This window comes from Novosphingobium sp. Sphag1I (genome assembly GCF_056279125.1).
Genome location: NZ_JBWBQS010000001.1, coordinates 172,105 through 228,696, shown reverse-complemented (window position 1 = coordinate 228,696; position 56,592 = coordinate 172,105). Strand labels below are relative to the sequence as shown.

Genomic DNA, 56,592 nt, shown 5'->3' with positions numbered 1-56,592 from the left:
CCAACAGCGGCGTGATGAAGATGCCCGCCAGATTGGAGAAGGACGCCGAACAGACCGCCGCGGCCACATTGCCCCGCGCAATCGAGGTAAAGGCGATCGAACTTTGCACCGTCGAAGGCAGCAGCGTCAGGAACAGCATCCCCGAAGCCACCAGCGCGGGCAGCCCCGGAATCGCCGCCAGCCCCAGCCCCAACACCGGAAACAACGCAAAGGTCGTGCCCATCGTGGCCAGATGCAGCCGCCAATGGCCCGCGCCTGCAACAATCGCCTCTCTCGACAATTTCGCGCCGTGCAGAAAGAACAGCAACACGATCGCCGCATCCGCCGCGTGGTCCAGCACCGTGGCCCCTATCCCACGCGCAGGCAGCACCGAGGCCAGAGCCACCGTCGAGAGCAGCGCAAGAATATAGGGGTCGAAGGCGGATTTGAGACGGTCTAGCATGCCTAACTGCCTAAAGATTACAGCGCCCAAGGGCAAGATGGTGCCTGATTGCGACTTGCGCGCGGGATGAGCCTGTCATATTGCTATGAAGCATAACCAATAAGCGCCACGATTCCCTTGCAGGCGCACGCAACAACGGGCATCAACAAACCCAAGCCGCGTCAACAATCGGCGGCATCGAGAGGATGGAGAAAGATTTTGGCTTCTGTGCCCGTAAACCCCATCGATCCCCGGCGCCTGCTGGCCGACAGCCCGATGGGCTGGCGTCAGATCGTGGGTATTGTTCTGTGCGCCCTGCTTAATGCGCTCGACGGTTTTGACGTGCTTTCGATCAGCTTTGCCTCGCCCGGCATTGCGGCGGAATGGCATGTTGAACGCAAGGTGCTGGGCTATGTCCTGTCGATGGAAATCTTCGGCATGGCGGCCGGCTCGATCCTGCTGGGCCGGTTGACCGACCGGCTGGGGCGCATTCCCACCATGGTCATCTGCCTTGTCATCATGGCCGCGGGCATGATCGCCGCGCCCATGTCGTGGGACGTGCCCTCGCTGGCCGCGATCCGCCTGTTTACGGGTCTGGGCATTGGCGGGATGTTGGCGGCCACCAATGCGGTGGCGGCCGAATATGCCAATGACCGCTGGCGCAGCGCGGCGGTCGCGCTGATGGCGGCGGGCTATCCCTTGGGCGCGGTCGTGGGCGGCACGATTGCCAGCATGATGCTGAAAACCGGAGGCTGGCGCGATGTGTTCTATCTGGGCGCGGGTCTGGCGCTGATCCTGCTGCCTCTGGTGCCTTTGCTGATGCCCGAGCCGGTGTCGGCCATCATGCACCGTGGCCGCGCCGACGCGCTGGACAAGGTCAACCGTTCATTGCGCGCCTTTGGGCATGGCACGGTCGATGCCCTGCCGGTTGAGGACCACGACAAGCCGCAGGCCCGCATCCTGGACCTGTTCGGCCCCAAATTGCGCGCCGTCAGCCTGTTGCTGCTGATGGCCTATTTCGCGCATATCCTGACCTTCTATTTCATCGTGAAATGGGTGCCCAAGATTGTCGGCGACATGGGTTTCCCGGCATCGGCGGCGGGCGGCGTGCTGGTGTGGGCAAATGTGGGCGGGTTGATCGGGGCGATCCTGTTTTCCTTCTCGGCGCTGAAATTGCCGCTGCGTCCGGCGCTGATCGTTATGATGCTGGCATCGGTGGTGCTGGTGGCGCTGTTTGGCCAATCACCGGCCGATCTCAACCGCCTGTCGCTGGCCGCGGCCATGGCGGCCTTTTGCACCAACAGCGTGATCGTCGGCTTTTACGCCCTGATCGCGCAAAGTTTCCCCACCAGCCTGCGCGGCACGGGCACCGGCTTTGTCATCGGCGTGGGCCGTTTGGGCGCGGCGGCAGGGCCGATCATTGCGGGCTATCTGTTCGATGCGAAACTTGGGCTGCCGATGGTGGCGATTGTGATGTCGGTGGGTTCGCTGGTCGCGGCCTTGGCGCTGTTTGTCATGCCGCGCCAACAGGATACCAAAATCTGAATTATCAAGCCTGCGTTACCCTGCTAGGGGCGGTGTATGACCGCCCCTATCGAACCGTTCCGCGCCATGGCCATCGGCCAACTCGCCCACAAGCTTGCGGCAGAGGGCCGCAGCGTGATCCATATGGAATATGGCCAGCCATCAACCAGCGCGCCCGCCGCCGCGCTGGCCAAGGCGCATCATGTGCTGGACACCGAGGCGCAGGGTTACTGGGAAAGCGCGCCGCTGAAAGAACGCATTGCGCAGCATTACGCCGAAACACAGGGCGTCACCATCCGGCCCGAACAGGTCATCCTGACCTGCGGCGCGTCGCCTGCGCTGCTGCTGGCATTGTCCAGCGCCTTTGCGCCGGGCGCGCGGATCGTCTGCGCCCGGCCCGGCTATGTCGCCTATCGCAATACATTGCGCGCGCTGCATATGGAACCGGTCGAAATCCCCTGCGGCGCGGCGGAACGATACCAGATCACGGCGGCCGCGCTTGAGGCCATCCACCCCGCCCCCGACGGCGTCATCGTCGCCAGCCCCGCCAACCCCACCGGCACGATCATCGATCCGCAAGAACTGGCCGCCATCGCGGCGGTCTGTGCGGGGCGCGGCATACGCATCATCTCGGACGAGATCTATCACGGCCTGTCCTTTACCGGGCCTTGCGTCTCGGCGCTGGTTCATGCGCCGGACGCGCTGATCGTCAACAGCTTCTCCAAATATTTCTCGATGCCGGGCTGGCGTCTGGGCTGGCTGGTGGCGCCTGATGATCTGGTGGACGCCGCCTATGCGCGAATGAGCAATCTGATGCTCACGCCCCCGGTTTTGGCGCAGCATGCGGGCCTGATCGCCTTTGATTGCGGCGAGGAGCTGGAAGCCCATATCGCCACCTATGCCGCCAATCGCGAGGCGATGCTGGCGGCGCTGCCCGCGTTGGGTCTGGCGCGAATTGCGCCGCCCGATGGGGCCTTTTACATCTGGGCGGATATTGGCCATCTGACCAATGACTCGATGGAATTCTGCACCCGTCTTTTGCAGGAAACCGGGGTGGCCTGCGCACCCGGCGTCGATTTCGATCCGGTCGATGGACACCGCTTCATGCGCTTCAGCTTTGCCGTGTCCACGCCCTTGGTCAAGGAAGCAATTGAGCGCATGATCCCATGGTTCGCCGCCCAGCGGTAACCCGCGATCCGGCCCAAAGTGCAATACACCTTGGGCCCCGGCTTCTGGCATAAAATGGCAAACCCCCGAAGAACGAGGATGCCATCATGAAGTCAATTTCGATGACCGCCGTGTTGGGCGGCATTGCCCTGTTTTCGACCGCCGCTTCGGCCGCACCCGCGCCTGTGCCCGCCACTTTCACTTCGCGCTGCGCGGTGTGCCACAATGCCGAAAAGGGCGGCGCGGACAAGGTCGGCCCCAGCCTTTGGGGCGTCTATGGCAAGAAGGCCGCCACGGGTAAGCACAATTATACCGAGGCGCTGAAAAAGGCGAACCTGAAGTGGGATGACGCCAATCTGGACAAGTGGATCGCCGGCCCCATGCAGATGGTGCCCGGCACCGCCATGGCCTTTCCCGGCATCAAGGATGCGGCCAAGCGCGCCGAGTTGATCGCCTGGATCAAGACGCTGAAATAAGCATCCCGCAAGGGTCGCAAGAAGGGGGCGGAAAGCATAAGGCTTCTCGCCCCCTTTTCTATGCGCGCCACACTTATGCTGCGCACAAAAAAGGGCGCGCGAGCCTTCCCCCGCGCGCCCTTCTTCTGTGGAGTGGAACCCTCTTCAGAAGAACAGAATGCCGCCCAACGCCACCGCGTCGCTGGTGGCCGAATTGCCATTATGCGCCTTGGCGTTCGAGTTGATATATTCGCCGATCAACGTCACCCAGCTGTTCAGACCATAGCGCAGTTGCCCCACCGCGCTGCTGTTCACGCGTACCAGCGTCGGGTTGGCGCCGCGGTCCGCCGCGCCGGTATGGTTGAGATAGCTGGCGCCATAGCTGCCCGCCAAAGTCCACTTGCCCTGCGTGACGGCGGCCTGCACATAATAGCCCTCGCTGCTGCGTGCCTTGCCGCTGGCGTCGGTGTCAAACAGGTTCAGCACCGTCGTACCCAGCCCCTTGGCCGTGTAATAGGTGCCAACCAGCGTGACCGGACCCACCGTGGCGCGGGTGCCGACATCCAGACCTTGGCCGGTATAGCTGCCGCCTGCGACGAACTTATGCTCCTGCGTGATGCCCGAAGCCCACAGATGCAGTTTCACCGCATCAAACGTGGCGTCATAGGTCACCTTGCCCTGGAATTGCGGGCTGGAATTGTTCTGTGCCGCGCTGGTCAGCGAGTTGAGCGGCTGGAACACGCCCACCGATGCCTGGAACCCGCTGACATTGGGGGTGGTATAGGTCATCTGCGGCTGGAAATCGGTATAGATATAGCCGGTGCCGATGCGGCCCAGCGTGGTGTTGGCCGGGGCCGCATTGCCGCCCGTCGGGCCGGAAGCCAGCAGGGTGATATCATTGAGAATCGCCTCGGAACCGAACAGGCCGATGGCGCGGCCGATCTTCAATTCACCAAAACCCTTGCGGCCGATGGTCAGATAGGTTTCGCGAAAGTCGATGCCTGCCGTGGCCAGAGCGGTCGGCTGACCACCATTGTTGGCGCCCAGCGCGCCCCATGCTGCGCTGTTGATGCCCGGATACATGCCGAAGTGCGCGCCCACATCCCATCCGTTCTGGGTCGTGGTGGCGTCCACCTTCAGGAAGCCGGGAAGCAGGCCGTTGCGCACCGCGCTGGTGTTGCCGCCCACGCTGGCGATGCCGCCGGTGACGGCGGTGTTGGCGCCGGGCTTAGCCGCATTGTCATAGACATAGAAACCATTGATCGAGCCGGAAAACTTGATCGTGGCCGGGCCGACCTGAAGGCCGATGCCGCTGTCGGTGGCGCGCACGAATTTGGTGGTGTCCCCTGCCACCACGGGTGCCGCCACGGGCGCAGGCGCTTCGGCCTCATCCTTCATCAATTCGGCATATTCTGCGTCCGAGAGGATGCCCTTGTCATGCAAACGCTTGAGCAGCGCCTGCGAATTACCGGCATAGGCCGTGGTCGAAACGCCCATCATGGCCACGGCACTCGCGGTGCCGAGCAAAACTTTCCAGAGCATGATACTCTCCCTTGTCGATCCACTTTTATCTGCTGTGGTGACGGGAGAATGAGGTGCGAAAGCCCCCGTTTTAAATTGGACTTTGGACCGTGATACCTTGGGAGAACGTACTTATCCCAAGGTATCAGACAAGCATCGATTCAGGGCGCGATGGCCACGCCCCATGCCCCGGCGCCCGCCGGAATCGTGGCAACAACCGCCTTGGTCGACAGATCGACGATGCTGACATCATCGGACAGGCCATTGGCCACAATCGCCCGCCCGCCATCGGGCGTAATGGCCAGATGCCACGGACGCTGACCCACTTTGACATAGGATTCGACCCGGCGCGCGGCCACATCGACGATGGCAATATGATTGGCCCGCCCCAATGCCACCACCGCCTTTTTGCCATCGGGCGTAAAGCGGATGCCGCAGGGCATGACGCGAATCGGTTGCACGCCAGGCGGGGCAAAGGCGATCTTGGCCGTGATCTGTCGCGTGGCGGGATCGGCGATCTGGACCACGCCGCCCATTTCCGCCGCGATCCACAATTCGCGCCCATCGGCGGTAAATTCGACATGGCGCGGGCGCGCCTCGGTCTCTGTATCGCCCAGGGATTGATGGCTGGCCGCATCGATCCACGAGATCAATTGGCCATCCTCGCTGGTCACCACGATCACCTTGCCGTCGGGGCTTTGGGTGATGCCCTCTGGCTCTTTGCCCACCGGCACCTGCCATGCCACGCGGCGCGTGGACAGATCGATGGCGGTCATGGCGGCATCGTCTTCATTACTGACAAACAACAATTTTCCATCGCGCGAAGGATAGAATTGCTCCGGATCCTGACCCGAAGGCAGATGGGTGATGAGCGCCCCGCTGACCCGGTCATGCAGCTCAACCGAATTATCCAGCCCCGTCGCCACCAGCAAATGGGCGCCATCACGGGTCAGCGCAATGCCACGCGGGCGCTGGCCCACTTTCCACGTCGCCACCACCTTGGCCGCGACCAGATCGATCACGCTGACCGAATTGCCACGCTCGTTCGAGACGTAAGCCGTTTCCGCCATCGCGGAGGGGATCAGCGTATTACCCAAAATGGCAATAAGCAGGGCGGGAATCGCGTATTTCTGCGCAGTTCGCTTTGTCATGATGGCAGCATATCCCCCCTTATCAGCCCATGAATAGCACCAAGGTCCAATACAGACCTGAGCAAGGGGATCATAAGCTGTCCGCCATCGAGACAAAAGACGCGGGCCCGATAAAGCGGCGCCGCCTCGTGGTGAGAAAGATGAGAGGAAGCTCTACCATGCCGGGAATTTTCACGCGCCTGTCACGCGCCAAAATATCGCGCGCCCAGACGATGCTTGCCGCCGCCACGTTGCTGGCCGTTACCAGCGTCGGTACGCGCCTTGCCGCGCATGGCGACGTCACGCCCCAGCCCGTGGACACCAGCGCGCTGCCCGATATCGGTGACAAGTGGCTGACGCATAACCCCTATCGCGGCAATGCCAAGGCCGCCGAAATCGGCAAGTCGGCCTTTGGTCAAAATTGCGCCCGTTGCCATGGTCTGGATGCGATTTCGGGCGGCATCGCGCCGGATCTGCGCTATCTTGAACTGGGCGACAGCGGCGACGAATGGTTCGTTCAGCGTTTCCAGCACGGTTCGAGCCGCGACGGCAAGGTGTACATGCCGCCCTTCGGCGACGCCTTGGGCCAGAAGGCCGGTTGGGCGATCCGCAGCTGGTTGGAAACGCGCCACACGGACGACTGATTTTTCTATTATAAAATAAAACGATAACATTGCGAGGGGCGACACATGGGCAATCCATCCACCACCATCGGACGCAGGGCGTTTCTGGCCGGGGGGATGGCTTCGCTGATGGCGCCCCTTCCGCTGTCCGCCGCGCCTTTGGCCAAGGTGCGCGAATTGGGTGTGCTGCGCGTGGCGGTCTATCGTCACAACCGCCCGTGGTCGTGGTCCGAACCCGACAACAGCAGCAATCTGCGCGGGATCGACGTCGATCTGGCGGGCACGCTGGCGCAAAAGCTTGGGGTAAAGCTGGACATTCAGGAATTTACCGCGGGCGATGATATGGCAACCGACCTGCGCAATGCGGTATGGCGCGGGGGGCTTTTGGGTTTCAAACCGGCCGATGTGATGATGCATGTGCCCTTTGACCGGCAATTGATGGTCGAAAATGACCAATGCGCGATTCTGGCCCCCTATTACCGCGAAAGCTTTGCCGCCGCCTGTGGGCCGGAACAGCATGATTGCGACGTGCCCGCCCCGGAATATCGCGGACGCCGCCTGTCGGCCGCCGTTGCCACCATTCCCGACATATATCTGCTTTCCAGCTTTGGCGGGACGTTGCGATCCAGCGTCACCCATTTCAACACCGGCCATGATGCCGTGCTCGCGCTGGGCACCGGGCAATCCGATGTCGCCGTCGCCACCAAGGCCGAGGTCGAGGCCGGGATCTTTGACATGAAGAACCCCGCCATCAAGGCCCGCAAACGCGCGTTGGAAGGCATCCAGTCGCCAGGATGGGACATTGGCATGGCGGTCAAGGAAAACAGCCGATCATTGGGCGATGTCCTTGAAGGCATGATCGGGAAAATGAGCAATGACGGCCAGTTGAAGGCGATTTTTGCCGCCTATGGCGTCGAATGGCGTCCGGCCATTTCGGCCTGATACATAAGATGGATTTTCACCGTTTTCTGAGCTTGGCCTAAGGTCCAATTGCTGCACGCCATAGGCCAGATAGGCTGAACATCACGGGGGAGAAGCGCGCGAGGGCGCGCCGCACAAAGACCCGCAACCGACCAGTTCAAAAACAATTGCGAACGACAACAGGAGAGTCGAGATGAAGGGCAGAATTTCGCGCTATGTCGCATCCTTTGCGGCATTGGGGATGGCCGCCGGCCTTATTGCCAGCGGGCCGCTGATGGCCGCAGGCCCCACCAGCCAGGATCTGTTGAATGACGCGGCCACGCCCGGCGACGTTCTGACCAATGGCCTTGGGCCGCAGGGCCAGCGCTTCAGCTCGCTCGCTCAACTCAACGCCAGCAATGTGAAAAAGCTGGTGCCTGCCTTCGCTGCCTCGCTGGGCGGTGAAAAGCAGCGCGGTCAGGAATCGCAGCCGCTGGTCTATGACGGCACGATCTATGTGACGGGTTCCTATTCGCGCGTTTTCGCCTTTGACGCGCGCACGGGTGAAAAGAAGTGGGAATATACCGCCCGCCTGCCCGACGGCATCATGCCTTGCTGTGACGTGGTCAACCGCGGCGCGGCGATCCATGGCGACAAGATCATCTTCGCCACGCTCGATGCTCACCTCATCGCGCTGAACCGCCACACCGGCAAGGTGCTGTGGAACAAGACCACCTCGGATTATCAGGCCGGCTATTCGGCAACCGCCGCGCCGCTGATCGTCAAGGACATGGTGATCACCGGCAATTCGGGCGGTGAATTCGGCATCATCGGCGAAGTGCAGGCCCGCAATGTCGACACCGGCGAGCTGATCTGGAGCCGTCCGACCATCGAAGGCCACATCGGTACGCTCAAGGGTCAGCCCAATGGCATGACCGGCAAGCTGAACGCCACGTGGCAGGGTGACATGTACAAGACCGGCGGCGGCGCGACCTGGCTGGGCGGCACATATGACCCGGAAACCAACCTGTTGTTCTTTGGCACCGGCAACCCCGGCCCGTGGAACAGCCACCTGCGCCCCGGCGACAACCTCTACACGTCCTCGACGCTGGCGATCGATCCCGATACGGGCGTGATCAAGTGGCATTATCAGACCACGCCGCATGACGGTTGGGACTTTGACGGTGTGAACGAATTCATCCCGTTTGACGCCACCATCAACGGCAAGCCGATGAAGCTGGGCGCCAAGGCCGACCGCAACGGCTATTTCTACGTCCTTGACCGCACCAATGGCAAATTGCTGGGCGCGCACAAGTTCGTGATGCAGACCACCTGGGCCGATGGCATCAACCTGAAGACCGGCCGCCCGAACTACACCGCCGATGGCCGCCCCGGCGCCCCCAGCGGCACCGAAAAGGGCAAGGTCGTGTTCTCCTCGCCGTCCTTCCTTGGCGGCAAGAACTGGATGCCGATGGCCTATTCGAAGGACACCGGCCTGTTCTATGTGCCGTCCAACGACTGGGGCATGGACATCTGGAACGAACCCATCGCCTATAAGAAGGGCTCGGCCTATCTGGGCGCCGGTTTCACCATCAAGCCGATTGCCGAAGACCACATCGGCGCGTTGCGCGCGATGGACCCGGCCACCGGCAAGATCGTGTGGGAATACAAGAACAAGGCCCCGCTGTGGGGCGGCGTTCTGACCACGGCGGGCAATCTGGTGTTCACCGGCACGCCCGAAGGCTATCTTAAGGCCTTTAACGCCAAGACGGGTGAGGAACTGTGGAAGTTCAACACCGGTTCGGGCGTGGTCGGTTCGCCCATCACCTGGGAACAGGATGGCGAACAATATGTGGCCGTGATGTCGGGCTGGGGCGGCGCGGTGCCGCTGTGGGGCGGCGAGGTCGCCAAGACCTTCAAGGAAATCAGCCAGGGCGGTTCGCTCTGGGTGTTCAAGCTCCCCAAGGACTGAGGAGACGTGCGGCGCGGGGATAATTTTCCGCGCCGCTCATCTTTGGAATTGACGCCCATGTACCACCAGAGAGATATGCTGATTGCCATGGCAACACCCGACAGCATCCTGATCGTTGATGACCACGCGCTGGTGCGCGATGGCATGCGGACCCTCCTGCAAGGATGCTTTGCCCAGTGCAACATTCTGGAGGCGGGCAATTACGCCGAGGCGCGCGAGGCTTTGGCCCAGAATGCCGAGGTTGATCTGGTGCTGCTGGATCTCAACATTCCCGACGCGAAACGGTTTTCCGCGCTGCAGGGGTTGCGGGAAGAACATCCCGCCGTGCCGGTGGTGATGGTGTCGGGCACGCTGGACGGTTCGGCCGTGCGCGAAGCGCTCTCGGCGGGGGCCGCCGGTTTCATACCCAAGAGCCTGAAGCGTGACCAGATTGTCGAAGCGCTGCGTCAGGTTCTGGCCGGTGAAATCTATGTCCCCGATTTCGATTTTGTCGAAGAAGCCAGCAGCGGCGAGGAAGCCGCCATTCGCCAGCGGATCGCAACCCTGACGCCGCAGCAAAAGGTCGTGCTGGGCCTCTTGGTATCGGGCCGTTTGAACAAACAGATCGCCTATGAACTTGACGTATCGATGACGACGGTAAAGGCGCATGTCTCGGCGATCCTGCAAAAGCTGAACGTGTTCAGCCGCACGCAGGCGGTGATCATGGCCAATCGGGTCAATTTCCCCGGCTGATTTGGCGATGCTGCTGGGCCGCAATGGCCCAGCCCTTTACGCGCCATTCCCCAACATATTGCGCATCAGGGCGCGCAACTGCGCAGGCTTTACCGGCTTGTTCAACATCGGCACCCGCGCCTGCGCCAGCGATGCCTTGACCTCATCGCTGCGGTCGGCGGTGATGACCAGCGCGGGAATATCCTGGCCTGCGGCCTTGCGGATCATGGCAATCGCATCATCACCGCGCAGATCACCGTCCAGATGATAATCGGCAATGATCATGTCGATGCCCGCGGCAATCGCCTCGCCGGCCTCTTTATCATGGGGGCCGGTGGCGGTGGCGACCTTGTGCCCCCAATTGCGCAGCAAAGCCGCCATGCCCGCCAGAATGGCCGGATCATTGTCGATGACCAACAGGCTTTGCGTACCCGTGGTGCCACGCATGGCGGGGCGTGAAGTATCGCCGCCCTTTTCGCTGCGCGCTTCGGCCAGCGGCACAAGCACGGAAAAGGCGCTGCCCTGACCCGGCGTCGATTCGACATCCAGCCGGTGGCCCAACATCGTGCTGGCGCGGCGGACAATGGCCAGGCCCAAACCCTTGCCGGGAATGCGCTGGGTCGATTCCAGACGGCGGAATTCCTCGAAGATCGCTTCCTGATCTTCATGGGCAATGCCCGGCCCGGTGTCGCGCACAGTGATCCGCGCGGCGCCATTTTCGATGGTGACGATGATGCTCACCTGACCCTGTGCGGTATAACGGATCGCGTTGGACAGGAAATTTTGCAGGATCCGACGCAGCAGGCGAATGTCCGAACGCACCCAGACATCGGTGACCGGAATATCGAGCGAGAGCCCTTCGGCCCGCGCCACGGCGGCAAATTCGATGCGCAGCGCGGCCAGCATCTGTTCCAGTTCAATCGCGCTCCAAACCGGCGTAATCGCCCCGGCGTCCAGCCGCGAAATCTCGAACAAGGCTTCGAGCAGATCCTCGACCGAATCGAGCGCCACGCCGGTTTGCCGCACCAACGCCCGACTGGGCGCGGCGAGGCGGCGCTCGGCCAGCGCCGAAACAAACAGGCGCGCCGCGTTCAACGGTTGCAGCAGGTCGTGGCTGGCCGCGGCCAAAAAGCGCGTCTTGTCACGATTGGCATGTTCGGCCGCGGTCTTGGCTGCGCGCAGCAAAGCCTCGACCTCGCGCCTTTCGGCAATTTCGGCCTGAAGCGCAGTGGTGCGTTCCGCCACGCGCCGCTCCAGCATTTCGGCCGCCTCGCGCAACGCGTCGCGGTCCTGAACCCGCTCGGTAATGTCGTCGAAGCTGAACGCCATGCCGCCGGGCGCCAACGGGGTCGAACGGATGATGAAATGCCGCCCGCCCAAAACGCATGGCCCCTCCATCTGCTCGCCCGTTTCGCGCCATTCCAGCACGGATGTCTGATCCATCCCCAACCGATCGCGGCAATAAGACAACAGACCATCATGGCTTTCCAACCGCTTGCTGCCCCGCGCGTCCAAACCCAGCAGGCGGACCATGCCCTGATTACGCACCAGCAAGCGCCGGTCGAGGCCATAGTGGCAAACCCCCTCGGACAGGGTATCCAGCGTGGTTTGCAGCGCAAGGTTGCGTTCGGCCAGTTCGCGGGCGCGTTCGCGCGCATCCTCGGCCTTCACCTCGGTCACATCGGTATAGATGCCAAGGCGACCACCCTCGGACGTCTTCAATTCATTGATCTGGACCCAGCGCCCATCGGCCAGCGCCTGAATATGCACGCGATCGGCCTTGGCATGTTGCGACAGACGATCGGCCAGCCACCGCTCCTGCGACCCCAGTGAACCGATCGGCAACCCGCTCTGCGCCGCCATTTCCGCAATTTCGCCAAACGTCCGCGAGGACAGATCCCGCCCCCGCAACGCCGGCCAGAATTCCAGATAGGCTTCATTATGCAGCAGCAGCCGGTCATCGGCGTCAAACAACGCAAATCCATCGGGCAGGGATTCAATCGCATCGCGCAAACGCACCCGCGCCGCATCGGCATCGCGATGGGCGGCGGCCATATCGGCATTGGCCTCGTTCAAACTGGAGAGCGCATTTTCCAGCGCCGCCGTCCGGTCGCGCACCATGGATTCCAGCGCAATGGCCGCCTCGAACATCGAGAACGCGCCGCCCTGAACATCGCTGGACCGTTCCACCCGGTCGATCAACGCCTCGTTGATCTTTTCCAATTGCTTCACGCGCTCGGATAGCGCCTCAATGTCGGCCTGCGTGGGTCGATCCGCCTCTGCCAAGTTACGCACCGATCGCCAGACCGCTCAGCGTCTGATTGTTATGCGCGGCGCGGAATTGTTCGCCATAGGTGTTGAAACCGACGACATGGCGCGCGGCATAAAGCTGGGACACTTCGCGCGTGATCTGGCGATTGTCGGCGTCCACGCGGTTAAGAACGCAATCGAAACCGATCACATGGTCGATGGCGCCCACACGGGTTTCCACCTCGGTAAACAAACGTTCCAGATGTGCCAACCGATCCACCCTTTCGCCCACGCGCAACACGATGCCATTGTCGATCGCGCAATAGAACGTCAGGCTACCGTCTGCATTAGCACTTTGGACCGCCCGGATGTGATATTCTCCGCCCGCGCGCACCATCGGCGGGTTGGCGGCAAAAAAGGCGGCGTCAATATCGCCCCCGACCAGCCCTGCGATACGCGCATATTCCTGCGCTGCGGGCCTTGCGTTGATTTCATAGACGATTCGCGCCTGCGCATCGGCGGAGGTAACGACCATCCGTTCCTCACGCGGGCGATAGTGGTGCGAGCAAAAGGCGTGGAGCGGGCGCGTGCTGGACAACATGGCCACCACGGCGGCATCCTTGACGAAACGTCCATCGACCAGAACGCCCGTTTCGCGAAAGACCATGCCATCGCCCGATGATCCGCCCACCATCACCGTATCGCCCAGCGCGTCCTGAACGGTCATGGTCACCAATTCCTCGCGGTGGGACAGGCCATCGACAAGAAAGATCGCGGCATGGTGCAATTGTTCGCCCAGCCGCCGCGCCGAAGCCGCCGCCTGCGCCGCCAATTCACGCACCGCGCGCCGCCCTTCGGCCACATCGAAATCATCCAGATCGTCGAAATGCAGCACGCTCATCGCAAAGCCATCGGCAGGGAAACCGATAAAGACCAGACTGTCCTCGTCATAGCCGCGCTGGGTCAATTCGCCCGCGCTGGTGCAGCCGATTAAGGGGAATTTCCCTAATCTGCGGGTTAACTCTTTGGCCAGGTCATCGCGGTCATAACGGTGCGAGCAAAAGAGCAGCCCCCCCGCCAATGCCTGTGCGCCGATTTCGCGCACGACTTCGTCCACGGCGGCCACCGGATCGCTTGCATGAGATGAGACCACAGCCAAAGCCGAACGCGCCATTTGCGCCATTATCCTCTCCAACCCACCGGGCGCCTGTAGCCGACGTCTCGGATATGCTACCTTAACCCCACTTGGCGTTATGGCCAAGCGCCGTAGGCACAGTTGCTATAAGACTTAAGGATAAGAGGCGAAGGGATTTCGCGTTTCTTTCGGCGCAAATTGACACTTGGCAAAGACGCAGGCACCCCTGTTGCGGCAAAGGCCCCGCAACGGACCTGACAGGAGGCGAGACGGGTGGCAAAGGCGCGTTACGTCGCAGGCTTGGTTCTGGTGCTGGCCGGTGGGGCCGGCGGTTATGTCTATTGGCACGATCGGCCCATGGCGGTGCAGGTGGCGCAGGCGCGCTCTGGCCCGGCCTCTGAACAGGTCTATGCCACCGGCTATGTCGAGGCGCAGCAACCGGTTTCGGTGTCATCGCGCATCACCGCGCCGGTCGCCCGCATTCTGGTCGAGGAAGGCGATGCGGTAAAACGCGGCCAAGCGCTGATCCTGCTCTCCTCCGATGAACAGCAAGGGCTGCTGGAACAGGCCCGTGCCCAACAGCGCAGCGCCGAGGTGGTGGAGAAACGCAACCTTGCCCTGTTCCGCGACGGTTGGGTGACGGCGGCGGCGCGCGACAATGCCACCACCGCCGCCGACGCCGCCCGCGCGGCCAGCGCGACCGCCCGCGCGCGGTTGGACCAATTGGTCGTGCGGGCCAATTCGGACGGCATCGTGACCAAGCGCGATGTCTATCCCGGCGATCTGGCCACGCCGACCAAAGTGTTGATGCAATTGGGCGATCCGGCGCGCATCCGCATCACCGCGACGGTCGATGAACGCGACATCACGCGGGTTCTGGTGGGGCAAAAGGCGCTGATGTCCTCTGACGCTTTGCCGGGGCGGGCGGTGCGCGCCCATGTGGCCGAGGTGACGCCCGGCGGCGACCCGACCACCCGCGCCTTTCGCGTCCGCCTGTTGCCCGATGATCCGACGCCTTTGCCCATGGGCCTGACGCTGGAGGTCAATATCATCACCCGTGAGCGCAAAGGGGCGGTGCTGATTCCAGCCAACGCCCTGTCGGGCGACGGCAAGCATGTGTGGACCGTGGCGCAGGGCCGCGCCGTCATGCGCCACATCGCCAAGGGCGCCAGCGGCACCGACACGGTCGAAATCGCCCAAGGGCTGCGCGTGGGGGAAACGGTCATCCTCAACCCGCCCGCTGATCTGAAAGCGGGCCAGCGCCTGCGCCCGGCCAATCCGTGATGTTTGCGCGGGCGGGTCTGCTCCTCCACATTGCCTCGCGCCATTTGCTGGTGCGGCGGCGGCAAACGCTGGTGGCCACCAGCGGGGTGGCGGTGGGCGTGGGCTTTTTCCTGGCCGTATCCGCGCTGATGGTGGGCAGCCAGAATGACTTTGTACGCCAATTGATCGATGTCGCGCCTCATATCATCATCTCTGACGAATTGCGCAGCCCCCCGCCCCAACCCGGCATCGCGGCCTATCCGGGCGGGGCGGTCGAATTGCACGGTTATCGTATCCGCAATGAGGTGCGCGGCCTGAAGGACTGGCAAAAGATCCTTTCCAGCGTCAATGCCATCCCCGGCGCAGTGGGATCGCCCAGCCTGTCGGGCGCGGTAACGTTGCGGCTGGGCGGGCGGGATGAACCGCTGGCCGTGGTGGGCGTCGAACCGGGGGTGGAATCCAAGGTCAGTTCCATCGCCGACAAATTGCGCAGCGGCCATCTGGAGGATCTGGAACGCATACAGGGCGGCGTGATCATTGGCGAGGAACTGGCGCAAAGGCTGGGGCGCGGGATGGGCGACATCGTGCCCGCCACCGCCGCCAATGGCACAACGCGGTCCTTGCGCATCGTCGGCCTGATCAAAAAGGGCAACAGCCAGTTGGGCGGGTCAAACGGCTATATGCTGCTGCGCGAGGCGCAGAGCCTGTTGGGGCGGCCTTTCATCATCAACCGTATCGGGGTGAAACTGGCCGATCCCTATGCCGCCGAAGCGGTCGCGGCGGATCTGGAGGCGCGCTATCGCTACAAGGCGCAAAGCTGGCAGGAGCGCAGCGCGGATTTCCTCTCGCTGCTGCTGACGCGCAATGTGATCATGTATACGGTGGTCTCGGCCATCCTGCTGGTGGCCTCCTTTGGCATTTATACCGCCGTGTCGAACAGCGTGGCCGACAAACGCCGCGACATTGCCATCCTGCGCTCGATGGGTTTTTCGCAGGGCGATCTGCAAATGGTCTTTGTGATTGAGGGCATGGCGCTGGCGGTGATCGGCATCCTGCTGGGCTGGGCGCTGGGCTGGGGATTGATGAACATATTGGGCAGTCTGGATTTCTCCATCGGCGGCGAGGTCCAGCATATCCCGCTCGACCGTTCGGCGCGGCAATATGCGATTGCGGCGGCGGCCTCTTTGGCGGCGGGGGTGTTGGCGGCATGGTTGCCGGCGCGCAAAGCGTCGCGGGTTGATCCGGTCGATATTCTGCGCGGTGCGGTGTGATGAGGGGGGCGGTGTGATGGGCGAACCCGTTCTGGTGGCGCGGCATTTGCGGCGCGAATTGCCCGGCGATCCTCCCGCGGTGCTGGTGGCGGATGCGGATCTGGCGGTGATGCCGGGGCGGTTTACCGCGATTGTCGGGCCGTCGGGCTGCGGCAAATCCTCACTGCTCTATCTCCTGGGCCTGATCGACCGGCCCAGTGACGGGCAATTGCTGTTTGACGGGCGCGATCTGGCGAAAATGTCGGGGGATGAACGCGCCGCGATCCGGCTCGAACATTTCGGCTTTGTGTTTCAATTCCACTTTCTGCTGCCCGAATTCACGGCTCTGGAAAATGTCATGCTGCCGCTGCGCCGGTTGGGCCGCCTGTCGGGGCGCGAAATAGAGGCGCGGGCGCGCAGCCTGCTGGCCGATGTCGGGCTGGAGGAAAAGGGGTGGAAATTGCCCGAGAAACTGTCGGGCGGGGAAAGACAGCGCGTCGCCATTGCCCGCGCTCTGGCCAACAATCCGCGCCTTGTTCTGGGCGATGAACCCACCGGCAATCTGGACAGCGTCAATTCCGCACGCGTGGTCGAGCTGTTCCGCCGCCTTGCCCATGAACAGGGGCGCGCGGTGGTTTGCGTGACGCATGACATGGGTATTGCCGATCTGGCCGATATTCGTGTTTCCATGCTGGATGGACGGGTTATTGAGGTGCGCGAACAGAAAATCACGCCCAGCGTATGAAATTTTTCTGAAATTCTTCAGAAATGGGCAGGTATTACCCCATAGTGAAACCGCGAAAGTGGTTTTCCTTTGGAGAAACATCATGCCGCATGGCCCCGCCCGATCCTCCATTTACGAGCGGATCGAAAATCTGGTCCTTGCCCACAAGCTCTATCGCCCATGGCGATTGCTGATGGTGATGGTCGGGATTCTGGCCCTGCGCGGATTGTTCGACGATATGTGGGCGGCCTTTAGCGGCGATACGACCTCAATGTTCTTTCCGGCCAATGATCGCTATGCCGATTTCATCAAGGTCGCGCTCAGCTATAGCCATGTTTTCACCGAAACTCTGGCCAGCAAGGCCTATCTCGACCACTGGCCTCATATTTTCCGGCTCTATCTGCTGGACAATCCCTATGACCTTTCGGCCCATAACATGGCGATGCCCGAAACCGAGGCAGAGGTCACCAACCTCCACCTGCCGCCCTTTGCCAGCCTGCTCTATCTGTCCTGTGCCCATCTGATCGCGGCGACCAATCCGCTGGTGGCGATGGCCGTGTTCTGGGGCGCCTATGGGCTGGGCGGCTGGGGTGTGGCCCGCATGGCACGGGCGCATTTCGGGGCGTCACGCGCATGTGGATGGTTTATCACCTTTGCCGCGCTGGGTTGCTATCCGGTGCTCTGGATGCTCTCTCGCGGTAATCTGGCGGGGGGTTATTCGGGGCTGCTGACGCTGGGCTGGCTGGCCACGGCCATTTCGGGGCGCAATCGCTGGGCCGGTTGGGTGATGCTGGCGCTCTCGGTCAATCTGCGGCCCGAACCGGCGCTGCTGGTGATGATCGAATTGCTGGGGGCCGGATCGTTCTGGACACGCTTTTCGCGCATGGCCATTCCCGGCGCCATCAGCGTGGCCATCGCCGCCATTGCCTTTCCCATCGTCCATGCGCTCTATCCGCTCTATACGCTGGACAATGTTCAGCGCGGCCTGCGGATCTATCATTATCGCTATATCGTTTCGGACATGGGCGATGAATGGAATGCCTCGATCTTCATGTGGGCCAAGGCAGCTTTGATGCTGTTGGACGTGCGTCCACGCTATAGCGATGGCGTGGCCCAGGCGCTGGAACTGTGCGGGGCGGCGGCGCTGTCACTGGCGGTTTGGGGGGCGTGGAGCCGCAGGATCGGCGTTCCGGCGCTGGTGTTTCTGCTGACAGCTCTGCCCGCGATGTTTGTGCCGGTCTATTCCTATTACCACATCGTGGCCTTTGTCGCGGTGGTGGCGCTTTTGGTCGTTGATATGGAACGCGAGGCGCCGCAGCAGGGCGATACACGCATGCCGCTGCTGATTGTCACTGTGCTGGTGATGTCGCCCTTGGCGGGAACCTATTCCAATGGCCTGCTCGACAGCGTGCTGATGCTGGCCGGCGCGCTCTATGTGCTGGCCCCGCTGGCCCGCGAGGCGCTGGGCGGGCGCGGGCTTACTTCAGCCCAAGCCGCTTGATCGCCCGCCACCCCAGCGCCTTGGCCTTGTTCTGCTCTGGCCAGCGGCCGGGGCGCTTGGGGTTCAACCCCATGCCGCGCAGCACGCCGTTAAAGGCATGGGCGGCGGCCTCGTCATAGGACCATTCCGAGCGCCATGTGATCGAGAGCGAGACCGACACCTCCGGCCCGTTTTTCACGAAATGCGGCGCCATCACCGGCACCATCAAACCCTGTCCGGGCGAAAGCGGAAATTCAAGACCGCCCGCCAGCAGGTCATCGCTCCATTTCAATTCACGCCCGCCGCCGGTGTGATAGATTTCATGCACGCGGGCGGGTGAATAGGCTTCCTCGGCGGCGGGGAACTGGGTCATCACCTTGTTGCCCCGGATCTGCATCAGGATATTGTGTTCCGGGTCAAAGTGATAGGGCGTCACCGCATTGGGCGAGGACACAAAGACAAAACCCTGCGGATGATAGACCTTGCCGGTCTTGCTGGTAATCGCCCCTTCCAATTCGGCAATCACGTCCAGCAGCAAGGCCCGATAGGTCTCGTCCTCCTCCAGATGCTTGATCGCGACCCAGCAGCCCGCGCTGTCGATCTGGCGCACCGCATCGGCCGCGCTGATGGTGGGCACGGGCGGCTTGCCTGTGATACCGATCGGCTGCTTGCCATAGGCATATTCGACATTCTTGACCGGCAAACGCTCGATCAATTGCGCCAGCGATTCCAGCTCCATCAATGGATGACCGCACAGATTGTGCTCCATCACATGGGGCACTTCGGGATAATTGGCGGCAAAAGTTTCGAATGCACGCGGCGGCAAATAAGACATCGGCCATGATTCCCTTGGGATTTCCCGCCTGTGTAGGCGCAGAATGCCAAGGAATGGCTAACAAGGGGGGATGAAGGGGGTAATGCGAACGTCTAGACCCTCGCGCTCCCATTACTGTCTGCGTTGTGCGAGGGTGCCGCGCCGCAGGCTTTTCAACCCATGGATCAAACCGCCCCGCTGCCAACCATCCACCACCCCATAACGGGATTGCAAAGGGCCCCCGCCCTTTGCCCGCCGGAGGCAACCTGAAACCCAGCGCTAACCAACCCCCTCCAGCCATTCCGCAATCATCGCCTGCCCCGCCGCGACCGCCTTGGGCCCCAGCTGGGCATGGGCGGCGCGCAGATCGGCCTCGGTCCCGCCCGCCTCGATGACGCTTTCGGGCCATTGTTCGATCCATGCGTCAAAACGCGGGTCCATGCCCATTTCGGCGTGGAATTGCAGCGCCAGGATGTTGCGCCCGCGTCGGAACGCCTGATGATCATAGACATGGCTGGCGGCCAACATTTCGACGCCTTCGGGGCGAGTGAACGTGTCACCGTGCCAGTGGAGGACGGGGACGCCCTCGATATGGCGCAGCGGGCTGTCCTTGGCGTGGACGTGGACGGGGTGAAAGCCCACCTCCTTGCGCGGGCCGGGATAGACCTCTGCGCCAAGGGCCGCCGCCATCATCTGCGCCCCGAAACAGACGCCCAATGTGGGCCGATCCGCCTCCAGCCGCATGGCAAGACGGCGCATCTGGCACCGGATCCATGGGTGCTGATCCTGTTCATAGACGCCCATCGGGCCGCCCATCATGATCAACAGATCGGGTTCGCGCAGGTCCAGCGAGGCGAAGGCGGGATCGGCCACATCGATGCGGTCCACTTCATATCCCGCCGCCTCGATCGGGGCTCGGTATCCCGCCACGCCCTCATAAGGGACGTGGCGGATGATCAGGGCTTTCTTCATCGCACTCTTACGGTTCGGGCAGGAAGTCCGGCACCGAGAGATAGCGCTCTCCGGTGTCATAGTTGAAGCCAAGGACGCGGCTGCCCGGGGGCAGTTCCTTGAGCTTTTGCGCGATGGCGGCCAGCGTTGCCCCGCTGGAAATGCCGACCAGCAGGCCTTCCTCGCGGGCCGAGCGGCGCGCCCATTCCTTGGCGTCGGCCGGGTCGACCTGGATCACGCCGTCGATGGATGCGGTGTGCAGGTTGGCCGGGATGAAACCTGCGCCAATGCCCTGAATCGGGTGGGGCGCGGGCTGGCCGCCGCTGATGACGGGCGAGAGGGTGGGCTCGACGGCATAGGCCTTCAGCCCCGACCACACAGGCTTGAGCGCCTCGGCAACGCCCGTCAGGTGGCCGCCGGTGCCAACGCCGGTGATGACAACATCAATCGGCGTATCGGCAAAATCGCTCAGGATTTCCTGCGCGGTGGTGCGGGCGTGGACGGCGGGGTTGGCGCTATTTTCAAACTGCTGCGGGATCCACGCGCCCGGCGTTTCGGCGGCCAGTTCCTTGGCGCGCTCGATCGCGCCCTTCATGCCCTTTTCACGCGGGGTCAGGTCAAACGACGCGCCATAGGCCAGCATCAGGCGACGACGCTCGATGCTCATGCTTTCGGGCATAACCAGGATCAGCTTGTACCCCTTGACGGCGGCGACCAGCGCAAGGCCGATGCCGGTGTTGCCGCTGGTCGGCTCGATGATCGTGCCGCCGGGCTGCAACGTGCCATCGGCCTCTGCCGCCTCGATCATGGCCAGAGCGATGCGGTCCTTGATCGAACCGCCGGGGTTGCCGCGCTCGCTCTTGACCCAAACCTCGTGGTCGGGGAACAGGCGCGACAGGCGCACATGCGGCGTGCCGCCAATGGTTGCGAGAATCGAATCGGCCTTCATCGGTCTTGCCTTTCCTCTATTCCGGCGCAGTCGTGCGCGCCTGATCATCTGGCCTCTCAGCCATGAACCCGTTCAGATTAATCCTCAATGACAAGTAATCCAGTAGAGTTTTCTTCTGGGCGCACAATTCGTGCTTTGTCCCTCTGGATGAACCGCTTTACACACCCTACCTATGGGTCGCGTGGCCGCTCTGGCTGCGCTTTCCTCTCCATCCCCCCCGATCAGGAAAATTTTGCATGGATTATCGCCCGCTTGGCACCACTGGCCTCTCGGTCAGCGCCGTTTGCCTTGGCACCATGACCTTTGGTTCACAAAATACCGAGGCGCAGGCCCATGAACAGATCGCGGTCGCGCTCGACCACGGCATCAATTTCATCGACACCGCCGAAATGTACCCCGTCACCCCGACGCGCGCGGAAACCTTTGGCCGCACGGAAGAATATCTGGGCACGTGGATCGGCCAATCCGGCAATCGCGACAAGATCATTCTGGCCAGCAAAGTGTCCGGCCCCTCGCGTTTCTTCCCCTTGCGCGGGGGCAACCGGCTCGACCGGCGCAATATCGAGGAAGCGATCAACGACAGCCTGAAGCGGCTGCAGACCGATTACCTCGACCTCTATCAACTCCACTGGCCCGACCGGGGCGTGCCGATGTTCGGCGGACGCGGGATGCAGGCGATCACCGACGCGCCCGAAGCCGTGCCGCTGGAGGAAAGCATCAGCGTGCTGGAGGATCTGGTCAAGGCGGGCAAGATCCGCGCTTTTGGCGTGTCGAACGAAACGCCATGGGGCGTGTCCGAAGCCTTGCGCCTGCACCGTGAAAAGGGCCTGCCGCGTGTTGCCTCGATCCAGAATGCCTATAACCTTTTGAACCGCGTGTTCGAGGTCGGCCTGTCCGAATTTGCCCTGCGTGAAGGCGTGGGCTTGCTGGCCTATTCGCCGCTGGCCGCGGGGCATCTGTCGGGCAAATATCTGGGCGGCGTGGTGCCGGCCGGATCGCGGGTCGATGTGGCCAAACAGTTCACCCGCTATTTCACCGTGAACCAGCAGCAGGCCGCCGCACGCTATGTCGCCGTGGCGCAATCCTTTGGGCTTAGCCCCGAACAACTGGCGCTGGCCTTCGTCTACAGCCGCCCCTTCGTCACCAGTTCGATCATCGGCGCGACCAGCGTCGAGCAGCTCAAAACCGACATCGCCGCCAGCCTCACCCCCCTACCGGAGGAAGCGCTGACGGCGATCAACGAGGTCTATAACCTCTATCCCGATCCCTGTCCGTAAGGATCAATAGGAAATGTCGTAAGCCGGGGGCGGGGGTGGCACAAAATGGCCGCCATTATACACCCACCACGCCAAGCCCCCGGCCAAGACCAGAGCAATCAGCAAACGCCACAAGGGCGCCTGACGCGGTTGGGCCACGGGTTCGTCATAGGTCTTCTTGCCCGTCACCATCGGGGGCACCAGCCGCTCCTTTTTGACGACGGAGTAAAAGATGATCGCGCCCAGATGGATGATGACCATCAGCACGATCAGGTTAAACCCGACCTCGTGCAGATCGGTCAGCTTTTCGGCCAGATCGGAATCCACCCAATAATTGAGCGGGCCGGAATAGGTAGCGTCCGTATCGCTGGCGAACAGACCCAGCGTGACCTGTGCCGCCATCAGCCCGATCAGCCCCAGCACCGAAAGCGCGCCCAGCGGATTATGCCCCACCACCGGAGCACCATCAGGCCCATGCCCGCTACGCAGATAGGCAAGGATGGCGCCGGGTCCCTTTACGAAGCTGGTGAAACGCGCCGTCTGGCCGCCCAGAAAGCCCCACAAGATGCGAAAGCCCACGATGAACACCAGCGCAAGCCCCAACTTGATATGCAGGTCCATCTTGCCCGCTTTATACGTGACCCACATCGCCGGCACCAACAGCACCACGCTCCAGTGAAACAGACGCACCGGCAAGTCCCACAGCCGGATAGTCAGCGACTTGTTCTGATCCATGTCGGACCCCCATCAAAAAGGCGCCCGACCTTGGCCGGGCGCCCCAGAATGTCACATCAAAGGTTCAGGATCAGTCCTTGGCCTTGAACTTTTCATGGCAACCCTTGCAGGTGCCGCCCAGCGCGCCCATCGCCTTGCCCGCTGCGGCCAGATCGCCGGTGTCAGCAGCAGCCTTGAAACCCTTGGCAGCAGCCGAGAAGTCCATCGCGGCCTTCTTGAAGCCGGCCGGGTCGCCCCAGATTTCAGCCTTGGCGCTGGTCTTTACACCGGCTTCGGCGCCCGTGCCCTTGGGAAACCAGGTGCCCAGCTTGTCGGCATAACCGGCAATGGTGGTGGCGCTGGCCTTGATGACGGCGGCGTCGGGATTGCCGGACTTGAACGAATCGCCCGCGCCCTTCATCGCCTTGCCAATTTCCTTGAGCGACTTCTGACGAGCTTCAACCGTCTGGGCAGGCGTTGCCGCCTGCGCCGCAACAGCCACACCCAGCGCCAGCGCGCCAATCATCATCGAAATCTTGCGCATAAATTCTCCCGATCTCATTCGGGCACAGCGCAACCAGCCGCCCCCGACCAGCCTTAGGGGTCGCTTTTGCCCACCACAAAGTCAAGTGTCGGAATGTCGTCAAATGTATTGAAAAATGCTTCCTACTTCAGCTTCACGCCGGGCACGTCCTCGGGCAGGGGGATGAATTCATCATCGCCCGGCACCGGACCAAAGCGGCCCTCGCGCCAATCCTGTTTGGCCTGTTCGATACGCTCGGCGCGGCTGGACACGAAGTTCCAGTAAACATAGCGCTTTTCGGCAAAAGGTTCGCCGCCGATCAGGAAGATGCGGGCGCCGTTCGCGCTGGTGATCACCACTTCGGCGCCGGGTTTGAAGATGATCAGCTGGCTGGTGGCAAAGCTGCCTTCCTGCCCCTCGACCACGACATCGCCGTTCACCACATAGGCGGCGCGTTCGATATGGTCGGCCGCCAGACGGTATCGGCCTCCGGGCGAAAGCACCAGATCGCCGCACAGCACATCGGAAAACGTCTTTACCGGCGATGTCAGCCCGTCGATCTGTCCCGCGATCACCGACAGGACAAAGCCTGTATCGCCATCGCCGGGCAATTTGCCCGCCTCGTAATGCAGAAATTCGGGCGCGGTTTCTTCATGCTCCGTCGGCAAGGCCAGCCATGTCTGAAGCCCGAACAGCCCGCCCTGCTGGCCGCGCAGGCCGTCGGGGGTCCGCTCGGAATGGACGATGCCCTGCCCCGCCGTCATCCAGTTGACCGCGCCCGGCTCGATCACCTGCTCGCTGCCCAGCGAGTCCTTGTGCATGATCGCCCCGTCGAGAAGATAGGTGAGCGTCGCAAGGCCGATATGCGGGTGGGGCCGCACGTCCAGCGCCTGATCCGGGGTAAACACCGCCGGCCCCATCTGATCGAGGAAGATGAAAGGCCCCACCATCCGCCGCCCCGCATTGGGCAAGGCGCGGCGGACATTGAACCCATCGCCCAGATCGCGCAGGGGGGGCACGATCAGCATATCGACGGGGCTGGTTTCGGGATAAGTCGTCATGGGGCCTCTCCTTTTGGGCAATGTCAGGCGGTTTCGACCAGAACGATTTCGGCATCGTCCAAGGCGGTGATGCGCAAGGATTCCTCGTCGGCGATGGCGATGCCGTCGCGGGGCTGGGCGGCAATGCCGTTCACCTCGATACGCCCGCTGGCCGAAACCAGATAGCCCTTTCGCTGTGCGCCCAACGGATAATCGAGCGTTTCACCCGCCCGGATCGTCGCGCCCAGAACGCGCCCTTCGGTGCGGATCGGCAAGGCATCGTCATCATCCTTGTAACCGCTGGCCAGCACGACCATTTGCCCGGCGCGTTCACCGCGCGGGAATTGCTTGGCGCCCCAGCTGGGCTGGCCGCCGCGGGTGGTGGGCTGGATCCAGATCTGGAACAGGGTGGTGACTTCATCCTCAAGGTTATATTCGGCGTGCGTAATGCCCGATCCCGCGCTCATCACCTGAACGTCGCCCGCCGCCGTGCGGCCGGTGTTGCCCAAACTGTCCTTATGCGTGATCGCCCCGGTGCGGACATAGGTGATGATTTCCATGTCGCGATGCGGGTGCGGCGGAAAGCCCGACTTGGGCGCGATCGTGTCATCGTTCCACACGCGCAGCGGCCCCCATGCCATGCGGGCGGGGTTGTAATAATCGGCAAAGGAAAAGTGGTGATTGGCGTCCAGCCAGCCATGATTGGCATGACCCAGACCAGCAAAGGGGCGAAGTTCGATCATCGGCTTTCTCCAGTGCGCCGCTGTATGGATACGCGGCTGTTGGGGCCAAGATAGGGATTGCGCCACGCAAAGAAATGGCAATGATGGAAAAGCATCGATGAAAGGATTTTACCCATCAGCCTGCCAGATCTTGAAGCATGGGCAATCTTTGCCAAGGTGGTCGAGCATGGATCGTTTGCCGGGGCGGCGCAGGCCCTGGGCCTGTCCAAGCCCACCGTGTCCAAGGCGATGACCCGGCTGGAAATGCGATTGGGCGTGCCGCTGATGCATCGCACCTCGCGGCGCTTGGCGCTGACAGAAAGCGGCAAGGGCGTGCTGGACCGCGCCCGCCGCATCCTGTCCGATGGCGAGGCCGCCGAGGCCGAGGCCAGCGCACAAGGGCTCACCCCGCGCGGCACTGTGCGCCTTGCGGTGCCGATGAGCTTTGGCCTGCGCCATGTCGCGCCCATCCTGCCGGAATTCATGGCGGCATTCCCGCAGGTTCATGTCGATCTCGACCTGTCCGATGCGCTGGTCGATGTGGTGGGGGGCGGACATGACGTGGTGCTGCGCATCGCGGGGCTAGAGGATTCCTCGCTGCGCGCCCGCCGCCTGTGCAAGGTCCGTCGACCGCTGGTGGCCAGCCCCGGTTTTTTGCAGGCCCATGGCGCGCCGCAACATCCGCGCGATCTGGCCGCCCTCCCCGCGCTGCTCTACTCCAACCTTGCCACGCCGGGGGTCTGGCGGTTTTCGCATGCCAGTCAGGGTGACTATATCGTCACCGTCGAAGGGTGCCTCTGCGCCAACAATGCCGATGCGCTCACCCCCGCGCTGCTGGCGGGCAAGGGCATGGCGCTCCAGCCCGACTTCATGGTCTGGGAACATCTGGCCAGTGGCGCGTTGGTCGAGGTTCTGCCCGAATGGCGTATCCCCGATATCGCGCTGCATCTGGTGACGCCGCCGGGGACGTTGCGGCCTGCGCGGGTGGTCGCGTTGATTGATTTTCTGGCCAAGCGATTGGCGGGGGCGGAGTGGGCTAGGGATTGAAGGGGTTTAGATGCGAGGGTCTAGACCCTCGCGCTCCCGTTACTGTCTGCGTTGCGCCATGGGTTCGGCCTCGGGTGTCGGACGCAAAGTTTGAATTTTGAAAGCCTGCGGCGCCTTTAACGCAGACTCTCCGCGCCGCAGGCTTTAAAGAATCCCCACACCCTCTCAAACCCACCCCAAAAATGGGATTGCAAAGGGACGAGTCCCTTTGCCCGCCGGAGGCATAAATCTCTAACTCTCCGCCAACCCAAACGGCGCCGCCCCCCGCCGATAATCCTCCGCCATCACCTCGCGCCCGATGGGGGGCAAGGCCCGCGCGGCACAATCGGGGCGATGACACAGGCGGCAGGACACCCCGATGGGCGCGGCCTCGGCGCGGCGCGGGTCGGCCCCCTCGGCATAGATCAGGCGCGGGGCGTGTTCGGCGGCGCAGGCAAGGGCGACGGCGCGCAGGATGCGGGGCTGGCGATAGGAACCGCCGCCTGATTCGACCGTGCGCGCGATCGAGAAAAACCGCTGGCCATCGGGGAGTTCAAGCCATTGGGTGTGGACCCGCCCCGGCGCGGCGAAGCAATCGTGGACGTTCCACAGCGGACACCCGCCCCCGTGCGAGGCAAAGGGAAAGCCCGCCCCGTCGAGCCTTTTCGAGATATTGCCCGCCGCATCGAGGCGCAGGAAGAAGAAGGGCACCTTGTCCGCGCCCGGCTTGTGCAGGGTTGTCATGCGATGAGCGGTCTGTTCAAAACTGGTGCCAAACAGGCGGGCGACGGCCTCGATGTCATAGCGCCTATCCTCAACCGCGCGGGCGAAGGCGTCATAGGGCATCAGGATCGCCGCCGCGACATAGCCCGCCAAAGCACGGCGGACGAGGTTCGAGGTGGTCTGGCTGGCAAAGCCACCCTCGCGGGTGATGGCGTTGATGTCGCCCCGGCATTCCTGATAGGCCACTTGCAGCGCCGCCTGAAACCGCGCCGTATTGGGCGAGAGTGTATCGACCAGCAGCAATTGCTGATTATGCCGGTCAAAGCGGCGGATCGCGCCCATCATCACATGGTCGGGCAGGCTGCGGGTGCGGATGCCGTGGCGTTGGGCCAGATAGGCTTTGGGGTCGCCCGCTTCACCCACCAGGGCGGCAATGCCCTCGGCGCGGGCGTCGAGCGAGGGGAACCAATTGCGGCGCGAGGAAATGAAGCGCCGCGCCTCGGCCACGGGGTCGGGGGTTTGCGATCCCCCGCCCGCCGAAAGGTCGGCCAGCGCCGCCTGTTCGCGGGTGTAGGCACCATAGAGGCGAAGCAAAGCCTCGGAAATGCCGGGGAAGGAAGTGGCAAGATCCGCCACCTCCAGCGCGGGCAGGTCGATGTCGGCAAAGATCGGGTCGCGCAGGACGTCCTGCAATCGCCGCCCATAATCGGCGCCCTCGTCCCCCCCCAAATCGTCAAGGTCGAGGCGATAGGCCCGCGCGAGGCGTAGCACGAGATCGGCGGTAAAGGGCCGCTGGTTGCGTTCGAGCAGCGCGACATAAGAGGGCGAGATGTCAAGATCCGCCGCCATCGCCTGTTGCGTCAGGCCCAATTCGCGACGCAGGCGTTTGAGTCGAGGCCCCATATACAAGGGCTTAGGTCCGGACATGGCGGCTTCCTCTCATGCGGGCTTTGTCATGCCTATACAACTTTACAGGCAAAATATGTAAAGTTTTACAGCCGCACTTCGCCATGAATTTTCTCGAATCGCGACCCGGCATAAACAGGCTTCAACAACGCAGACACCCATTCATTCATGGGCGCGTTACACCCAGCGGGAGTTGAAGCCATGACGTACCAGTCCACCATCGCCGAAGCCAACACGGCCATTGGTCCTAACACCGACACATGGAGCGGCATTGACGCAGCCAACGTGGCCCGCATGCGCCTGCAAAACCGCTTCCGCACGGGTCTCGACATTGCGCGCTATACCGCCAAAATCATGCGTCAGGACATGGCCGCCTATGATGCGGACCCGGCCAATTACACCCAGTCGCTGGGCTGCTGGCACGGGTTCATCGGCCAGCAGAAGCTGATCAGCATCAAAAAGCATTTCGGCAGCACCAAGGGCCGCTACCTCTATCTTTCGGGCTGGATGGTGGCTGCGCTGCGCAGCGAGTTTGGCCCGTTGCCGGACCAGTCGATGCATGAAAAGACCAGCGTGTCGGATCTGATCGAGGAACTTTACACCTTCCTGCGCCAGGCCGATGCCCGCGAGCTGGGCGGTCTGTTCCGCGAACTCGACGCCGCCAAGGCAGCCGGCGATGCGGTCAATACCCATCGTCTCCTGCACAAGATCGACGAGTTCCAGACGCATATCGTGCCGATCATCGCGGATATCGATGCCGGTTTCGGCAATGCCGAAGCCACCTATCTGCTGGCCAAGAAGTTCATCGAAGCTGGCGCCTGCTGCATCCAGATCGAAAATCAGGTTTCGGATGAAAAGCAGTGCGGCCACCAGGACGGCAAGGTTACCGTTCCGCACGAAGACTTCCTCGCGAAGATCCGCGCGGTGCGTTACGCCTTCCTCGAACTGGGCGTTGATGATGGTGTGATCGTGGCCCGCACCGACTCGCTGGGCGCGGGGCTGACCAAGCAGATCGCTTTTGTCCGCGAAAAGGGCGACATTGGCGATCAGTACAACAGCTTCCTCGACTGCGACGAAGTGACCGCCGATCAGATCACCCACGGCGACGTGCTGATCACCCGCGAAGGCAAGCTGATGCGTCCCAAGCGCCTGCCCTCCAACCTGTTCCAGTTCCGCACTGGCACCGGGGAAGACCGCTGCGTTCTCGACTGCATCACCAGCCTTCAGAACGGCGCGGATCTGTTGTGGATCGAAACCGAAAAGCCGCATATCGGCCAGATCGGTGGCATGGTTCGCCGCATCCGCGAGGTGATCCCGAACGCCAAGCTGGTGTATAACAACAGCCCCAGCTTCAACTGGACGCTGAATTTCCGCCAGCAGGTGTTCGACGCATGGGTAGAGGAAGGCAAGGATGTGTCGGCCTATGACCGCGCCCGTTTGATGAGCGTTGATTATGACGCCACCGAACTGGCCATCGAAGCCGACGAACGCATCCGCACTTTCCAGCGTGACGCAGCGGCTCAGGCGGGGATTTTCCACCACCTGATCACTCTGCCCACCTATCACACGGCGGCCCTGTCCACCGACAATCTGGCCAAGGAATACTTCGGCGAGGCGGGCATGCTGGGTTACGTCAAGGGCGTGCAGCGTCAGGAAATCCGTCAGGGCATCGCTTGCGTCAAGCACCAGAACATGTCGGGCAGCGACATTGGCGATGATCACAAGGAATATTTCTCGGGTGAAGCAGCCCTCAAGGCCGGCGGCATCCACAACACGATGAATCAGTTTGCAGCCTAAAGGCTGCGAGGGAACCAATTCGCGGCCTAAAGGCTGCGGGAGGCGGCCTCAGTAGGCCGGGGCCGTCTCCTCCATTTTAACCCAACCCTTTCTGCAATGAGGAGAAAGACGATGACGACCCAAGTTCGCGAACCCGCCCGCGCCCGCGCCGTCCTCTCGACCGAGGACTTCCGGCTCTTGCAGGAAGCGGTGCTGTTCTATCTGCGCGCCCATGAGGATGCTCCGGGCAGCGCCAAATTCTCGAACCTTTACCACCGTCTGGGCAGCGTTGCCCGTCGATAAGGTTCGATAAGACAAGTTTTCGCAAGACAAATTTTTCGCAAGACTCCTGGGGAGGAGTTGACTTGAGGCCCGGTGGAGCGATCCGCCGGGCCTTCCTTTATGCGGCCCACTTACTTTCACCATTGTCAATTAAGGCCATGCTGATACACCGCCCTCATCAAAAGCATTGCGGGGGTAACAGCCATGAAAAGACGCGAATTCCTCTCCTCCGGCGGCGCACTCGCTCTGGCGGCAGGCCTGCCTGTCACCGCGCGGGCAACGGCCAATGCCGATGCGGACTTTACCGCATTGACCGACCGGATCTTTTACGATCGGCTTGCCCTCACGCCGCAGGAAGCCACATCGATCGGCTTGGACAAAGGCGAACGTGCAGCGCTTCGATCGCAACTGACCGACCGCAGTCAGGCCGCTTTCGAGCGCCAATTGGCCGACCGCCGCAAGGCCGCCGCTGCGCTGCGCGCCGTTAATCCGGCCACGCTGTCGCCCATGACGGCCCGGCAACGTGAATTGGCGCTGTGGTATGAGGATCGCGCCGTCGCTTCGGGCAAGTTCGGCCTCGAATCTGTCGAGAACCCCTACGTCCTCTCGCAAGCCGACGGTGCCTATTTCGAGATCCCCGATTTCCTCGACAGCCAGCATCCGGTGGACACCAAGGAGGATGCCGAAGCCTATCTGGCGCGGCTCGATGCCTTTGACCACGCCATTGACCAGGACAGCGAGAAGCAAAAGTCGCGCATCGCACGCGGGCTGATTGCGCCGGGCTGGTCGCTCGATCTGACGCTGGGGCAATTGCGGGCATTACGCGGGGCAAAGCCGGAGGAGAGCGGCATGGCCACATCGCTGTCCCGGCGCGCGGCCAAGGCGGGCATCGCGGGTGACTGGCAGGCGCGCGCCGCGGCCATCATCGCGGCCAAGGTCTATCCCGCGCTCGACCGCCAGATCGCCTTTGTCGAAAGCCTGAAAGGGCAGACCCCGGCGGGCGACGGCATCTGGCGCGTCAAGGACGGCGAGGCGATCTATGCCGCCGCTCTGGCCGAGGCGACCACAACGAACTTTACCCCAGAGGAGATCCACAAGATCGGCCTTGCCCAGGTGGCCGACCTCTCGGCCCGACTGGACAAGGTGCTGCGCGCCAATGGCATGACGCAGGGCACCATCGGCGCCCGTCTGGCCACGCTCAACACCCGTCCCGATCAGCTTTATCCCAACAGCGATGAAGGGCGCAGCGCTTTGCTCGCCAGCCTTAATCACAGCGTATCGGCGATGCAGGCAAAGCTGGGGACGGCCTTTAACGATGTGCCCAATGATCCGCTGGAAATCCGCCGCGTTCCAGTCGAAATTCAGGATGGCGCGCCCAATGGTTATTATTACCGTGCGCCCTTCGACGGATCACGCCCGGCGATCTATTGGATCAACCTGCGCGACAATGCCAACTGGCCCAAATATGGCCTGCCGGACCTGACCTATCACGAAGGCGTGCCGGGCCATCACCTGCAATTGTCCTATGTGCGGCGGGCGGGCAATCTGCCGCTGCTGCTGCGCAACACGGGCAATTCGGCCTATACCGAGGGCTGGGCGCTTTACGCCGAACAGGTCGCCTATGAACTGGGCGCGCTGCCGGGGCTGGACGAGGCGGGCTATCTGCAATCTTTGCTGTTCCGCGCGACGCGATTGGTGGTGGACACTGGCATCCACGCCAAGCGCTGGTCGCGCGAACAGGCGACGCGCTATATGATGGACACCACCGGCTTTGTCCGTGGCCGCAGCCAGAGCGAAATCGAACGCTATATCTGCATGATCGGACAGGCGTGCAGTTACAAGATCGGCCACAATGTCTGGGTGGCACAGCGCGAAAAGGCGCAAAAGGCGCTGGGCGGAAAATTCACGATGGGCTGGTTCCATGATGTGCTCAAGGAAGGCATCCTGCCGCTGGCCATGCTGGAAAAGCGGGTCGATGAACGCATTGCCGAGCGGCTTAAAGCTTAATTTTTTCTAAGCGATAAGGTTAATATCCCCTCCTGCTAAATACAGGGGGGGACCGCAATAATCTGCCCAAGCCTTTGTGCTAAATCGCCCGTATAAAGAAAGGACCAAAATGGGCTCGCGCAATGGTATTCCGCTGGATCGATCCGCATGGCTTCACCGCATGGAAGGGCTTGGCTGTGCCATAGCCGGTGCATGCAGCGGACAGGAAATCTATTTGCTGCGCCTGTTTCTCGACCTTGCCGAACGGGTGCCGGATCGCACCTTGCTGCAAGGCATGATGCCCCCCGACCGCCGCCGCGTCGAAGCCGCCATCAGCGCGGGCGCATTGGAAAGCGCGGCCCTGTTTCTGATGGGCGATGACAGCGGATTTTGCCTGTCACGCGGGGCCGATGGCCGCCCCCTCGCCTCGGTCCTGCTGCCCTATCAATTTGAGGAATGCACATCGGGTGGCGCCAGCCTTGGTCTTGCCTGCCTTGGCGCGCTGGTCGGCGCCTTGACCAATGACATGCCGCAACCGGCCGCCATGTCTCAATTCGAGGTTCCGGCAAGCACCCTGTTACATTAACTACCCCTTTGAAAGCGCTTGCCAAATCCGGGCGTGATTGAGATATCTTGCGGCGCAAGGCGTATAAACGGCCTGCGCTGAGAGGATCCCATGCCCATTTTTGCAGGCCCCCTTGTGTCCGCCGTTTCCGGCCGCGTGCTGATCGCGCCCATGCTGGCCGCCGCCAGCCCCGCCATGGCCAGCAGCCAATGCACCGCGATGGCGCATCACAGTTTCGGCCCCGGCGTCACCGTGCAATCGGCCAAGATGGTCCCGGCGGGCTCCATGCCGGGCGAAATGGGCGCGCCCGCCGTCCAATTGCCCGCCCATTGCCGCGTCGAAGGCACGATAAACCACCGCCATGGCAAGGGCGGCACCTATGGCATCGGCTTTGCCATCGCCCTGCCCGTCAACTGGCAGGGGCGTTTTCTGCTGCAAGGCGGTGGCGGATTGAACGGCTCTGTCCGCCCGCCGATTGGCGCGGCGGCGGCGGGCAAGGTTCCCGCGCTGGCCCGCGGTTTTGCCGTGATCAGCCATGACAGCGGCCACAAGGGCGCGGTGTTCGACAATGCCTTCATGGCCGACCAACGCGCCGCGCTGGATTTTGCCGAAAGCAGCGTGCGCGAGGTGGCCCTGTTGGGCAAGGCCATCACGCGGGCCTATTACCGCCGCCCGATTGCCCGGTCCTATATGGCCGGATGTTCGACCGGCGGGCGCGAAACCATGCTGGCGGCCCAGCGCTATCCTGAATTGTTCGACGGGCTGGTGGTGGGCGCCCCCGCGATGCGCACCGGCCATTCCAATCTGGCCACGACCCATGCCGCCGTCACGTTTAATCAAGCCGCCCCGCGTGACGGCGCCGGATTGCCCATCCCGGCCCAGATTTTTTCCGCCAATGATCGCAAGGTGATCCTTAACGGACTGCTCGATCAATGTGACGCGCTGGATGGGGTAAAGGATGGCATGATCGCCAATGTGGCCGCCTGTCATTTCCGCCCCGCCGCCTTGATCTGCGCGTCGGGCAACAGCCAAAATTGCCTGACGCCGATACAGGCCGAAGTGTTGGAGCGCGCCTTTCAACCGCCGCGCGACAAGGCGGGCCATGCGCTTTATTCACCCTTTCCATTCGACACCGGCATTGTGGCGACCGATGGCGGCATTCCGGGCTTTTTGCCCACGGGTATGCCCGGACCTCTGGGGCCGCCGATCCGCGCGCTGACTTTTGACCCCGACGCCCGCATCGAAACCATCCGCGCCGATTTTGTACAAGGGCTGACCGACACCGACCGCTGGACCAACCTGTCCAGCTTTCTGGGCCATGGCGGCAAGATGCTGTTTTACCACGGTGTTTCCGATCCGTGGTTCTCCGCTTTTGACACATGGGACTATTGGCAACGCGCCGCCGCTGGCAATGGGGTCTCGTTCACCGATGCCAGCCGGTTTTACATGGTGCCGGGCATGGGCCATTGCGGCGGGGGCAATGCATTTGACACATTCGACCTGCTGGGCGCGGTGGTCGATTGGGTGGAAAAGGGCAACGCGCCCGAGGCGATCTCCGCCTATCGCCGGACGGGCACGGAGAGCATGCCGCTATGCCCCTATCCCGGTTTTGCCCAATTTGGCGGCACGCCGGGCCGCTTCACCTGCGCGCCGCGTTAACCAATTGGCTTAGGACTGGTCGCGTGTCGCCCGATCGGCGGTGCGTTGCCAATCATAGGCCGGTTCGACCAGTTCAGGATGATCCTTGAACGCCTCGGCGGGCGGGGGCGCCATACCCAGCGCGTCCAGCACCACCCAGAGCGCGAATTTGCGTCCGCCCTCCTGCTCCACCCCGAAATCCAGCGCGAGCTGTTCACAACCCAGCACAAGGGACACATCATCCACCGAGGCCAGATCATCGGTCTTGAAATAATGGGCGAGCAAAGCGTCTAGTTCCATGCCCACGCCATGCGGCATCCCGCCCGAATTGGCCAGATGTAATCCGCAATTCGGCGCTGTTGACACATTGGCGCGGCCTGCCCATCGCTCTGTGCCGAACGAAATGGAGTTGGTGATGATCGCGCGCAAATCCCTGTTGGCTCTGGCCCCTGTCCTTGGCATGACATCTGTCCTTGGCATGGCATCCGCCCCGGCGCAGGCCGCGCATCCGGCCGCAAAGATCAGCGCGTCATCAGGCAAGCTGGACGCAACGCCGCGCACCGTCATCATCACCGCCTTTGAACCCGAATGGGTGGCGCTCGAAGGCGCGGTCAAAGGCCCCAAGGCCTATCACATCAACGGACTGACCATCCTGACCGGGACCATGGCGGGGCCAAAGGGGGCTGGGCGGCCTGTGGTCTTGCTGGAATCGGGCGTGTCGATGGTCAATGCGGCCATGAACACGCAATTGGTGATCGACCGTTTCAACGTCAAACGCATCGTCTTTTCCGGCATTGCGGGCGGGATTGATCCGGCGCTATCGGTGGGTGATGTCGTTGTGGCCGACCAATGGGCGCAATATATGGAAGTGTCTTTGGGCCGCAAAAAGGGCGATCAGTTCATCAGCCCGGACATCTATCCCGACCCCGATCACCTGACCAATTACGGCATGATGATCCCGCGCACCGTGCGCGTGGGCAATGCCGCCGAAAAGCCCAACCGCCACCGCTGGTTTCGGGCCGATCCGGCGCTGCTGGCTCTGGCGCAAAAGGCGGTGGGTGGCTTTGCGCTGCAACGCTGTTTGCCCGCCAACGAGCCCATCCCCCAGACGCGCGGCGTTTCGGCCGATGCGGGGCGGTGCCTTGATCACCAACCCCGCGTGAGTGTGGGCGGCAACGGCATTTCCGGCCCCGCCTTTGCCGACAATGCCGAATATCGCGAATATCTCTTTGCCCAGTTCAAGGCGCAGGTGCTGGACATGGAAACGGCGGCCACCGCCCATGTCGCCTATGCCAATCAGGTGCCGTTTATCGGTTTCCGCTCATTATCCGACCTTGCCGGCGGCGACAGCGGGCCGAACCAGTCATGGGTGTTCGGCCGCCTTGCCGCGCGCAATGCGGCCACGGTGGTCCAGAAATTTGTGGCCGCGCTGCCCGATTGATGGGCGATCAAACCGCCCGATAGATGACCGGCGCAATATTGGTAAAATTCGGCAGATCGCCCAGAACCTTGGGCGTTTCGATCCCGTTCAACGCCGCGTCAATCGCCGCGCTGCTTTCAAAACGCAGCAAGACGCCGCCATGCCACGGCTGATCCCCTTCGGGCAGCAGGATTTCACAACTGCTCAGCCCATAGGGGGTCCAGCATTTATCGACCAGCGGGATATGCGTTTCGACATAATATTGCGCGTCAAATTGGGTGCCGTGCCCAACAGGATAGCTGACAACAAGAGTAGGCATGATAATCTCCTCGTCCCGCAACCGGTCACGCCGGTTCGCTTATTGGAACACAGAGTGCCGCAATTGACCGCGAGAGGCCATTTGCCCTTTGGTCCTACGCGCTTTTGCCGCAACCGCCGTAAACGCCACGCTATTCATGGCGGCCCAAACCCGTTATCCGTGAACCCATCTGACATCAAACGAGCCGTTCGACCATGATTGAAAAGCGTTACCTCTCGGCCAATGACCTGCTGGCGGATTCCTTCCGTCTGGCCAATAAAATCCTGGAATCCGATTTCCGCCCGACCCATATCGTGGGCATCTGGCGCGGGGGCGCGCCGGTGGGCATCGCGGTTCAGGAATTGCTGGAATATCACGGCGTGATGACCGACCATATCGCGGTCCGCACGGCCAGCTATACCGGCATCGACGCGCAAAAGGACGAGGTGCAGGTCTATTCGCTGGGCTATCTGATCGACACGCTCGAACCCACCGACAAGTTGCTGGTGATCGACGATGTGTTCGACAGCGGGCGCTCGATTGCCGCCTTTATGAAGGAACTGGCCACGCGTTGCCGCCACAACACGCCCAAAACCATCCGCAGCGCCACGGTCTATTACAAACCGCGCCGGTCCAAGGTCGATATCAAGCCCGACTTCTATGTCTATGAAACCGACGAATGGCTGGTGTTCCCGCATGAGGTGGACGGGCTGACGTTGGAGGAGATCCGTAAGCACAAGCCCGAAGCCGCAATCATCCTGCGCGAGGAATAAGCGCGAAAGGTTGAGTGCGACAACGAGGGGTGCGCGAATTTTTGCAACACAGGTGGCAAAAATTTGCGCTTTCTCGAACACTCATGCCAAGGCAAAGAGGAAGGAAGCTGAGCGCAAAGGGGGGCTTTTATGAGCGAGGCAATCGAGGGGGCGACACTGGACCTCCTGCTGCGTGTGGCGGGCCTGTCACCGCCCGAAGAATGCCGAGCCGGAATTATGGCCAACCTTGCGCTGCTTTCCTCTCATGCTGCCAATTTTCGCGGGCTTGACGACCCGATGGAAGACCCGGCGGAGTTGATCCAGCCGTGATTGACCCGCTGAACATTTTCACCACTGTTCTGACCGATGCGCCAACGGTTGACGGGCCTTTGGCGGGCACCAGTTTTGCCGCCAAGGATCTTTATGACGTGGCGGGCCATGTCACGCTGGCCGGGTCCAAAATCAATGCCGATGACGGCAAACTGGCCACGCGTGACGCCACGCTGGTCGCGCGGTTAAAGGCGGCGGGCAGCCGGTTGGTGGGCATGACCAACATGGACGAATATGCCTATGGCTTTGCCACGGAAAACAGCCATTACGGCACGACGCGCAATCCCCATGATCCTTCGCGCATCGCGGGCGGGTCGTCGGGCGGATCGGCGGCGGCGGTGGCGGCGGGGCTGGCCGATATTGCTCTGGGGTCGGACACGAATGGTTCGATCCGTGTGCCCGCCTCGCTCTGCGGGGTCTATGGGCTGAAACCCACCTTTGGCCGCCTGTCGCGCGCGGGTGTATATCCCTTTGTCGCCAGCCTTGACCATGCGGGCCTGTTCACGCGCGATCCGGCCATGATGGCGGCGGCCTATGACGTGTTGCAGGGCCACGACCCGCGCGACCCGGCCCAGACCGAGCGGATGATGGAACCGGTCGAGCCAGAGCTTGAACAAGACCTGCCCAAACTGCGCATCGGCGTGCTGGGCGGATTTTTCGCAACTGACGCCGCGCCGGAGGCCCATGCCGCCGTGGCCCATGTCGCCGATGGTCTGGCCGCGCTGGGCTGTGACGTGCGGCCTGCGATTTTCGATGGCGCCAGTGAGGCGCGCTCCGCCGCCTTCTGCCTGACCGCGATGGAGGGGGGCAGCCTGCACCGCGCCGATCTGATGACCCGCCCGATGGATTTCGATCCGGCGGTGCGCGACCGGATGCTGGCCGGATTGCTGATGCCCGCCGATCTGTTGCTGGCCGCGCGGCGGGTGCGGCGGATCGTGGCGCAGCGAGCGCGTGCTCTGTTCGCCGATTTCGACCTGCTGCTTACCCCCGCCACGCCTTGCAGCGCGCCGCGCATGGGCGAGCCCACCATCGAGATCGAGGGCAAGCAGGTTCCCGTCCGCGCCAATCTGGGCATGTTCTGCCAACCGATCAGCTTTATCGGCCTGCCTGCTCTGGCTGTTCCTGCGCTGGCCGACACGCCTTTGCCTATCGGGGTTCAGATGATCGCGCCGGCATGGGCCGAAGCGCGCCTGATCCACACCGCCCATCATCTCCACCGTGCCGGAATCACCGGCCCCCGCCCCGTGACTGGACCCACCCAATGAGCCTATCCGCCACGCTCGACCGACATTTCGCCCTTTCCGAAAGGGGCACCACGATCCGCACCGAAGTGCTGTCCGGGGCGACGACATTCCTGACCATGGCCTATATCATTCTGGTCAACCCTTCGATTCTGGGCCTTGCGGGCATGCCGGTGGCCAGCGTCGCGGCGGCCACCTGTTTCGCCGCCGGTTTTGCCAGCATCCTGATGGGCACGATCGCAAATACGCCGCTGGCTCTGGCGCCGGGCATGGGGCTGAACGCCTATTTCAGCTTTACCGTGGTGCAATCGATGCATGTGCCTTGGCCGATTGCGCTGGGATGTGTGTTTGTGTCGGGGGCGATTTTCCTGATCCTGACGCTGGCGGGCATTCGACAGATGATCGTGGCGGCCATTCCGTCGCACCTGTTCGCGGCGGTGGCAGCGGGCATCGGCCTGTTTATCGGGCTGATCGGTCTGAAAAACGGCGGGCTGGTGGTCAACAGCCCGGCCACGGGTCTGGCGCTGGGCAATTTGCATGACACGGGGCCGATCCTTGCGCTGGTCGGCCTTGTGCTGGTGGTGGTTCTGCATGTGTGGCGGGTGAATGCCGCCATCCTAATCGCGATTGCGGCCACGACGGTTCTGGCCTGGGTGGTCGGCGCGGTCAGTTTTGACGTGAAGCCCTATTCCATCGCCTCGATGACCGAAACGGTGGGCAAATTGGACCTGGCGGGCGTATTCGGCTTTGGCGGCAAGGCGGGGCTTGGGATTTTTGAAATCCTGTTCGTGTTTCTGTTTGTCGATCTGTTCGACAATCTGGGCACGCTGATGGCGGTCACGCGCCGCGCCGGGTTGATCGAGCCTGCGGGCAATATTCCGGGCCTCAACCGCATGTTGGTTGCCGATTCGGTGGCGACGATGGTGGGCGCGGTGGCGGGCACATCGACCGTCACATCCTATGTCGAAAGCGCCAGCGGGGTTGAGGTCGGCGGACGCACGGGCCTGACGGCCATCATCACCGGCATCCTGTTTCTGGCCGCGATGTTTGTGGCCCCCTATGCGCAATTGGTGCCCAGCGCGGCCACGGCGCCCGCGCTGATCCTTGTCGGCGCGTTGATGATGGTGCCTTTGGCCGATGTCGAATGGACCGATCCAGAGGCCGCGATTCCCGCCTTCCTGACGCTGGTGGGCATTCCTTTCACATTCTCGATCGCCAATGGTCTGGCCTTTGGCATTGCCGCCCATGCGCTGATCAAGCTGGTGCGCGGCAAGATCACGCAAAAGGACTGGCTGCTCCTTCTGCTGGCCGGCCTGTTCATCGCTCGCTTCGTCTGGCTGTCCGGAGCGGCATGATGCAAACCGCCAAGGAGACGGCGCGCGGCGCTCAGGGCATCGTCACCGCGCCGCATTATCTGGCATCGCGCGCGGGCCTGTCAGTGCTTCAGGATGGCGGCACCGCGGTCGAGGCATGTGTCGCCGTGGCCGCCACATTGGCCGTCGTCTATCCGCATATGACCGGGATCGGCGGCGATGGCTTCTGGGTGATCCGCGAGGGCGATGGGCGCGTCCACGGCATCCATGGCTGTGGCGGCGCGGCGGAAAAGGCGGATCTGGCTCTCTATGCGGGCCTTGATGCGGTGCCATGGCGCGGGCCTCTGGCGGCGAACACTGTGGCGGGCACAATCAGCGGATGGCAGGCGGCACTGGAGAGCGATGGCGGATCGATGCCGCTATCGCGCCTGTTGCGCGATGCGATAACCCATGCCGAGGCGGGCGTGGCCGTGACGCGCGGCGGGGCCGATATTGCCAAAGCCAAGGGACCGGAACTGCGCATCCAGCCCGGCGCCTATGCCACGGTGTTTGAACCCGAAGGACGCCCTCTCGCGCAAGGCGATGTGCTGCGCCAGCCTTTGCTGGCCGCGACCTTGCGCCGATTGTGCGATGAAGGGCTGGATAGTTTTTACAACGGCCCGCTGGCCACCGATATTGCCCAGGATCTGGCAACGTTGGGCAGCCCGGTATCTGCCCGCGACATGGCCGCGCATCGCGCCACGCGCCCCGCCCCGCCGCATGTGCAAACCCGCCATGGCACGCTGTATAATGCCGCTCCGCCGACGCAGGGCACCGCGTCTTTGTTGATCCTCGCGCTGTTCGACCGTTTACGAGCAGAGCAGATGGACGGTTTCGACCACATCCATGGTCTGGTGGAAAGCACCAAGCAGGCGTTCCTGTGGCGCGATCGTCATTGCGGCGATCCGGCCTATATGGAGAGCGACCCGCAGGATTTGCTGAACGATGCAAAAGCGCTGGACGCCATGGCCGCGCGGATCGATCCGGCAAAGGCCCTGCCATGGCCGCAACCCAGCCAATGGGGTGACACCTGCTGGTTCGCCGCCGCCGATGGCAACGGGCAAGTCGTGTCCTGTATCCAGAGTACCTATTTCGAATTCGGATCGGGCCTCGTCCTGCCGAAAACCGGGATTACGTGGCAGAACCGGGGGGCGTCCTTCCGCCTAGCCGAAGTTGGGTGGAATGCGCTGCGGCCGTTGCGCAAGCCGTTCCATACGCTCAACCCCGCGCTGTGCCTGTTCGAGGATGGGCGCGTGATGGCCTATGGCACGATGGGCGGCGAGGGACAGCCCCAGACACAGGCTGCGCTGTTTTCCCGCTATGCCCGCTTCGGCGGTGATCTTCAGGCGGCGATTTCCGCCCCGCGCTGGTTGCTGGGCCGGACATGGGGGGATCAATCCACCACATTGAAAATCGAGGACGGATTTGCGCCCGAACTTTACGAGGCGCTGAGCGCAGCGGGCCATGATGTCGAACGCGTCGGCCCGATCACGCCGATGATGGGCCATGCGGGCGCCATCGTCCGCCACCCCGACGGCGGATTCGAAGGCGCCACCGACCCGCGCAGCGACGGTGAGGCGGCCGCATGGTAGGCCCCAAACGCGCCGTCACGCGCTGCGAGGCTTTGGGCCGCGCCCCCTTTTCCGACATGGAAGACGGGCTTTACCGGGGGTGGCTCTCCCCCGCCTATCGCGCCGCGCGCGAGCAATTGGCCGCGTGGATGGTTGAAGCGGGCATGACCCCTCGCACCGATGCCGCCGCCAATCTGATCGGGCGTTATGAAGGGACGAGCAATCTGCCCCCTCTCATCATCGCCAGCCATCTGGACAGCGTGCGCGATGGCGGGTTTTACGATGGACCTTTGGGCATCATGCTGGGTGTGGAATGCGTGGCGGCCCTGTCGGCAGAAGGACGGCGCATGCCCTTCCCCATCGAAATCATCGCCTTTGGTGATGAAGAAGGCAGCCGCTTTCCCGCCGCCATGCTGACCAGCAAGGCGGTGGCGGGTGTGCTGGGCGATGTGCCCGATATGGCCGACCCACGGGGCGTGACGCTTGCCGAGGCCTTGGCCGAATATGGGCTGTCGCCCGATGGACTGGCGGGGGCAAGGCACCCCGGCGCGCTCGCCTATCTGGAGGCGCATATCGAACAGGGGCCAGTGCTGGAGGCCGATGGGCTGGCGCTGGGCGTGGTGACAGGCATTGCCGCGCAATTGCGCTATGGCGTGGTGGTGCGCGGGATGGCGGGCCATGCGGGCACGTCGTCCATGCCCTTGCGCCGCGATGCCTTGACCGGGGCGGCGGAAATGGTTCTGGCGGTGGAGAGTATTGCACGAGCCGACGAAAGCGATCTGGTCGCCACGGTGGGGCGGATCGAGGCCTTGCCCGGCGCGGCCAATGTTATCCCTGGCGAAGTGCGTTTCACCATCGACGTGCGTTCAGGCGATGCGGAGCGGCGTAACCGGGCCGCCGAAGCGATCATCGCAGAGATCCAGTCCATTGCCGACAGGCGCAGCCTCGATTTCAGCGTCGAGCAGATCCACGACCTTCCCCCCAGCCCTTGCGATGATGCGCTGATGGACTTGCTGGAGGAAGCGCTGGTCGAATGCGGCCACCCGGCGCGGCGGTTGGTGTCGGGGGCGGGGCATGATGCGATGATCATGGCCGAAATCGCCCCCACCGCCATGTTGTTCATCCGATGCCGCGACGGCATCAGCCACAATCCTGCCGAACATGTCGACCATGCCGATGCCGATGCGGCGCTGTCCGTCATGCTGGGCTTTATCGAAAAATTGGGAGCGAAATATGCTTGATCCGGCGCTCTTTGGCGAAATCGACCCGCCCCAGCGCCTGTTGATGGGGCCGGGGCCGGTCAATGCGCACCCCCGCGTGCTGCGCGCGATGAGCGCCGATCTGCTGGGCCAGTTCGACCCGGAAATGACCGGATACATGAATCAGGTGATGGCGCTTTATCGCCCGATCTTTGGCACGCAAAACCGCTGGACCATGTTGATCGACGGCACCGCGCGGGCCGGGATCGAGGCCGCCTTGGTCAGCATGATCCAGCCGGGCGAGACGGCTCTGGTGGTCAATTTCGGGCGCTTTGGCCTGTTGCTTCAGGAAATCCTGACCCGCATCGGCGCAAGGTTTGAAACCGTCGATGCGCCATGGGGCGAAGTCGCGGCGATGGAGGCGATCCGCGACGCGGCGCTGCGCATCCGCCCCACCCTCATTTGCAGCGTCCATGGCGACACATCGACCACCATGGCCCAGCCTCTCGACGGAATTGGCGATATTGCCAAAGAGGTCGGCGCGCTGGTCTATGTCGATGCCACCGCGACGATTGGCGGCATGGAAATCGCCGCGGATCGTTGGGGCGCGGATGTCATCACGGGGGGGCTGCAAAAATGCCTTGGCGGGCCATCGGGCAGCGCGCCGATCACCGTATCCGACGCCGCCGCCGAGCGGATCTTTGCCCGCCGCCATGATGAAAAGGGCATTCGCAGCCCCGATGCCGTCGATGGCCATGGGCCGCGCATTGGTTCAAACTATTTCGATCTGGCCATGATCATGGATTACTGGAGCGAAAAGCGCCTGAACCACCATACCGAGGCGACGACCATGCTGTATGGCGCGCGCGAATGCGCCCGCGTCGCATTGGGCGAAGGGCTGGAGGCGCGCTACAAACGCCACCGTGCGGCCGGCGCGGCGATGAGCGCGGGGCTGGTCGCGATGGGCCTGACGCTGTTTGGCGATGATGCGCATCGCATGACCAATGTCACCGGCGTCTATATCCCCGAAGGCGTCCATGGCGAGGCGATCCGCACCGCCATGCGCGACCATTTCGAAATCGAGATCGGCACCGCCTTTGGCCCGCTGGTCGGCAAGATCTGGCGTCTTGGCGCGATGGGGTACAATGCGATGAAGCATAAGGTGCTGATCACGCTGGGCGGGCTTGAGGCTTGTCTGGCGGCGCAAGGGTACAAGCTGCCCTTGGGCGCGGCGGTTCCGGCGGCTCTGGCCGCGTGGGAAGAGGTGATGGGGGCATGAAGCGCGATCTCATCGGATATGGCGCGACGCCTCCTGCGGCATCATGGCCCGGCGGGGCAAAGGTGGCGGTCAATTTCGTCATCAATTACGAAGAAGGCGCGGAAAACAGCACGCTTTATGGCGATGAGCTGTCCGAAGGGTTTCTGTCCGACATGGTGGGCGCGGCGCGACATCCGGCCCGCGCCATGGCGATGGAAAGCCTGTATGAATATGGCAGCCGCGCCGGTTTCTGGCGGCTGCACCGGTTGTTCACCGAGCGCGGGGCGCCGGTCACCGTGTTTGGCGTGGCCGCCGCGATGGAACAGAACCCCGATGCGGTCGAGGCCATGCTCAAGGCCGATTGGGAGGTGGCGACCCACGGCTATCGCTGGATCGATTATCAGTACATCGCCCCGGAAATCGAGGCCGAGCATATTGCCAAGGCCATCGAGATCCACACCCGCCTGACGGGGGAACGCCCGCTGGGTTGGTATCAAGGGCGCACCAGCCCCAACACCGCCCGGCTGGTGGCGCAGGAGGGCGGCTTTCTTTACGATGCCGATTCCTATGCCGACGATGTGCCCTATTGGGATGACCGCTTTGGCCACCTCAATGAAGGGCGGGCGCAGCTCATCGTCCCCTACAGCCTTGACGCCAATGACATGAAGATGGTCGCCCTCAACGGCTTTACCGAAGGGGAGCAGTTCTTCCGATACCTGCGTGACACATTCGACCAATTGGCCGACGAGGGCGGACGGATGATGAGCATCGGCCTGCACGGACGCATCGCGGGACGCCCCGGACGGACGCGGGCAGTGGCGCGTTTCCTCGACCATGTGATGGAAAGCGGTCAGGCATGGATCACCACGCGGCGCGACATCGCCCGCCACTGGATCGCGAACCATCCCTATGGAGGCGGCGCATGAGGATCGATGATCCCATCCTTCTGGCCGAAGTGACGGCGGCGTTTAACGAATATGAGCGCGCCTTGATGGAGGATGACATTCCCGCGATGGACGCCCTGTTTCACGATGCGCCCACCACCAACCGTTACGGCGTGGGCGAAGTCCTTTATGGCATCGAGGAAATCCGCGAATTTCGCCGCGGGCGCGGCGGTTCGCCCCAGCGCAGATTGGGCCGGGTTTCAATCACCACCTATGGCGATGCTTTTGCCACGGCGGATGCGGAATTCTATCGCGAAGGGTCAGACCGGCGCGGGCGGCAAACGCAAAGCTGGGTCAAATTCGCCGATGGCTGGAAAGTCGTGTCGGCCCATGTCAGCCTTGAAGGAAGCAGCCATTGAGCGCCCTGTTTGAACATTCGCCATGGGTGGAGGATCGCGCCGATGCCGCGCCATCCTGCGGGGATCGGCACAAGGATCTGATGGCGGTGGTCTATGCCGCCAGCCGAGAGGAGCAATTGGCCCTGATCCGCGCCCACCCGGAATTGGCGGGCAAGGCGGCGATGGACGGCACCCTGACCAGCGCCAGCGCCGCCGAACAGGCCAGCGCCGGGCTGGACCGTTTGACGCCGGAGGAATTTGCTCGGTTCCACGCGCTTAATGACGCCTATCGCGCGGCCCATGCCATGCCTTTCATCATCTGCGTGCGGTTGACCGACAAGGCTGGTATATTGGCCGCGATGGAGGCCCGCGCGGCCCACGATACCGAAACCGAAATCGCCACCGCGCTGGCCGAGATCGGAAAGATCACCAAATTGCGGCTGGAGGATCAGCCATGAGCACGCTTTCAACCCATGTCCTTGACACAATGCACGGCACGCCGGCGGCAGGTTTGGCCATCACGCTGACCGGGCCGGATGGTCTGGCGGCGCGGGGGGTGACGAATGAGGACGGGCGCGCACCGGGTTTGGCGCCCGCCGATCTGGCGCCAGGGCGCTATCGGTTGACCTTTGCCGTGGCGGCCTATTTCCGTGGCAAAGGCGTGGACTTGCCCGAACCGCCCTTTCTTGACGATGTGGCGATTGATTTCGGCATTTCGCAGGGCGGCGGCCATTACCATGTGCCTTTGCTCGTCTCACCCTTTTCCTATTCCACCTATCGCGGGAGCTGAGATGATCCGTTTCCTTCTGGATGGTGAAGTGATCGAAATGAAGGTCGGCGCACAGGAAACCGCGCTGCATCTGATCCGCGAAAGATTGGGCCGCAAGGGCACCAAGGAAGGCTGCGGCGAAGGCGATTGCGGGGCCTGCACGGTCCTTCTGGGCGAGGCGGGGGATGATGGCGTGCAATGGCGCGCGGTCAATTCCTGCATTCTGTTTGCCCCCATGCTGAATGGCAAGGCGCTGGTCACGGTGGAAAGCCTTGGCACGCCGGACAAGCTCTGCACGGTGCAGAGCGAAATGGTCGAACGCCATGGCAGCCAATGCGGTTTTTGCACCCCCGGCTTTATCATGAGCCTTGAAGGGCGCGCGCGTTGCGGGCTTGGCACGGTCGGGCGGCCGGTGGCCGATGTGCTGTCGGGCAATCTGTGCCGCTGCACCGGCTATGGCCCCATTCTGGCCAGTGGTGAGGCGGCGGGACCGCAGCGCCGCGAGGATGGCGATGTTCTGAACGCGCTGCGGGCGATGCAGCCGGGCGGTGGGGATTTGTGGCACGCGCCCAAAACGGGCGATGATCTTGCCGCCTTGCTGATGCAATATCCCGATGCGCGGATTGTCGCGGGGGCCACCGATGTGGGCCTGTGGGTGACCAAGCAATTGCGCGATCTGGGCCGGGTGATCTTTATCGGCGATGTGGCCGACCTGCGCGGGATCGAGGAAAGCGAAGCGGGCGTCACGCTGGGCGCGGCGGTGCGCTATTCGGATGCGTGGGATGTGCTGGCGCGGCTGCACCCGGACATGGGCGAATTGGTGCGGCGGATCGCCGGGACGCCGGTGCGCAACGCGGGCACGATCGGCGGCAATATCGCCAATGGATCGCCCATCGGCGACATGCCGCCTGCGCTGATCGCATTAGGCGCGCGGCTGACGCTGCGCCGGGGTGATGTGCGGCGTGAAATGGCGCTGGAGGATTACTTCCTCGCCTATGGCAAGCAAGACCGGCGCGAGGGCGAATTTGTCGAGGGCGTGTTTATTCCGCGTCCGGCGCCCGATGCCGTCATTGCCATCACCAAACTCTCCAAACGTTTCGACAGCGATATTTCCGCCGTGCTGGGCGCGTTTCACCTGATGCTGGATGACGGCGTGATTACCGGCGCACGCATCGCCTTTGGCGGCATGGCGGCCACGCCCAAACGCGCATTGGCCACAGAGGAAGCGCTGATCGGCCAGCCCTTTGACGAAGCCACCATCGAGGCGGCCATCACCGTTCTGGCGCAGGATTATCAGCCCTTGACCGATGTGCGCGGTTCATCGGCCTATCGTTTGCAGGTGGCGGGGAACCTGCTGCGCCGCCTGTTCCTCGCCCACATTGGCGAAGCGGTCAGCGTGCTGGAGGTGCGCCATGGCTGAGGTGGCATCCCCCCATATCCATGACAGCGCCCGCCTGCATGTGACAGGTCATGCGACCTATATCGACGACCTGCCCGCACCCGCCGGATTGCTGCATTTGGCCTTTGGCCTTTCGGCAAAGACCCATGCGCGCATCCTGTCGATGGACCTGTCGGCGGTGCGTGATGCGCCCGGCGTGGTGGCGGTCTTTACCGCCGCCGATATTCCGGGCGACAACAATGTCAGCCCGCTGCGCCATGACGAACCCTTGCTGGCCGATGGAGAGGTCCATTTCGCCGCCCAGCCCTTGTTCCTTGTCGCGGCGCATAGCCATGATCAGGCCCGCCGCGCCGCGCGTCTGGGCAAGGTGGATTATGAGCCTTTGCCCGCCCATCTGACCGTGGCCGAAGCGCTGGCGGCGGATGACCACCTCGAACCGACCCAACGCATGGCGCGCGGCGATGCACAGGCCGCGCTGGCCAACAGCCCGCACCGCCTGTCGGGCAGGCTGGAAATCGGGGGACAGGAGCATTTCTACCTCGAAGGTCAGATCGCCCAGGCCATGCCGATGGAGGATGGCCAAACCCATATCTGGTCATCGACCCAGCATCCTTCGGAAATCCAGCATCTGGTCGCGCATCTTCTGGGCAAACCCAGCGCGGATGTGACGGTCGAGGCGCGGCGTCTGGGCGGCGGCTTTGGCGGCAAGGAAACGCAGGCGACCGCGCCTGCTGCCGCCTGCGCGCTGGTGGCGCTGAAGACCGGACGACCGGCCCGCCTGCGCTATGACCGCGACGATGACATGGTGCTGACGGGAAAGCGGCATGATTTCGTCATCCATTATGACGTGGGCTTTGACGATCAGGGCGTGCTGACGGCCCTCAAACTCGACCTTGCCGCACGTTGCGGGATCAGCGCGGACCTGTCGGCATCGATCAATGACCGCGCGATGTTCCATGCCGACAATGCCTATTGGCTACCCGCGGTCGAGATCCTGAGCCACCGTTTGCGCACCAACACCGTGTCGAACACCGCCTTTCGCGGATTTGGCGGACCACAGGGCATGATCGCCATCGAACGCATCATGGATGATGTCGCCGCCGCCGTCGGGCGCGACCCATTAAGCGTGCGCCGTGCCAATCTCTATGCGCCGGGGCGCGACATCACGCCCTATGGCATGCGGGTGGCCGACAATGTGGCGCCCGAACTGATGGCGGAACTGGCCGCATCGTGTGATTACGAGGCGCGGCGCGAGGCGGTGGCGCAATTCAACGCCGCCCATCGCGTGCTGAAAAAGGGCATCGCCCTTACCCCCGTCAAATTCGGCATCAGTTTCACCGCTACCCACCTCAATCAGGCGGGCGCGCTGGTGCTAGTCTATGCCGATGGTTCGATCCAGTTGAACCATGGCGGGATCGAAATGGGCCAGGGCCTTTATACAAAGGTTGCGCAGGTCGTGGCCGATGTCTTTGCCGTGCCGTTAAGCCGCATCCGCATCACCGCCACGCGCACCGACAAAGTGCCCAACACCAGCGCCACGGCGGCCTCTTCGGGGTCGGATCTCAACGGCATGGCGGCCTATTATGCGGCGGTCGAAATCCGCGACCGGATGGCGCAATTCATGGCCGCGCAAAACGGGGTGGAGGCGCGCGATGTGCGCTTTACCCCCGAAGGCGTGGTGGCGGGCGATGCCGTGCTACCTTTCTCGGCTCTGGCGCGCATGGCCTATATGGGCCGGGTCAAACTGTGGGCCAGCGGGTTTTATGCCACGCCCGACATTCACTATGACCGCGCCGCACATCAGGGCCGCCCCTTCTATTACTTCGCCTATGGCGCGGCTTGCAGCGAGGTGGTGATCGACACGCTGACGGGTGAGCATAAGGTGCTGCGCACCGATATTCTCCATGATGCGGGCCGCTCGCTCAACCCGGCCATCGATCTGGGACAGGTCGAGGGCGGGTTCATTCAGGGCATGGGCTGGCTGACGACGGAGGAACTGGTGTTCCATCCCGATGGGCGCCTCCTCTCCCACGCGCCCAGCACGTATAAAATCCCGACCGCCAGCGACCGCCCCGCCCATATGGACATCCGCCTGTGGGAACGGGGCGAGAATGTCGAACCCACCATCCACCGCTCCAAAGCCGTGGGCGAACCGCCCTTCATGCTGGCCATCAGCGTGTTTTCGGCGTTGAGCGAGGCAGTGATGGCGGTGCGCCCCGGTTTTGGCCTGCCCGCGCTGGACGCGCCCGCAACGCCCGAACGCATCCTGAACGCCATTGCAGAGCTTTCGTCGCGATGAGCGGGTGGCAGAATTTCGTCCGCAACGCGATTGTCCGCGAACCCGTTGCACTGGTCAGCGTGCTGGCCACCGAAGGGTCGGCGCCGCGCGGGGCCGGTGCGCGCATGGCGATTACGGCGGACGCGATGGCGGGCACGATCGGCGGCGGGCGGCTGGAACATCAACTGGTGGCGCAGGCCCGCGCCATCCTTGCCCATCCGGCGGGCAGCTGGCGGGTGCAGGATTATCCGCTGGGGCCGTTGCTGGGCCAATGCTGCGGCGGGCGGGTGCGGGTGCTGGTCGAACATCTGGAGGATGCGGCATGGTTTGACGCCCCGACGCGCACGGTGCTGGGCGATGCGAAAGTGGTGCGGGCGCCTTTGGGCCATGGCCCGGTTGCCGCCCTTTCCGCCCGCGGCCCCCTGCCCGCCCCCGGCTTTGCCTTTGCCGAGCCGGAGGATATGCCGCGCTTGCCGCTGATGCTGTTTGGCGCAGGGCACGTGGGGCGGGCGATTGCAGGGCGGATCGATGGATTGCCCCTGTCGCTTGGCTGGTACGACAGCCGCGCCGAACAGGACGCCCCCGGCGTAATGATCGCATCGGAGGCCGAACTCGTCGCCTGTGCGGGCAGCGCGGGGCCGGATCACGCGGTGCTGATCCTGACGCATGATCATGGGCTGGATTACCGGCTGACGGCGGCGGCGCTGCACTCGCGGGCGCGGTTTGTGGGGTTGATCGGATCGGCAACCAAACGGGCGCGTTTTCTGGCGCGGTTGCGCGGTGATGGGGTGGACACCTCGCGCCTCACTTGCCCCATCGGCATGCCGGGCATCACAGGCAAGGAACCGGACGTCATCGCCATCGCCGTTCTGGCGCAATTGCTGACCTTGCCCTTGGCCGCCAGCATGGAGCAGGCGGCATGATCCATGCTTTTCGCGGCGAAATCCTGAGTGTGCCACAGGACCCGGCCAGCCACCCGGATGCGGTGCAGCATTATCCCGACGGGCTTCTGGTGGTCGAGGATGGGCTGGTGGTGGCGTTGGGCCATTATGCCGATCTGGCCGAAAGGTTTGCCGATGTTGAGACTGAGAGTCTGGCGGGCCTGATCGTCCCCGGTTTTGTCGACACGCACATCCATTACCCCCAGACCAGCCGCATCGCCGCCCATGGCGAGCAATTGTTGAGCTGGTTGGAGCAGCATATTTTCCCGGCGGAAAAGGCCTTTGCAACCCGCGCCCATGCGGATGAAGTGGCGGCCTTCTTCCTCGACGAATTGCTGCGCAATGGCACGACAAGCGCGCTGGTCTTTGCCACCGTGCATGAGGGCAGCGTGGACGCCCTGTTCGAGGCTGCTTTGGCGCGCAATATGCGGATCATCTCGGGCAAAGTGTTGATGGACCTTGGCCCCGAAGGGCTGTGCGATACGCCCGAAACGGCGCGTGGGCAAAGCGAGGCGCTGATCGCGCGGTGGCGGGGGCGCGGGCGGCTGGGCTATGCGGTGACGCCGCGCTTTGCGCTGACATCCAGCGATGCGCAACTGGCGGTGGCGGGCGAGATGCTGGCCGCGCATGGCGATATTCTGATGCATACGCATATGGCCGAAAACCAAGGCGAATGCGCCGCCGTGCTGGGCCGGTTTCCGGACGCTGCGCATTATATCGATGCCTATGACCGGTTCGGGCTGGTAGGTTCGCGATCGCTGTTCGCCCATTGCATCCATATGAACGATGCCGCCATGGGCCGTATGGGTGATGCGGGCAGCGCTATATCCTTTTGCCCGACCAGCAATCTGTTTCTGGGTTCGGGCCTGTTCGACCTGTCCCATGCCGACCGTTTCGATGTGAAGGTGGGCATGGGCACCGATGTCGGCGCGGGCACCAGCTTTTCCATGCTCTCGACACAGGGCGAGGCGTATAAGGTGTGCCAGATGCGCGGGAGCGTGCTGGACCCGTTCCGGGCGCTTTATCTGGCCACAGCCGGAGGGGCGCGGGCGCTGGGCCTGTCGGACCGGATCGGTGGGCTTCAGGTGGGACAGGAGGCCGACTTCATCGTACTGGATGATGCGGCAACGCCGCTGCTGGCGCTGCGCACACGGGGGGCGCCTTTGGCCGAAAGGCTGTTTGCGATGCAAATCCTTGGCGACGACCGCACCGTGGCGCACACGTATATTGCTGGCATCCTTGCCCATTCGCGATAGGATAGAGGCATGACTTCCCTCGACCAATTCATCACCGCCATCCCCAAGGCCGAACTCCACCTGCATATCGAAGGCAGCCTTGAGCCGGAGTTGATGTTCGAGCTTGCCCGCCGCAACAAAGTGGCCATCCCCTTTGCCAGCGTCGAGGAAGTGCGCGCCGCCTATCAGTTTTCGAACCTTCAGGACTTTCTCGACATCTATTATGCCGGGGCGCAGGTCTTGCAGACCGAGCAGGACTTCCACGATCTGGCCTTGGCCTATTTCACCCGCGCGCGGGCCGATGGGGTGCGCCATGCGGAAATCTTTTTCGACCCGCAAACCCACACCGACCGCGGCATTCCCTTTGACGTGGTGATGCAGGGGCTGCTGTCGGGCATGAAACAGGCCGAGGGCATGGGCGTGAGTTCCAAGCTCATCCTGTGTTTCCTGCGCCATCTGGACGAGGAGGCGGCCTTTGCCACATGGCACAGCGCCGAAAAGTGGCTGGACCATATTGCCGGGGTGGGCCTCGATTCGTCCGAAGTCGGCCACCCGCCCAGCAAATTCGCCCGCGTCTTTGCCGCTGCCGGGGACGCCGGGCTAAAACGCGTCGCCCATGCCGGTGAAGAAGGCCCGCCCGCCTATGTTTACGAAGCGCTCGACCTGTTGAAGGTGGACCGACTCGACCATGGCAATCGCTCGCTCGAAGATGCCGCGCTGACCGCCCGTCTGGCCAAGGAAGGCATGGTGCTGACCGTATGCCCGCTGTCCAATCTCAAGCTTTGCGTGGTGCGCGATCTGATCGATCATCCGATTGACCGGATGCTGGACCTTGGCCTTGCCGCGACGATCAATTCGGACGATCCGGCCTATTTCGGCGGCTATGTGGCCGAAAATTACCGCGCGGTGGCCCATGCACGCAACCTTGGCAAAGCGCAGATCGTGCAACTGGCACGAAACAGCTTTACCGGATCATTCCTGAGCGAAAGCGACATTGCCACCCATCTGGCGACAATCGAGGAATTTGCGCGCCAAAACTAGGTTTTGTGCCAAACAGGACCGCTCGACTCGGCCTATCCCGAAAAAAGAACAAGCCAAACGGCAATTTTCCCGCTATGGGCGCGCCATAGGACGGGCTGCTGGCTTTTGCCGCGCCCCATTTCGGCCCTTGGTCGGCCCTGTTACCGATTGACCCCATTCCTCCTGTCCCATCGGGACAGAGCCACAAGAGATTGCATGACTGAATCAACCCTTCCCGCCACGCTCGCCCCCTGTATCCTCCGCGCCATCGAGGCCCAAGGCTATACTTCGCTGACCGAAGTCCAGTCGCAGGTCATCACGGAGGAAGCGGATGGCCGCGACCTCATCGTTTCGGCGCAGACCGGATCGGGCAAGACCGTGGCCTTTGGCCTGGCCATGGCCAAGGACCTGCTTGATGGCGGCGACATGCTGCCCCACGCGCGCGACCCGCTTGCGCTGATCATCGCCCCCACGCGCGAACTGGCGCTTCAGGTCAGCCGCGAACTGACCTGGCTCTATGCACAGGCCGGCGCCCGCATCGTCACCTGCGTCGGGGGCATGGACCCCGTCAAGGAACGCCGCCAGCTCAACATGGGCGCCCATATCGTTGTGGGTACGCCGGGCCGTCTGCGCGACCATCTGGAACGCGGCGCGTTCGACCTGTCGGGTCTGAAGGCCATCGTTCTGGACGAAGCGGACGAAATGCTCGACATGGGCTTCCGCGAGGATCTGGAACAGATTCTGGAAGCCACCCCGGAAAGCCGCCGCACGCTGCTGTTCTCGGCCACGATGCCGGGTCAGATCGTCGCGCTGGCCCGCCGTTATCAGCGTGACGCGCTGCGCATTTCGACGGTTGGCGAAAACCGCGGCCATGGCGATATCGCCTATCAGGTCTGCACGGTTGCGCCCGCCGACATCGAACATGCCGTGGTCAACCTGCTGCGTTTCCACGAAGCCGACACCGCGATCCTGTTCTGCGCCACGCGTGACAATGTGCGCCACCTGCACGCCACGCTGGTCGAACGCGGTTTTGCCGCCGTCGCCCTGTCGGGTGAGCATAGTCAGAACGAGCGCAACAACGCGCTTCAGGCTTTGCGCGACCGCCGCGCCCGCGTTTGCGTGGCCACCGACGTTGCCGCGCGCGGTATCGACCTTCCCAACCTGACGCTGGTGGTTCACGTGGAAATTCCGCGCGACGCCGAAACGCTTCAGCACCGTTCGGGCCGTACCGGCCGTGCGGGCAAGAAGGGCACCGCGGTTCTCATCGTTCCTTTCCCGCGCCGTCGCCGGGTGGAAATGATGCTGCGCGGTGCGCGTATCGAAGCGGCATGGACCGACGTGCCCAGCCCCGAATCGATCCGCGCCGCCGACCGTCAGCGTATGCTCGACAAGCTGCTGGCCCCGGTTGAGGCCGAGGATGACGCAGAAGATCTGGCCATCGCCGAAGAACTGCTGAGCCAGCGCAGCCCGCAGGATCTGGCCATGGCGCTGGTGCGTGCGCATCGCGCCTCGCTGCCCCAGCCCGAAGAGCTGATCGCATCGGCCCCGGAAAACATCCGTCAGGCGCATCACCGCGCCGGTTTCGAGGATGTGGCATGGTTCCGTCTGGACATCGGCCGTCAACAGAATGCCGATCCGCGCTGGCTGCTGCCTTTGCTGTGCCGTCGTGGCCATGTGACGCGCGGCGAAATCGGGGCGATCCGCATCGGTCCCAACGAATCCTTTGTGCAGATCCCGCGCAATCTGGCCGAACGCTTTGGCAATGCCGTGGCGCGCACCGCCGTTCCGGGCAGCGACGATGAGTCCGGCGTCAACATCGAGCCCAGCGCCACCGGCCCGCGTGAACAGGCCCGCGAACATCGCAAGGGTCGCCATGCTCCCGGCGCGCGCCGTCCTCCGCACAGCGAAGGTCACGCCCAGCATCCCAATGGCGTCAAGCCCTATCGCCCCAAGCCCGCCGGCGGCAGCGGCCGTGGCGGCTTTGGCGGCGGCTTCAAGAAGGGCCCGCGCGGTCGCGATTGAGCCGGGATAGGCCCATGAAAAAGGGCGGCGGAACCAACCCGGTTCCGCCGCCCTTTTTGTATGCCCCGATGGGGCGGAGGGTTTAACCCTCCGCAGCCACCGAAGGATGACGCGTGAACCAGCCGAAATAGGCAATCACAGCGTAACAGATCGCGGGCAGCGCCAGCGACAGGGCAAGGCTGCCCATGCCATCGGCAATCGCGCCCGTGGCCAAAGGAACCACCGCGCCGCCAAAGATGGCGATGTTGATGATGCCCGAACCATCGGCGGCCTTGGGGCCCAGACCTTCGCAGGCGAGGCTGAAGATGGTGGGGAACATGATCGAGTTCATCAGACCGATCAGCAGCAGGCTGTAAGCCGCGACATGGCCCGACGTGTTGGTCGAAATCAGGATCAGCGCAATCGCGCCAATCGCGTTAAAGGCCAGCACTTTGCCCGGCGACACCATGCGCAGCACGGCCGAACCGACAAAACGGCCCACCAGCGCGCCTGCCCAGTAATAGGGGATGTAATTACCGGCCGCCGCATCATCGAGACCCATCACGCTGGGCTGTTTCAGATAGTTGACGATCAGCGAGCCGATCGACACTTCCGCGCCGACGTAAAGGAAGATGCAGAGCGCGCCCAGGCCAAAACGCTTTTCCGAGAGGAGCGCAAAGCCTGAGGCGAGCGAGGTCTTCTCATGCTTTTCACCCTTGAGGCGATTGCGGTTGAACCACACGACCGCCGCCACCAGCGCCAGCGCCGCGGCAAGAGCCGTATAGGTGTTCACCACGGTTTGGGTTTCGGCCATGCGATAGGCGTCGAGCGCCGGGCCGACCAGTTCCTCGGCCTTCACATCTTTCAGACGGCCAAGGATCAAAGGCGCGCCCACCAGCGGGAAGATCACCGTGCCAAGGCTGTTGAAAGCCTGCGCAAAGGTCAGACGGCTATGCGCGGTCTTGGCGGGGCCAAGCAAGGAAATCAGCGGGTTGGTGACAACCTGCACCACCACCACGCCGCTGGCCAGCACGAAGAGCGCGGCAAGGAAGAGCGCATAGGTCGCGCTTTGCGAAGCCGGGATGAACAGCAGGCAGCCCACCATCATGGTCAGCAGCCCCGCCACCGCGCCGCGCATATAGCCGATCCGCTTGACCAGCGCGGCACCGGGCAGGCCGATCAGCGCATAGGCGGTGAAAAAGCAGAACTGCACCAGCATCGCCTGGGTATAATTCAGCGTGAACAGGTCCTTCAGCTTGGGGATGATCACGTCATTGAGACTGGTGATCCCGCCAAAGATGAAGAACAGCGCCATCACGAACAGGCGCAGTTCGGGGGCGTCAATATTCTGGCCCGCCTGCGCGTCGCCATTTGTGTTTGGAGCCAAAGCCATGGGATAGATCCCCCTCCTCTCATACCTCTATGCGCCTGCCGTTTTCGGCAGATCCCGTTGCAGACATGGCGCAAGCTGAAGCATTTGCCCATAGGCGCCAGACGCTCCTTGCACTCGGCAATTGCGACAACGCTGTCAAGTTCTGTCTGATACGCATACGCTTGCATATTCGCCACTCTTGACCAAAAAGCGATGAATGGTGCCCGCGACCCTCTCTGTTCAGCCCGTAGTAGAGGCTTCGGCATGGGTTATGCCCGTTCTGGGGCCTTGGCTGGACATGGCCGCGACGGCGGTTTTTGCCATATCGGGGGCGCTGGCGGCGGCGCGGATGCGCAAGACATTGGTCACTTTCATGTTCTTTGGCGCGATCACCGGGGTGGGCGGGGGCACGTTGCGCGATCTGTTGATCGGGGCGCCGGTGTTCTGGATGCATCGCTCCGCGCCGATTGCAATCTG

At 63.0% G+C, this 56,592-nt stretch carries 53 protein-coding genes (2 of these 53 cut by a window edge); 37 read left to right on the top strand and 16 right to left on the bottom strand.

The genetic code is table 11. The features are described 5' to 3' along the window. Positions 1-442 carry the start of a bile acid:sodium symporter family protein gene (locus ACZ9HU_RS01020; protein WP_476101278.1) on the bottom strand. It extends 518 nt beyond the left edge of the window, so the window shows 442 of its 960 coding nt (coding positions 1-442); the start codon lies at positions 440-442; its stop codon lies beyond the left edge, outside the window. Positions 443-649: 207 nt separating this feature from the next. Between ACZ9HU_RS01020 and ACZ9HU_RS01015 the strand changes: the two genes are divergently transcribed. From ACZ9HU_RS01015 to ACZ9HU_RS01005, 3 genes are all read left to right on the top strand, one after another. After that, positions 650-1,966: an MFS transporter gene (locus ACZ9HU_RS01015; RefSeq protein WP_476101777.1), complete on the top strand. Its 1,317-nt coding sequence runs from the start codon at positions 650-652 to the stop codon at positions 1,964-1,966. A 36-nt stretch (positions 1,967-2,002) separates the two neighbouring features. Further along, positions 2,003-3,133, top strand: a complete 1,131-nt coding sequence (locus ACZ9HU_RS01010; RefSeq protein WP_476101276.1) for a pyridoxal phosphate-dependent aminotransferase — start codon at positions 2,003-2,005, stop codon at positions 3,131-3,133. A gap of 86 nt (positions 3,134-3,219) precedes the next feature. After that, positions 3,220-3,588 carry a c-type cytochrome gene (locus ACZ9HU_RS01005; RefSeq protein ID WP_476101274.1) on the top strand — a complete coding sequence of 123 codons (369 nt, stop codon included), beginning with the start codon at positions 3,220-3,222 and terminating at the stop codon, positions 3,586-3,588. A 144-nt stretch (positions 3,589-3,732) separates the two neighbouring features. On the opposite strand, the gene ACZ9HU_RS01000 is transcribed toward ACZ9HU_RS01005, so the two are convergent. After that, complete coding sequence (locus tag ACZ9HU_RS01000) at positions 3,733-5,109, bottom strand: porin family protein (RefSeq protein WP_476101272.1); 1,377 nt, start codon at positions 5,107-5,109, stop codon at positions 3,733-3,735. 140 nt (positions 5,110-5,249) lie between these two features. Continuing rightward, positions 5,250-6,158, bottom strand: coding sequence for a PQQ-dependent catabolism-associated beta-propeller protein (locus tag ACZ9HU_RS00995; RefSeq protein ID WP_476101774.1), 909 nt, complete (start codon positions 6,156-6,158; stop codon positions 5,250-5,252). 293 nt (positions 6,159-6,451) lie between these two features. Between ACZ9HU_RS00995 and pedF the strand changes: the two genes are divergently transcribed. From pedF to ACZ9HU_RS00975, 4 genes are all read left to right on the top strand, one after another. Then, complete coding sequence (gene pedF / locus ACZ9HU_RS00990; protein ID WP_476101772.1) at positions 6,452-6,862, top strand: cytochrome c-550 PedF; 411 nt, start codon at positions 6,452-6,454, stop codon at positions 6,860-6,862. A 45-nt stretch (positions 6,863-6,907) separates the two neighbouring features. Next, complete coding sequence (locus ACZ9HU_RS00985) at positions 6,908-7,783, top strand: substrate-binding periplasmic protein (protein ID WP_476101270.1); 876 nt, start codon at positions 6,908-6,910, stop codon at positions 7,781-7,783. 172 nt (positions 7,784-7,955) lie between these two features. Then, entirely contained in the window at positions 7,956-9,713 is a 1,758-nt protein-coding gene (locus tag ACZ9HU_RS00980; RefSeq protein ID WP_476101268.1) for a methanol/ethanol family PQQ-dependent dehydrogenase, read from the top strand. A 57-nt stretch (positions 9,714-9,770) separates the two neighbouring features. Further along, entirely contained in the window at positions 9,771-10,445 is a 675-nt protein-coding gene (locus ACZ9HU_RS00975; protein ID WP_476101266.1) for a response regulator, read from the top strand. 36 nt (positions 10,446-10,481) lie between these two features. Here ACZ9HU_RS00975 and ACZ9HU_RS00970 read toward each other — a convergent pair whose 3' ends face one another. After that, positions 10,482-12,719 (bottom strand): hybrid sensor histidine kinase/response regulator, encoded by a 2,238-nt coding sequence (locus ACZ9HU_RS00970; RefSeq protein ID WP_476101264.1) that lies wholly within the window; start codon positions 12,717-12,719, stop codon positions 10,482-10,484. Further along, a complete protein-coding gene (locus tag ACZ9HU_RS00965) occupies positions 12,712-13,848 on the bottom strand; it encodes an FIST N-terminal domain-containing protein (RefSeq protein ID WP_476101770.1) in 1,137 nt (378 codons plus the stop codon). The genes ACZ9HU_RS00970 and ACZ9HU_RS00965 overlap by 8 nt, the downstream gene beginning before the upstream one ends. A 234-nt stretch (positions 13,849-14,082) precedes the next feature. Between ACZ9HU_RS00965 and ACZ9HU_RS00960 the strand changes: the two genes are divergently transcribed. The 4 genes from ACZ9HU_RS00960 to ACZ9HU_RS00945 all read left to right on the top strand — a co-directional run bounded on the left by ACZ9HU_RS00960 (position 14,083) and on the right by ACZ9HU_RS00945 (position 18,547). Further along, positions 14,083-15,093: an efflux RND transporter periplasmic adaptor subunit gene (locus ACZ9HU_RS00960; protein WP_476101262.1), complete on the top strand. Its 1,011-nt coding sequence runs from the start codon at positions 14,083-14,085 to the stop codon at positions 15,091-15,093. Beyond that, a complete protein-coding gene (locus ACZ9HU_RS00955; protein ID WP_476101768.1) occupies positions 15,093-16,343 on the top strand; it encodes an ABC transporter permease in 1,251 nt (416 codons plus the stop codon). The genes ACZ9HU_RS00960 and ACZ9HU_RS00955 overlap by 1 nt, the downstream gene beginning before the upstream one ends. 16 nt (positions 16,344-16,359) lie before the next feature. Further along, entirely contained in the window at positions 16,360-17,067 is a 708-nt protein-coding gene (locus ACZ9HU_RS00950; RefSeq protein ID WP_476101259.1) for an ABC transporter ATP-binding protein, read from the top strand. A gap of 82 nt (positions 17,068-17,149) precedes the next feature. Continuing rightward, the gene (locus ACZ9HU_RS00945) at positions 17,150-18,547 is read left to right on the top strand and encodes a hypothetical protein (RefSeq protein ID WP_476101257.1); all 1,398 of its coding nucleotides are present in this window, start codon (positions 17,150-17,152) and stop codon (positions 18,545-18,547) included. Here ACZ9HU_RS00945 and ACZ9HU_RS00940 read toward each other — a convergent pair. From ACZ9HU_RS00940 to cysK, 3 genes are all read right to left on the bottom strand, one after another. Continuing rightward, positions 18,525-19,361, bottom strand: a complete 837-nt coding sequence (locus tag ACZ9HU_RS00940; RefSeq protein ID WP_476101254.1) for a transcriptional regulator — start codon at positions 19,359-19,361, stop codon at positions 18,525-18,527. The genes ACZ9HU_RS00945 and ACZ9HU_RS00940 overlap by 23 nt on opposite strands. 258 nt (positions 19,362-19,619) lie before the next feature. Further along, complete coding sequence (locus ACZ9HU_RS00935; RefSeq protein ID WP_476101252.1) at positions 19,620-20,312, bottom strand: glutamine amidotransferase; 693 nt, start codon at positions 20,310-20,312, stop codon at positions 19,620-19,622. A 7-nt stretch (positions 20,313-20,319) separates the two neighbouring features. Further along, on the bottom strand, positions 20,320-21,240 hold the full coding sequence (gene cysK / locus ACZ9HU_RS00930; RefSeq protein ID WP_476101250.1) for a cysteine synthase A: 921 nt from the start codon (positions 21,238-21,240) through the stop codon (positions 20,320-20,322). A gap of 236 nt (positions 21,241-21,476) precedes the next feature. Here cysK and ACZ9HU_RS00925 point away from each other — a divergent pair, with 236 nt between their 5' ends. Further along, positions 21,477-22,517 carry an aldo/keto reductase gene (locus tag ACZ9HU_RS00925; protein WP_476101247.1) on the top strand — a complete coding sequence of 347 codons (1,041 nt, stop codon included), beginning with the start codon at positions 21,477-21,479 and terminating at the stop codon, positions 22,515-22,517. A gap of 3 nt (positions 22,518-22,520) precedes the next feature. On the opposite strand, the gene ACZ9HU_RS00920 is transcribed toward ACZ9HU_RS00925, so the two are convergent. The 4 genes from ACZ9HU_RS00920 to ACZ9HU_RS00905 all read right to left on the bottom strand — a co-directional run bounded on the left by ACZ9HU_RS00920 (position 22,521) and on the right by ACZ9HU_RS00905 (position 25,516). Next, positions 22,521-23,231 (bottom strand): cytochrome b/b6 domain-containing protein, encoded by a 711-nt coding sequence (locus tag ACZ9HU_RS00920; RefSeq protein WP_476101245.1) that lies wholly within the window; start codon positions 23,229-23,231, stop codon positions 22,521-22,523. Between the two features lie 70 nt (positions 23,232-23,301). Next, entirely contained in the window at positions 23,302-23,754 is a 453-nt protein-coding gene (locus tag ACZ9HU_RS00915) for a c-type cytochrome (RefSeq protein ID WP_476101243.1), read from the bottom strand. Positions 23,755-23,876: 122 nt separating this feature from the next. Next, positions 23,877-24,794, bottom strand: coding sequence for a pirin family protein (locus ACZ9HU_RS00910; RefSeq protein WP_476101241.1), 918 nt, complete (start codon positions 24,792-24,794; stop codon positions 23,877-23,879). Positions 24,795-24,817: 23 nt separating this feature from the next. Beyond that, positions 24,818-25,516, bottom strand: a complete 699-nt coding sequence (locus ACZ9HU_RS00905) for a pirin family protein (RefSeq protein WP_476101238.1) — start codon at positions 25,514-25,516, stop codon at positions 24,818-24,820. Between the two features lie 114 nt (positions 25,517-25,630). Between ACZ9HU_RS00905 and ACZ9HU_RS00900 the strand changes: the two genes are divergently transcribed. Beyond that, positions 25,631-26,542 carry a LysR family transcriptional regulator gene (locus ACZ9HU_RS00900; RefSeq protein WP_476101766.1) on the top strand — a complete coding sequence of 304 codons (912 nt, stop codon included), beginning with the start codon at positions 25,631-25,633 and terminating at the stop codon, positions 26,540-26,542. A gap of 231 nt (positions 26,543-26,773) precedes the next feature. Here ACZ9HU_RS00900 and ACZ9HU_RS00895 read toward each other — a convergent pair whose 3' ends face one another. Next, positions 26,774-28,171, bottom strand: coding sequence for a helix-turn-helix domain-containing protein (locus tag ACZ9HU_RS00895; protein ID WP_476101235.1), 1,398 nt, complete (start codon positions 28,169-28,171; stop codon positions 26,774-26,776). A 180-nt stretch (positions 28,172-28,351) separates the two neighbouring features. On the opposite strand from ACZ9HU_RS00895, the gene ACZ9HU_RS00890 reads away from it, so the two are divergent. From ACZ9HU_RS00890 to ACZ9HU_RS00870, 5 genes are all read left to right on the top strand, one after another. Further along, entirely contained in the window at positions 28,352-29,947 is a 1,596-nt protein-coding gene (locus ACZ9HU_RS00890; RefSeq protein WP_476101233.1) for an isocitrate lyase, read from the top strand. Positions 29,948-30,058: 111 nt separating this feature from the next. Next, positions 30,059-30,229 (top strand): hypothetical protein, encoded by a 171-nt coding sequence (locus tag ACZ9HU_RS00885; RefSeq protein ID WP_476101230.1) that lies wholly within the window; start codon positions 30,059-30,061, stop codon positions 30,227-30,229. A 183-nt stretch (positions 30,230-30,412) separates the two neighbouring features. After that, positions 30,413-32,215 carry a DUF885 domain-containing protein gene (locus ACZ9HU_RS00880; protein ID WP_476101228.1) on the top strand — a complete coding sequence of 601 codons (1,803 nt, stop codon included), beginning with the start codon at positions 30,413-30,415 and terminating at the stop codon, positions 32,213-32,215. 109 nt (positions 32,216-32,324) lie between these two features. Further along, positions 32,325-32,780, top strand: coding sequence for a hypothetical protein (locus ACZ9HU_RS00875; RefSeq protein ID WP_476101225.1), 456 nt, complete (start codon positions 32,325-32,327; stop codon positions 32,778-32,780). A 114-nt stretch (positions 32,781-32,894) separates the two neighbouring features. After that, on the top strand, positions 32,895-34,418 hold the full coding sequence (locus tag ACZ9HU_RS00870) for a tannase/feruloyl esterase family alpha/beta hydrolase (protein WP_476101223.1): 1,524 nt from the start codon (positions 32,895-32,897) through the stop codon (positions 34,416-34,418). Between the two features lie 9 nt (positions 34,419-34,427). Here ACZ9HU_RS00870 and ACZ9HU_RS00865 read toward each other — a convergent pair whose 3' ends face one another. Next, positions 34,428-34,697 carry a hypothetical protein gene (locus ACZ9HU_RS00865; RefSeq protein WP_476101221.1) on the bottom strand — a complete coding sequence of 90 codons (270 nt, stop codon included), beginning with the start codon at positions 34,695-34,697 and terminating at the stop codon, positions 34,428-34,430. A gap of 178 nt (positions 34,698-34,875) precedes the next feature. Here ACZ9HU_RS00865 and ACZ9HU_RS00860 point away from each other — a divergent pair, with 178 nt between their 5' ends. After that, the gene (locus ACZ9HU_RS00860) at positions 34,876-35,838 is read left to right on the top strand and encodes a 5'-methylthioadenosine/S-adenosylhomocysteine nucleosidase (RefSeq protein WP_476101764.1); all 963 of its coding nucleotides are present in this window, start codon (positions 34,876-34,878) and stop codon (positions 35,836-35,838) included. A 7-nt stretch (positions 35,839-35,845) separates the two neighbouring features. Here ACZ9HU_RS00860 and ACZ9HU_RS00855 read toward each other — a convergent pair whose 3' ends face one another. Next, positions 35,846-36,136, bottom strand: a complete 291-nt coding sequence (locus ACZ9HU_RS00855) for an EthD family reductase (RefSeq protein ID WP_476101219.1) — start codon at positions 36,134-36,136, stop codon at positions 35,846-35,848. 194 nt (positions 36,137-36,330) lie between these two features. On the opposite strand from ACZ9HU_RS00855, the gene ACZ9HU_RS00850 reads away from it, so the two are divergent. The 17 genes from ACZ9HU_RS00850 (at position 36,331) to ACZ9HU_RS00770 (ending at position 54,764) form a co-directional block, all read left to right on the top strand. After that, positions 36,331-36,888 carry a phosphoribosyltransferase gene (locus ACZ9HU_RS00850; RefSeq protein WP_476101217.1) on the top strand — a complete coding sequence of 186 codons (558 nt, stop codon included), beginning with the start codon at positions 36,331-36,333 and terminating at the stop codon, positions 36,886-36,888. Between the two features lie 129 nt (positions 36,889-37,017). Next, positions 37,018-37,197 (top strand): hypothetical protein, encoded by a 180-nt coding sequence (locus tag ACZ9HU_RS00845; protein ID WP_476101215.1) that lies wholly within the window; start codon positions 37,018-37,020, stop codon positions 37,195-37,197. Further along, positions 37,194-38,462, top strand: a complete 1,269-nt coding sequence (locus tag ACZ9HU_RS00840; RefSeq protein WP_476101212.1) for an AtzE family amidohydrolase — start codon at positions 37,194-37,196, stop codon at positions 38,460-38,462. The genes ACZ9HU_RS00845 and ACZ9HU_RS00840 overlap by 4 nt, the downstream gene beginning before the upstream one ends. After that, on the top strand, positions 38,459-39,793 hold the full coding sequence (locus ACZ9HU_RS00835; protein ID WP_476101209.1) for an NCS2 family permease: 1,335 nt from the start codon (positions 38,459-38,461) through the stop codon (positions 39,791-39,793). Before ACZ9HU_RS00840 ends, ACZ9HU_RS00835 begins: the two co-directional genes overlap by 4 nt. Continuing rightward, entirely contained in the window at positions 39,790-41,382 is a 1,593-nt protein-coding gene (locus ACZ9HU_RS00830; RefSeq protein WP_476101207.1) for a gamma-glutamyltransferase family protein, read from the top strand. Before ACZ9HU_RS00835 ends, ACZ9HU_RS00830 begins: the two co-directional genes overlap by 4 nt. Further along, on the top strand, positions 41,376-42,602 hold the full coding sequence (locus tag ACZ9HU_RS00825) for an allantoate amidohydrolase (protein ID WP_476101205.1): 1,227 nt from the start codon (positions 41,376-41,378) through the stop codon (positions 42,600-42,602). The genes ACZ9HU_RS00830 and ACZ9HU_RS00825 overlap by 7 nt, the downstream gene beginning before the upstream one ends. Then, on the top strand, positions 42,595-43,839 hold the full coding sequence (locus ACZ9HU_RS00820) for a pyridoxal-phosphate-dependent aminotransferase family protein (protein ID WP_476101202.1): 1,245 nt from the start codon (positions 42,595-42,597) through the stop codon (positions 43,837-43,839). The genes ACZ9HU_RS00825 and ACZ9HU_RS00820 overlap by 8 nt, the downstream gene beginning before the upstream one ends. Further along, positions 43,836-44,744, top strand: a complete 909-nt coding sequence (gene puuE, locus ACZ9HU_RS00815; RefSeq protein ID WP_476101199.1) for an allantoinase PuuE — start codon at positions 43,836-43,838, stop codon at positions 44,742-44,744. The genes ACZ9HU_RS00820 and puuE overlap by 4 nt, the downstream gene beginning before the upstream one ends. Then, complete coding sequence (hpxZ, locus tag ACZ9HU_RS00810; protein ID WP_476101197.1) at positions 44,741-45,121, top strand: oxalurate catabolism protein HpxZ; 381 nt, start codon at positions 44,741-44,743, stop codon at positions 45,119-45,121. The genes puuE and hpxZ overlap by 4 nt, the downstream gene beginning before the upstream one ends. Beyond that, positions 45,118-45,558 (top strand): 2-oxo-4-hydroxy-4-carboxy-5-ureidoimidazoline decarboxylase, encoded by a 441-nt coding sequence (gene uraD / locus ACZ9HU_RS00805; RefSeq protein ID WP_476101194.1) that lies wholly within the window; start codon positions 45,118-45,120, stop codon positions 45,556-45,558. Before hpxZ ends, uraD begins: the two co-directional genes overlap by 4 nt. Beyond that, positions 45,555-45,890, top strand: coding sequence for a hydroxyisourate hydrolase (gene uraH, locus ACZ9HU_RS00800; protein WP_476101192.1), 336 nt, complete (start codon positions 45,555-45,557; stop codon positions 45,888-45,890). Before uraD ends, uraH begins: the two co-directional genes overlap by 4 nt. Position 45,891: 1 nt before the next feature. Continuing rightward, positions 45,892-47,289, top strand: a complete 1,398-nt coding sequence (xdhA, locus tag ACZ9HU_RS00795; RefSeq protein ID WP_476101190.1) for a xanthine dehydrogenase small subunit — start codon at positions 45,892-45,894, stop codon at positions 47,287-47,289. Beyond that, positions 47,282-49,567, top strand: coding sequence for a xanthine dehydrogenase molybdopterin binding subunit (xdhB, locus tag ACZ9HU_RS00790; protein WP_476101187.1), 2,286 nt, complete (start codon positions 47,282-47,284; stop codon positions 49,565-49,567). The genes xdhA and xdhB overlap by 8 nt, the downstream gene beginning before the upstream one ends. After that, positions 49,564-50,469, top strand: a complete 906-nt coding sequence (gene xdhC, locus ACZ9HU_RS00785) for a xanthine dehydrogenase accessory protein XdhC (protein WP_476101185.1) — start codon at positions 49,564-49,566, stop codon at positions 50,467-50,469. Before xdhB ends, xdhC begins: the two co-directional genes overlap by 4 nt. After that, the gene (gene guaD, locus ACZ9HU_RS00780) at positions 50,466-51,743 is read left to right on the top strand and encodes a guanine deaminase (protein WP_476101184.1); all 1,278 of its coding nucleotides are present in this window, start codon (positions 50,466-50,468) and stop codon (positions 51,741-51,743) included. The genes xdhC and guaD overlap by 4 nt, the downstream gene beginning before the upstream one ends. Positions 51,744-51,752: 9 nt before the next feature. Beyond that, a complete protein-coding gene (locus ACZ9HU_RS00775; protein WP_476101182.1) occupies positions 51,753-52,763 on the top strand; it encodes an adenosine deaminase in 1,011 nt (336 codons plus the stop codon). A gap of 195 nt (positions 52,764-52,958) precedes the next feature. After that, complete coding sequence (locus ACZ9HU_RS00770; RefSeq protein WP_476101180.1) at positions 52,959-54,764, top strand: DEAD/DEAH box helicase; 1,806 nt, start codon at positions 52,959-52,961, stop codon at positions 54,762-54,764. Between the two features lie 82 nt (positions 54,765-54,846). Here ACZ9HU_RS00770 and ACZ9HU_RS00765 read toward each other — a convergent pair whose 3' ends face one another. Beyond that, complete coding sequence (locus ACZ9HU_RS00765) at positions 54,847-56,136, bottom strand: sugar MFS transporter (protein WP_476101179.1); 1,290 nt, start codon at positions 56,134-56,136, stop codon at positions 54,847-54,849. Between the two features lie 196 nt (positions 56,137-56,332). On the opposite strand from ACZ9HU_RS00765, the gene ACZ9HU_RS00760 reads away from it, so the two are divergent. Then, on the top strand, positions 56,333-56,592 hold the beginning of the coding sequence (locus ACZ9HU_RS00760) for a trimeric intracellular cation channel family protein (RefSeq protein WP_476101177.1). Its footprint extends 400 nt past the window's final position; the window shows 260 of its 660 coding nt (coding positions 1-260); the start codon lies at positions 56,333-56,335; its stop codon lies off the right edge, out of view.

What these genes read in the sequence shown, in the direction of transcription:
- ACZ9HU_RS00980 (WP_476101268.1), top strand. Translation starts at nt 7,956, where the DNA reads ATGAAGGGCAGAATTTCGCGCTATGTCGCATCCTTTGCGGCATTGGGG.
- ACZ9HU_RS00965 (WP_476101770.1), bottom strand. Translation starts at nt 13,848, where the DNA reads ATGGCGCGTTCGGCTTTGGCTGTGGTCTCATCTCATGCAAGCGATCCG.
- ACZ9HU_RS00915 (WP_476101243.1), bottom strand. Translation starts at nt 23,754, where the DNA reads ATGCGCAAGATTTCGATGATGATTGGCGCGCTGGCGCTGGGTGTGGCT.
- ACZ9HU_RS00910 (WP_476101241.1), bottom strand. Translation starts at nt 24,794, where the DNA reads ATGACGACTTATCCCGAAACCAGCCCCGTCGATATGCTGATCGTGCCC.
- ACZ9HU_RS00875 (WP_476101225.1), top strand. Translation starts at nt 32,325, where the DNA reads ATGGGCTCGCGCAATGGTATTCCGCTGGATCGATCCGCATGGCTTCAC.
- ACZ9HU_RS00820 (WP_476101202.1), top strand. Translation starts at nt 42,595, where the DNA reads ATGCTTGATCCGGCGCTCTTTGGCGAAATCGACCCGCCCCAGCGCCTG.
- guaD (WP_476101184.1), top strand. Translation starts at nt 50,466, where the DNA reads ATGATCCATGCTTTTCGCGGCGAAATCCTGAGTGTGCCACAGGACCCG.
- uraH (WP_476101192.1), top strand. Translation starts at nt 45,555, where the DNA reads ATGAGCACGCTTTCAACCCATGTCCTTGACACAATGCACGGCACGCCG.
- ACZ9HU_RS00765 (WP_476101179.1), bottom strand. Translation starts at nt 56,136, where the DNA reads ATGGCTTTGGCTCCAAACACAAATGGCGACGCGCAGGCGGGCCAGAAT.
- ACZ9HU_RS01005 (WP_476101274.1), top strand. Translation starts at nt 3,220, where the DNA reads ATGAAGTCAATTTCGATGACCGCCGTGTTGGGCGGCATTGCCCTGTTT.
- ACZ9HU_RS00975 (WP_476101266.1), top strand. Translation starts at nt 9,771, where the DNA reads ATGTACCACCAGAGAGATATGCTGATTGCCATGGCAACACCCGACAGC.
- puuE (WP_476101199.1), top strand. Translation starts at nt 43,836, where the DNA reads ATGAAGCGCGATCTCATCGGATATGGCGCGACGCCTCCTGCGGCATCA.
- ACZ9HU_RS00985 (WP_476101270.1), top strand. Translation starts at nt 6,908, where the DNA reads ATGGGCAATCCATCCACCACCATCGGACGCAGGGCGTTTCTGGCCGGG.
- ACZ9HU_RS00880 (WP_476101228.1), top strand. Translation starts at nt 30,413, where the DNA reads ATGAAAAGACGCGAATTCCTCTCCTCCGGCGGCGCACTCGCTCTGGCG.
- ACZ9HU_RS00945 (WP_476101257.1), top strand. Translation starts at nt 17,150, where the DNA reads ATGCCGCATGGCCCCGCCCGATCCTCCATTTACGAGCGGATCGAAAAT.
- ACZ9HU_RS00890 (WP_476101233.1), top strand. Translation starts at nt 28,352, where the DNA reads ATGACGTACCAGTCCACCATCGCCGAAGCCAACACGGCCATTGGTCCT.
- ACZ9HU_RS00920 (WP_476101245.1), bottom strand. Translation starts at nt 23,231, where the DNA reads ATGGATCAGAACAAGTCGCTGACTATCCGGCTGTGGGACTTGCCGGTG.
- ACZ9HU_RS00860 (WP_476101764.1), top strand. Translation starts at nt 34,876, where the DNA reads ATGGCATCCGCCCCGGCGCAGGCCGCGCATCCGGCCGCAAAGATCAGC.
- ACZ9HU_RS00770 (WP_476101180.1), top strand. Translation starts at nt 52,959, where the DNA reads ATGACTGAATCAACCCTTCCCGCCACGCTCGCCCCCTGTATCCTCCGC.
- ACZ9HU_RS00885 (WP_476101230.1), top strand. Translation starts at nt 30,059, where the DNA reads ATGACGACCCAAGTTCGCGAACCCGCCCGCGCCCGCGCCGTCCTCTCG.
- ACZ9HU_RS01000 (WP_476101272.1), bottom strand. Translation starts at nt 5,109, where the DNA reads ATGCTCTGGAAAGTTTTGCTCGGCACCGCGAGTGCCGTGGCCATGATG.
- ACZ9HU_RS01010 (WP_476101276.1), top strand. Translation starts at nt 2,003, where the DNA reads ATGACCGCCCCTATCGAACCGTTCCGCGCCATGGCCATCGGCCAACTC.
- ACZ9HU_RS00835 (WP_476101209.1), top strand. Translation starts at nt 38,459, where the DNA reads ATGAGCCTATCCGCCACGCTCGACCGACATTTCGCCCTTTCCGAAAGG.
- xdhA (WP_476101190.1), top strand. Translation starts at nt 45,892, where the DNA reads ATGATCCGTTTCCTTCTGGATGGTGAAGTGATCGAAATGAAGGTCGGC.
- pedF (WP_476101772.1), top strand. Translation starts at nt 6,452, where the DNA reads ATGCTTGCCGCCGCCACGTTGCTGGCCGTTACCAGCGTCGGTACGCGC.
- ACZ9HU_RS00950 (WP_476101259.1), top strand. Translation starts at nt 16,360, where the DNA reads ATGGGCGAACCCGTTCTGGTGGCGCGGCATTTGCGGCGCGAATTGCCC.
- ACZ9HU_RS00855 (WP_476101219.1), bottom strand. Translation starts at nt 36,136, where the DNA reads ATGCCTACTCTTGTTGTCAGCTATCCTGTTGGGCACGGCACCCAATTT.
- ACZ9HU_RS00905 (WP_476101238.1), bottom strand. Translation starts at nt 25,516, where the DNA reads ATGATCGAACTTCGCCCCTTTGCTGGTCTGGGTCATGCCAATCATGGC.
- ACZ9HU_RS00775 (WP_476101182.1), top strand. Translation starts at nt 51,753, where the DNA reads ATGACTTCCCTCGACCAATTCATCACCGCCATCCCCAAGGCCGAACTC.
- xdhB (WP_476101187.1), top strand. Translation starts at nt 47,282, where the DNA reads ATGGCTGAGGTGGCATCCCCCCATATCCATGACAGCGCCCGCCTGCAT.
- hpxZ (WP_476101197.1), top strand. Translation starts at nt 44,741, where the DNA reads ATGAGGATCGATGATCCCATCCTTCTGGCCGAAGTGACGGCGGCGTTT.
- ACZ9HU_RS00825 (WP_476101205.1), top strand. Translation starts at nt 41,376, where the DNA reads ATGGTAGGCCCCAAACGCGCCGTCACGCGCTGCGAGGCTTTGGGCCGC.
- ACZ9HU_RS00865 (WP_476101221.1), bottom strand. Translation starts at nt 34,697, where the DNA reads ATGGAACTAGACGCTTTGCTCGCCCATTATTTCAAGACCGATGATCTG.
- ACZ9HU_RS00850 (WP_476101217.1), top strand. Translation starts at nt 36,331, where the DNA reads ATGATTGAAAAGCGTTACCTCTCGGCCAATGACCTGCTGGCGGATTCC.
- ACZ9HU_RS00830 (WP_476101207.1), top strand. Translation starts at nt 39,790, where the DNA reads ATGATGCAAACCGCCAAGGAGACGGCGCGCGGCGCTCAGGGCATCGTC.
- ACZ9HU_RS00955 (WP_476101768.1), top strand. Translation starts at nt 15,093, where the DNA reads ATGTTTGCGCGGGCGGGTCTGCTCCTCCACATTGCCTCGCGCCATTTG.
- ACZ9HU_RS00845 (WP_476101215.1), top strand. Translation starts at nt 37,018, where the DNA reads ATGAGCGAGGCAATCGAGGGGGCGACACTGGACCTCCTGCTGCGTGTG.
- ACZ9HU_RS00935 (WP_476101252.1), bottom strand. Translation starts at nt 20,312, where the DNA reads ATGAAGAAAGCCCTGATCATCCGCCACGTCCCTTATGAGGGCGTGGCG.
- cysK (WP_476101250.1), bottom strand. Translation starts at nt 21,240, where the DNA reads ATGAAGGCCGATTCGATTCTCGCAACCATTGGCGGCACGCCGCATGTG.
- ACZ9HU_RS00925 (WP_476101247.1), top strand. Translation starts at nt 21,477, where the DNA reads ATGGATTATCGCCCGCTTGGCACCACTGGCCTCTCGGTCAGCGCCGTT.
- ACZ9HU_RS00995 (WP_476101774.1), bottom strand. Translation starts at nt 6,158, where the DNA reads ATGGCGGAAACGGCTTACGTCTCGAACGAGCGTGGCAATTCGGTCAGC.
- xdhC (WP_476101185.1), top strand. Translation starts at nt 49,564, where the DNA reads ATGAGCGGGTGGCAGAATTTCGTCCGCAACGCGATTGTCCGCGAACCC.
- ACZ9HU_RS00940 (WP_476101254.1), bottom strand. Translation starts at nt 19,361, where the DNA reads ATGTCTTATTTGCCGCCGCGTGCATTCGAAACTTTTGCCGCCAATTAT.
- ACZ9HU_RS00895 (WP_476101235.1), bottom strand. Translation starts at nt 28,171, where the DNA reads ATGTCCGGACCTAAGCCCTTGTATATGGGGCCTCGACTCAAACGCCTG.